Source organism: Vibrio sp. 10N.286.52.C3, from assembly GCF_041468865.1.
Lineage (GTDB): Bacteria > Pseudomonadota > Gammaproteobacteria > Enterobacterales > Vibrionaceae > Vibrio > Vibrio crassostreae_C.
Genome location: NZ_JBFRJM010000025.1, coordinates 1 through 57,671, shown reverse-complemented (window position 1 = coordinate 57,671; position 57,671 = coordinate 1). Strand labels below are relative to the sequence as shown.

Sequence of the window (57,671 nt, the reverse complement as noted above, 5' to 3'; positions counted from 1 at the left end):
GTTGAAAGACTCATCGATGAAGCCCTTTGTTTCCGAAGCAGACGGAGTAGCAGTTAACGCTAGGCTATTCCAAACCGCCATACGCGATTCATATTCGCTTTCACTGACACAATTAAGTACGCGTAAATCATACTCTCGTTTGTTACGCTCTTTACCCATTTTCTCAGGGCAAATATTTCTTAAAACGTTCACGACAAATTTTCCAAAAGGTTCATTTAGATATAAAAAAGCACTCAAAGAGCGCTCATAAACTGGGTGCGAATTAATATTCAAAAAGTGATCTATTTGAAACCGGAATAAGCGACTGCAAGGCAGAGCGTTTATCTGAGAGATTTGAAGTTGGGTCAGTGGTGTTAAAGAGCGATTTGGGTCCGTCTAAATTTGTTTGAAAAGACAAACCCGTTGGGATCGCAGTGTAGTTAGGTCACTTTTGGACATCAACTAGGGTGTTTTATCCACACGACAAAGATATTTATCGGCAAGATAAGCAGAAATGAGGTAGCGGTGGTGAGTCCAGCGCCGATATTGAATCTCTGAATTGACGATGTGTGAAGAATAGGGGAGGTTAGTTTTCCTGCCATTGATTGTATTGCAGTGAGTGTCCCTTAAGTTGCTCAATAAGGCTGGTGAGAACTGGGCCATTGATGTGGCTGCGAGAAACTAAACAACCCACTGGAGTAATCCAACCACCATGCTCGTGTGAGACAGGCAACGCCACAAGATCGCCTTTTTGAATGCCTTCCATCACCATCATCTCGGGCACATTAGCCCAACCCACGTTCTGTTCAACGAGATCAACAATGGTCTTGTGGTTGTTGGCGTACCAAAGCATCGAGCTAATACCGTAGGTGAACCACAGTTCGCGTTGTTTTGAGCTGCGATGCACACATTGGCGATAGCGCTTTAGGTCTGAGTCTTGTACAACGGCCATGCGACTCAGTTCGTGAGTGGCAGAGCTAACAGTTAGGAAACGCGCTTGGCCCAGCAAAAAGAAATCCATATCGACCTTCAGTTCGCCATCCGCGTAGATGATGCCAATCTGTGCTTTTCCGCGTCTTACTAGGTCTTCAACATCAAAGGTTGAGGTGGTAATGATATCGAAGTGTGTGATTGGAAATTGATCGGCGAGTGAGCTGATTATCTTAATAAAGTTCTTATCTATGATGCTTTCATCAACCGCAATGATCAGTTCGTGCTCATCTTCTTGGGTCAGCGATTCTACTTTTTGATCGAAGTACTTTTGCTGGTCAAGAATGGACTTAGCCACAGGCAATAACGCTTTACCTTTGCTGGTTAAAACGGGGATGTTTTTCTCTCGGTTAAACAGCTCTTGGTCAATGGCAATTTCGAGGTTGGCTATCGATTGGCTTACCCCAGACTGAGCTCGTTTCAGTTTGCGAGCGGCGGCAGAGAAAGAGCCACTTTCACACACCGTGACGAAGACTTTTAGTTGCTCAAAACTGTACATGTTATCTCTCGCTCAATACAAAATGGGGTACTTATACTTAAGCTATCACTAAACGTGATGGCTGTTAACTTTCTCTTATTGTTTTCGGTGACATAATTTCGGTAAGTCCACCATGTTATAAATTGCTATAGGAATGTATGAGTACGTTAGAGAGAGTTTTCCACTCGGTGTTGTTTGAAGTATTGGCCGTCACACTGTCAATTATAGGTTTAGCGATATTTACTGATCACGATGTGAATGCCTTATCAGGAACCATGATAGTTGTTGCGACTATCGCGATGATTTGGAACTACTGTTTTAACCGTATTTTTGATCGTTATTTCACGGGTGAAAAATCAAAGCGTTCGCTCAAATTACGTGTTTTTCATGTCGTGCTATTTGAGGCTGGCTTGTTGATCGCGACAATCCCTGTGATGGCATACTTACTTAACGTGGGGTTATGGCAAGCATTTTTGATGGACATCGGCGTGACCATTTTTATTACCATTTACGCGTTTGTGTTTAATCTGATTTATGACCATGTTCGAGCATTCTGGGTATGCAGAGGGGAGCTAGCCGTTCAGTAATCTACCAAGTCAGTAAACACGAGCTTGGCCACTAACCGTTTGTTTATTCGTTATTTTGACGGAGATATTCGGTTAGTAGGCCTAGGTAACCCATCGTTTGTTCTGCTATCTTAAATAAGGTGATAATTTGAGTGCTTGAAAGAACAGATTAAGAGGAAAGGATGCCAGATACCTCTCAGATAATGACAGTGGTAGATAAGAAGGAAGTCGAGCTGTTCGCGGAACTGTTCAAACATATTGATGGTGAAATCTACACCTTACTACGCAGTGCCCAAATCCCTAATGATATTCTCACCAGTAATGACCATTACGATTATCTCCCTGAGACAACGGTTAAGAACGTGGTCAAGATTATGGGGGAATCTGCGTCGAGAGAAGAGTTTTCGCTGTTTATGTGGAGTTTTTGCAAGCAAACCTATGTACCAAGGTTTGTGGCTAAGCTAAGTCAGCAGGATTCATTGAAAAGCGCGCTAGACCAATTTGGTGAGCAGCTGAAGCTCGTATCCAATGGTGCGAATGTCTATACCAAGCAATCAGGAGGCAAGTGGTGGTTGGTTCGCGAGAAGCCGTTTACTAACGCGCCTTGGTTTAAGTTCGCTGAGCTGTTCTCTGTCATTTTCATCAACGAGCTACTTTTAGTATTAACGCAAGGGCGTTGGAAGCCGTCTGAGGTTGGCATTCAGAATGGCGATCTCGAATGCTTTCAATCTCTACCACAAATGGGCAGTGCTCAGTTTTATACGCATAGGCCGGTCACTGCCTTTGAGATCCCTGAAGATATCATGCTTGCACCGATTGTTTTACCCAAAATTGCTCAAGTACCAGATCTCACTAAGCCTTTACCTAGCTCATTCTTGAGCGCTTTTAAGCTTGTTATTAAACCTTATCTCACGATGGGTAAACTGCCAATTAGCTTAGCTTCTGAGATTCTGAATATTCATGTCAGAACGATCCAGCGTCGATTGGAAAGTGAAGGGGTGGTCTACAAAACCTTGATTGAAGAGATGGTTCTTGAGCAGGTTTTAGAATTGCTTAAGCAGTCAGATCTATCGATCACGCAAGTAGGTGCGAAAATGGGCTATTCCGATTCTTCCCACTTTACCCGAGCGTTCAAACGACAGATGAACATGACGCCAAGACAGTACCGAAAAGAGCACAGCTAAAACCAGTAAGTAAAAACAGGAGCCTGCACGCAGAATTATTTATTGTCACCAAATGGCCATTTATCAACCTTGAATACTGGCAATATCACTACTAAGTTATTGAATGTGGATGAGTTGTTTTTTTTAGCGAGTTTCGCGACCAATAAAAACACCTTTGAAACCTCATGACACTCATTAGTAGTTACGGAATCGTTATGGGAAGTGGACTCCACTCATAAACGGAATCAAGGTGTATAAATGAAAAATGCAGGCTTAAAACTCTCTGTTGTTGCTCTTTCGTGTTCATTTGCTCTTTCTGCAAATGCCGCATCAACGCTATTTACTAACGTCGATGTATTCAATGGTACTGAAAACAAATTGTACGAAGACCATCATGTATTAGTCGAAGATAATCTTATCAAACAAATCTCTGCGAGCCCGCTAGAGGCAGGTGATGCTGTAGTGATTGACGGCGAAGGCAAAACGTTAATGCCAGGTTTAATCGAAGGCCACGGACACTTATTGCTTAACGGCGGTAACCTAAGCGACCACGAAAACAACCGAACGATCGAAGAGTTAGCCGCGCGAGCGACAGTGAACGCGAACGCCGCGTTTCAATCAGGTTTCACCACGTGGCGTGATGCTGGTGGCTTGAATACTGGCTTACGTAAAACAATCGATTCTGGCATGTTGCCGGGCCCACGACTTTACACATCAGGCGCATTTATTGGCCCGACGGGTTCGCATGCCGATTTCAGTAACCTAACCACGGCTAACCAACACTTCTTTGGCTCATCAACCAGTATGGCTCGAAATAGCGTGAGCTTTAATGCCGATGGTATTACAGAAATCAAAGCCGCTGCTCGCCAAAACTTCAAGCAAGGCAATACGCAAATTAAGATCATGTCATCAGGTGGTGTGGCATCATCATTTGACCCTTGGCAGCTGAATGCGATGTCTGCGGAAGAAATTGAAGCCGCCGTTGAAATTGCTGATGCGTATGGCTCTTACGTGATGTCTCACGCTTACAGCAAAAAAGCGATCATGCGTAACTTGGATGCGGGTGTTAAAACGATCGAGCACGGTTTCATGTTCGATGGCGATATCGCCGACAAGATGGAAGATAAAGACGCCTACATCACAACTAACATGACCGCGTTTTCACCTTACCTGACACAGATCGAAGCGATTAACTCGAACCCAGCCTCTAAGCGTAAAGCGGAGTCGGCAACCAAAGCATTCAAAGACTACATCTCGAATGTAAACAAGTACCAACCGAAATGGGGTTTCCACACAGACTGTGTCGGTGACGTGGTTTCTTGTATCAAACAAACCGACCACACGATCTTCCTTGCAGGTAAAGAGTTAGGCAACTTCTTCACTTTGAAAGGGATGACATCGGTAAACGGTGAGATCGTTAAGTTATCTGGCGTGATGGACCCATACCCAGAGGGTAAGTTAGGCGTGATTGAAGCGGGCGCATACGCCGATATCATTATTGTTGAAGGCAACCCACTTGAAGACTTGTCAGTGATTGGGGCAAACGAAAAATGGTTTGATGCAGAGCCGCGCAGCCCTGAAATCGATACCATCAAAGTCATCATGAAAGACGGCAAAGTCTACAAAAACACGCTGTAACTCAGTTCGACAACTCAGTCAAAAATTAAGCTTTAATGGGTGACCTATTTGGGTAGGTCACCTCTCTTCAAGGTGTTCCTTATGCAAAAAATGCTTTCTCTTATCCTGTCGGTGGTATCACTGACGACCGTTGCTTTTCCTACTTTTTCTGAAACAGCGATGAATCTTGAGTGGCAAGACCTGAACTCAGAGTCTCACGAAACGAAAGTAGAAATGCCGGATCTCACCGATCAACAAATGCGTCTATTACAAGGTGTGATAGCAATGAGTGCATCAGAGGAAGAGCAAGCTCAACAACAGGTTTTATTATTTAAACAAACGCTAAAAGAGCAGGGTGTAGACGCAGACGAAATGATCGCGCTGCGTGACGAATATATGCAAACCATGAAAGCAAACGCCGAAGCTATCACGACAGAGTTTGATGGCAAGAAAGTACGAGTTCCCGGTTTCATCGTTCCACTAGAGTTCTCAGAGGGAATGACTGCAACAGAGTTTCTTTTAGTGCCAGTGGCGGGTGCGTGTATCCACATGCCGCCACCACCTGCAAACCAGATTGTGCGCGTGTCTTTCCCTGAAGGCTTTCAGGTACAGAACGTTCAGTACCCAGTGTGGGTAGAAGGTGACTTTAGCTCGAACAAAGTGACTGAAGAGGTCTTCCTCGTAGATGGCAAAAGTAACCTCACCATGGGTTATGAAATGAAAGCTTCGATGATTGAAGACTATTACGAGAAAGAAAATTAATGGTTGTCATCAAATGACAATTTTCAATGTGAGCAATGAATAAAATAGAACTCACTCAAAAAGCATTGGTGACAAGATGAATTCAAGATTATCTAAAGTAAGTATGGCTGTGATGGTGCTAGCAACGTCAATGAGCACAGCGGTTTATAGCGCAAATTTCGAAGGTCCAGACTCTGTTGAAAATACAATTTCAAAACAAAAATATCAGCAACTGGATTGGCGTGAAAAGCTTGCTGCGGATGGTTTTACATTTGGCGCGGATTACTTTGCGTTAGGCCTTACTTCTGGAGATGGCGTTGGTGGCGATAGCGTTAATGCATCATCCGGCGTCGCACGACTATACGGGTCATGGCACCTACTAGGAAATGGCACACAGAACTCAGGTAGCTTGGTATGGAAGGTGGAACATAGGCATGCCTATGGTGATACTGCGCCAAAAGACTATTCATTCGGCCCACTTGGCTATGTTGGTGCAATTGGCCCGGCATACAGTGACCAAGGGTTCCGTGTTACAGACTTAAATTGGAAGCAAAAAATCAACGATGGCAAAGGCACTATTATTGTCGGTTGGCAGGATGTAACGAACTATGCAGATGTTTACGCTCTAGCAAGCCCATGGTCTGGCTTTACTAATTTGGCATTCTCGACAGGCTCTGGTGCGATGGGCTTACCTGATGATGGTGTACTTGCGCTTTCTGCTGGTCATATGTTGGGTGAGAATTTTTATGTGGTCGGTGGTATCGCGGACGCAAAGGGTAAATCAGATGACATTTTTGATGGCTTTGATACCGCTTTTGGCAGCGATGCCTCTTACTTCACCACACTGGAGTTAGGCTGGACGGCTTCGCAAGAGCAGATCTACACCGATAACTTCCATGTGACTTTCTGGGACTTTGGTGACGATACTCGTCATAGTAATAGCCTTGCTGCGGAAGGTGGCTCGGGCGTTAACTTCTCATGGAGCCAGTTCATGACTGATCAAGTGATGCCGTTTGTGCGAGGTGGTTTCTCTAAAGGGGATGTTGCCCTTTACGATAAGTCGATTTCTGTTGGTATGGGGTACTTTGGATTAGGAAAACCGACCAACAACCTTGGTGTAGCGCTAAACTGGGCGGAAGTGAATGGTGATTCTTTTGCAGCTGATGCGAAAGCTATAAGCGGTAGTACAGAGCAGTGGACAGCAGAGATCTACTACAACATGCAGTTTGGTGACCATTTCCAAGTAACGCCTGACATCCAGTACATAAAGGATCCTGCATTCTCCAATGAAAGCAGCGCTTGGGTATTCGGTGTTAGAGCGAGAGTCTTTATCTAACAGCTCTGCTTGTTAATCGCTGAAACGTAAAGAATAGATGTAAAAAGTGAGCCTTGATAGGCTCACTTTTTTGTCTTAGATGTGAAAGAAAAGCGGCTATGCTTTTTCGGCTTTGGGCGTATCATCGAGTGCGAAGTAGATCTTTGAAACAACAATCTCTGCGACCAAAATCGTGAATACCACAGCGAAGAACGCTACCACACCATTCCATGGGCCTGTGAAATCTACCTTGTCTCCAAATAAGATATTGATGGCTTCCAACATCACAAACTTAGAGCCCACCAAAATCACGTAACTGGATAAACCGCGATAAATCTTAGGTGCAGTCCCCGGTTTAGATTTGAAGTAATCCGCCAGCTTATGTTCTAAGCCTATAGACAATTTGAGTAATAGCTGCAGCAAAATCGCAGCTGAAAATGAGATGGTGAATGACTCGATATTGACGAAGTCCCAGTATTAAAAAAAATTAAGAACGGTTAAATCGACGAGTACCGCAAGGGTGTATCCGACAAAGAGTCGTTGGGGCGTATTAAATCCATATACTTTTTCTATATTGCTCATCTACTTCTTCCTGAGTAAAGGGTTATAAAAAACTTAGGAGTTAATCTTATAATTTTCAAACGCTTATTGTTTTATATGCGAAACAGGTCTTAAAGTCGGCTTGGCGTATTATGGTAAGTAAGGGTTTTAAGAATGATCCAAGATAAGACTCCAATTTAGACAGAGGCACATATGATTATTCATTTTAGAATCCAAGACGTAGAAGAGCTTTGGGGAGCCATCGATTTGGCAACGCTCTTGCAGTTGGAACTGAGAGCAGTATCAACCACACCGTTAACTCTCTGATTGAAATAGTTAAGTTACCAATTACACTTGAAGCATAAGTTTGAATGGAGTCAACTTAATGCTTTCACCCCAATCGCTGTATTCCTCTTCTATTGCTCTGATCTTAACTGGCCTTTTTTCATCCTCGGCCTATGCCTCAAATGAAGCGATTCAAAATCGTTTAGAGAAGATATTCGCGGCTTCTATAGCGTTGACTGACAGTGATGCGGTTTCTATTGGCTTTGTTGATTTTGACCCAAATTCATTTATCAATTTGAACGACAATGGTTTTGGCTCCGATAAAACCATCGATACTCGAAGCCAAGTGAGTGTGGGCTCCATTCCTTATTCTTCGGTGATTAACACCGATGATCCTGATCTTGACCTTATTTGGTCTGTGCGAGGGTCTTATGCGCTTTCTGAACAGGATATTGAAATCTCACCGGAAGTGACCTCTGACCGTCGTGTGAATCCGAATAAAGACTCAGTATTGGGCCTGTATGGCTTTTTCGGGGTTCAAAACCATTTAACCCAACGTTGGTCTATCGCGTATGGCTTAGGCACTCACTTGCTCTATTACCGCAATAAATATAAATACAACAATAGCTACTCCCAGGCTTTTCAATCTCAGCTCGATGGATACGCTTTGAATACTTCTGCATGGGCATTGATTGGCGAGCCGTCGGTCAAACTCAAATACCTACAGAAACAAGAGTGGGGAAGTTGGAATGTTTCATCAAGAGCGCGTTATTTCTATGGAACGGGATGGGGTGAAGCCAATGATGGCGATATCGGCAACCCTGAAGGTTTACGCTTTATCAATGAAATTGAATTCAGACAAAATGTGGTATTAGATGCTTGGTCTTTAAAGAACCCTCAAATTCATTACAACTTTCGAAGAATCGATGTAGCAGGGGATCTCACAGATCCGCTTGATACGCACTATTACTATGAATTTGGCGCAGGGTTAGTCTTTGATGTGCCTTACGACTCTTACTTCTTTGATAACTTTGGTGTTGGGATCAACTTTAACTACGGCAGTTCATTGAGTGGAGGTAGCTTGCTATTTTTGCTCAATAACTAGCATAAGTCGTTGAGTGCGCGGCTCAGCATCTAATTTGAATTTGTATGTGTCGTAAAATGGTAAATCTTGTTGGTAAAACTTAGTCATCATAGCGCTCTGTCCATCACCCGAGCACATTATGAACAAGTTAAGTTTTGATCGCAGAGCACCGTTTTACGTTGTCTCTGTGCTTGTCTTAAATACGTTAGTTAGCTTGTGGTTGCTGAGCATCGCTTCCACTGCAGCCATGGTTTTTTCCGTGTGCGCGCTATTTCTCTTATGCACATTGAGCACAGCCCGCTTGTATCGACACGAAGTTAATCAAAGCCAGAACAGTTTGTCTGAGGCGATCATTGATGGCGTGGCTGGCTTTATTGTCCTCGATAGTCAATTGAGAATAATTCAGGTTAATCAGCAGTTTTCTCGAGTCTCTGGTTATGCGTTTGACCAGGTCGAAGCTCGCCCCATTTCTGACCTCTGTTTTATGAATAACAGCGGTCTGGTATCGACTATCGCTACTTCCCTTAAACAAAACCAAAGGTGGAAAGGGGAGTTGAGCGGTGTTAGCCGCCTTGGCGAGCATTTCACGGTTAACGTGGTGGTTGAAAAGCTCTCGGAACTATTACCACATAACGAAAAGTACGTGGTCACGTTTACCGATATCAGCAAACGAAAGGTTTTAGAGCGTCGCTTAAGAGTGCTGGTGGAAACCGATTCACTAACTGGTTGTTGGAATCGACGCCGCTTTGATAACGACTTAAAACATTATTCTAACCTGGCAGAGCGTTATGGTTACACACATTCCTGTTTGGCGTTGATCGATTTAGATCACTTCAAGGCTATCAATGATAATCACGGTCATGACCAAGGTGATTCAGCGCTGAAAGAGGTCGCTGAACTGTTGAGAAACAACAGCCGAGACACTGATATCGTCGCGCGAGTAGGCGGAGAAGAGTTCGCTATCTTGATGCCTGAAACCAATTTGGCAGAAGCGTTTGAGGCGATGTATCGACTGAAAGAAGTGATTACCAAAGGGACAACATTGAACCTGACCGTGAGCAGTGGTGTGTCTGAAATACAGGCGCAAGCCGAAGCGACCTATCGCAGTGCAGATAAGGCACTTTACCGCGCTAAAGGTAACGGGCGAAATAGAGTGTGTAGCTCTAGCCCAGGCTGTGCTACTCCAATTGCCCTTGGTTAGATGTAGGCCGTGCTTGGTTAATCAATCGAGCGAAGCCTAAGCCGAGATTGAGCGTTGGTAAATCTTCGGCGTAAGGCCAGACACACGCTTAAATGCACGAGAAAAATGAGAGATGTTGGTGTAACCGAGTTGGCTAGAAATGTAGGTCAGCGTGTGGCCTTCTTCCATCAGCTCGCAAGCTACAGAAAACATCAGGTTCTCTTTGATCTTTCGATAAGTGGTGTTTTCATTCTTGAGTTTGCGTTGGAACGTTCGCACTGAAAAGTTGAGCAGCTCTGCCGCCTCTTCAAGAGAGAGGTCTTGTTCTTTCATGTACGGTTTTAGAAGCTCATAAATACTATCGGTAAAGCTGGTATGCCACTCAATAAGTGTCGGTTTTGTACTGAGGTCTTTAGACGTAAGACGGATTGGGAGTTGTAAGATCTCATCAGGAATCTGCACAGCAGTCGACGAATGATCAACAAACAGTTGGCAGTTACTTGATACCAGTGTTTTGACGACATCGATGTCATGCCCTTGCAAGCGAACTTTAGTCGGTAACCATGGTGATTGCGATAAAATGGTTATTAACTCGATGATATAAATAACAGCGAAAGCTTCGCCCCATTGAAACATAGGGGAGTTGTCTTCCGGGGCTGTCCGGCAAAACCAGTTCTGACCGTGTTCTTGGATAAACTCGACTTTGCTGCCTGGTGAATCATAGGCAAAGATTGAATTGATCTGTTTTAGTGCATCGCCAATGGTTTCGAATTCGGTAAATTGATGCAAGACATTTGGGATGATTCGACGTCGAAATGCGAGTCCAAGAATATCGGTGAACCGAGATACGCCAAGTTGGGCGGATGTCAGATAAATCAAACGTTTAATCGATTCTGATGGCACAAAGTCGCTTTCTGATTCAATGAGATCGGGCGGTAAACCAGAATCTTTGAGCAAAAGGTGGAGGTCGAGACCATAGTCAGAAAAAACCTGAACCAGAATTTTGGCGTAGTTCGTTTGAATTACCGGGACTTGGTAGTGACTAGAGCTCATTGGAATACAATCCTGTATATATTGTCGCACTATTAGACGTGCATATCATTTGCAACGTTTTGTTTACTAAATCTAACCCTATTTACTTGAGTTTTCCATCACCGGGCTTATTTTTAAAGTATTAATTTTGTTGATGTTAGTTATCTAGAAGGGAGTCCCATGTCAGAAGTCAAAGGGAATAAGCAAGAAGCCAATGAAGAAGTTGGCCAACAAGAAAATGGAAAAGACAGAGTAAGAAAGGTCACAAACTACCTATTGTTGTTTGTTGCATTCATGTTGATCTTCAGTGTCATTTCAGACCGAATCATCCCTATTACTGATAATGCTCGTGTAAAAGGTTATATCGTTCCAATCAAACCAGAGGTGTCGGGTAAAGTACTCGATATACTGGTTCAACCTAACCAACTGGTTAATCAAGGCGACAAGTTAGCCATTTTAGATGAGTCTGATTACCAAATAGCAGTACAACAAGCCGAGCAAAATTTAGAGATTGCAGGCCAAAATGTCGGTGCTCAAACCGCGAGCATTGCTTCAGCTCAAGCGAAACTCACTTCAGCGATTGTTGAAAGACAAAACACCAAACTGCAAGCCAAGCGTGTTTTAGAGATGGCAGACAAAGGTGTGGTTTCTAAATCAGATGCAGATAAAGCGCGAGCATCATTAGCGACCTCTCGAGCAGCGGTTGTGAATGCAGAGGCTGATCTTGAAGGTGCGAAGCAACAAATGGGCAAAGAAGGCCAAGAAAATAGCCAAGTGAAAGCGGCGTTGCTGGCACTTGAACAAGCTCAATTGAACCTAGAGCGCACCGTGATTACCGCGCCGACACAAGGTGGTGTTTCTAACTTTAGCCTGTCTGAAGGGTTTTATGCATCGGCAGGGCAAGCAATCATGACCTTTGTTTCAACCGAAGATATTTGGATTGAAGCTTATTATCGAGAGAACAGCCTAGGTAATGTAACGGTCGGTGATGAAGTTGAAGTGGCGTTAGATTTCGCACCGGGCAAAGTGGTTAAAGGGCGCGTAAGTAGTATCGATTGGGGTGTTGATTGGGGGCAAAATGACCAAGCAGGTAAGCTTGCGCAAGCTAGCCAACAAACGGGTTGGTTGCGCCAAACACAGATGCTTCCTATCACCATTGAATTTGATAATGAAGAAGTGACAGGCATGCTCCGAGTGGGTGGCCAAGCGGATGTGATTGTTTATAGCGGTGACAACTTTGTGTTCAACGCGATAGGCAAAGTATGGATTCGTCTGATTAGCGTATTGTCTTATGTCCGATAAGCCGATTCCTGACCAACAAACACAGCAACGGATCCTGCGATTTACGGTCGGGGTCACGTTGGCTGTTTTCTTGGCGGCGTGGATAAACTGGCCACTTGCGTTTGTGGCGCCAGTGTTCACAGCTAAGTTCTTAATTGATAAACCAAATCTCCATAAGGAAACGGTCTACGAATTGCTCTTGGCCGTTGTGGTAACAATGGGGTTAGGTTTATTGCTGTCGCGAGGAATTACCCATTATCCAATTCCATTGCTGATTTTGGTGGGGTTAATGATGCTGTGGGGTTACTACTTGTTTGTCGACCCTAAATGGAACCTGTTCGCCACCATACTGTTGATTGCGGTTTTGATGCTGCCATTCATGGCGATTGATAACCCTGGCGTTTCGGTAATGCTGGCATCTGGCTTAGCAACTTCTGGGGTGGTTTCAGTGATGATCTTTGCGTTAGGGCATGTATTTTTCCCTGAGCCTAAATCGGAGTTCTCAGGCTTCGCTGCTGCGCCACTCGAAAAGAAACAGCGTTGGTATGCAGCCTTTAGGGCGATGATTATCTCCTATCCAGTGGTATGTTTTTTCTTTATCTTTCAAATATCTGAAGCTTTATTGACAATGATGTTCATTGCGTTGTTATCGTTGATGATTACGTCAGAGAAGTCGATAAAGTTGAGTGCTTTTCTAGTGATAAGTAATGGTATCGGGGGATTGCTCGCGATAGCGGCTTTTTCAATCCTTTCGATTGTTCCTAATATTATCTTCTACTCTTTATTCATAGGCTTGGTCGCTATTGTGATCGCCAAGAAGATCTATACGGTTCCCGAAAAAGCGCCGATTTTCGCCACTGCATTTAGTACGTTGTTAGTACTTGTCGGTAGCACTTTGATGAGCTCAGGCGACATCGATAGCAACACTCTTATACGCATATTCCAATTAGTGTTAATTGGTATATATATGATTTTGGCTTCTTTATTCCTAGAAACTCGGAATTGGAAGTTCCTACAAAATCAGCCTTAATTATGTCTTACAAGGACGTCTCATGAAGTTAACCGATGATTTTTCAAAACAGGCGATAGACGCTGCCATCAAGATCGCAGCGATTGCCATGCTCGTGTATTGGTGTTTTTCGATTTTGCGCCCATTCATTCTTCTGGTGATATGGGGTGCGATCATTGCGACTGCGTTGTATCCAGTGGCGGTCGCAATTTCAAATAAAACCGGGATGTCGAAAGGTAAAGCCAGTGCATTGCTGAGCTTTATTGGTGTGATTCTTCTATTTATTCCTTTGGCGGCGCTTTCTTCTGGTATCTACACCAGCGCGACTGACCTGATGACAGGGCTTCAAGATGGCACATTGTCATTGCCTAAACCGAAAGAGTCCTTACAAGATATTCCATTCATAGGTGAGAAGGTTTATTCAACCTTGGTTGCCGCCTCCAACAATATTGAAGGCACTTTCATAAAGTATGCGGATGAACTTAAACAGTTTGCGACGAAAGCGGCTTCTGTTCTTGGCTCGTTAGGTGGCGGCTTTATTCAGTTCATCATCTCTACCATCATTGCGGGTGCATTCATGAGTAATGCCGATAAATGCAAAACCGGCGTGACTCACTTAGTGGCGCGTTTAACGGGCGGTAAAGGTGAAGAGTTGGTAGAGCTCTCTAAATCGACCGTGCGAAGCGTTGTGCAAGGTGTGATTGGTGTGGCTGTGATTCAATCCATGATGTCGGCAATCGGTTTGGTGATTGCAGGCGTTCCAGCAGCTGCGTTTTGGGCGCTAGCTGTGCTGCTCATTGCGATAATCCAACTTCCACCGATTCTCGCTCTATTACCGGCGATCATCTACATGTTCAGCGTTGAATCGACACTGGCGGCGAGCTTGTTCTTAGTGTGGTGTATTTTGGTGAGCGGCAGTGACGCTATCTTAAAGCCAGTATTGCTGAGCCGTGGCTCTCACATTCCAATGTTGGTAATTCTATTGGGTGCACTGGGCGGAATGGCGATGTCAGGCATCGTCGGTCTGTTTGTCGGTGCTGTGATACTGAGTTTAAGCTATGAGCTGATGATGGCGTGGCTTGGACTTGAAGAGAAAAACCAACAAGAAACTGAGAAAAAACCTGCAGAGGTCGAGGGAAAATAGATGAAGCCAGTCTCTAAAGACGACAACTTCTACTTCTTATTCTATGCACTGTTGGTGTTGTTTCTTGGTTGCGCGGTGATGCAGCAGTTTTATCCGCAAGGCCAGAAAACAATCCTATTTCTTATCATTATTACGTTGGCGAGTTCAATTGCCGGTATTCATAAAGAGCGAGCCTTGTATCGCTCTTGGTATGGGCTGTTATTGATTACGGCGCTCGTGTCTGGCGTGTTTTCATTTTTGGAAGGCTATAACCTGTCGATAGTGACGCTATCGGCGTTGGCTGTGTTCTTGTTTTCACACATTTACTCGGCGTTGAAGCAGGTGATGAAAGCCAAAACGGTGACACCCAATCACATCATCGGCTCCATCTGTATTTACTTGTTGCTAGGGTTTGCTTGGTCGACCATCTACTTGTTAATTTTAGAGATCTTTCCTAATGCCTTTAACGGGTTAGAAGAGCAAGTCTGGCTGACGAACTTGTTTAATGCGATGTACTTTAGCTTTATCACCTTGACTACGGTTGGTTACGGCGACATATCACCAGCTCTGCCTATTGCTCAATTCTTTGTGTTTATGGAATCCATTATCGGCAGCTTTTACTTAGCTATCATGGTGGCGAGTTTGGTGAGCATTCGACTTGCACAGTCTCAGTCCCAATAGAGCATTTACAAATAATAGAGCACATACAAACAAGCCCGGCAATCGCCGGGCTTGTTCTATTTTATGAGCTCAAAAGTCTCTTTAAGTTTGAACTCTGTGTGGGCGATGAACCTTAAGCTTCAGTGCCTTGAATCTTCTCTAATTCAGCGATAGTTGTTTGCGATACAAGCTGACCATCCATGTAATAGGTAACGTTTTGACCGTCTTTGATGCCCGTTAGAGTCGCTGTTTCACCAGATGTATAGACGATGTCCATTTGAATCGTGTTTTCGTCGATCTTAATCATCTCACCCGTTTCAATGGTGCGATTGTTAGAAATTGGGCCGACAGGGGCTTCTTTCAGGCTTGGGTCCAGCTCATCGTTCACTTTGAAGTGCGTGTCTGTTTTTGTATCAAATACGTGTGGTGAACCGCTGATAGGGTTTTTACCTGTCCAGAATTCAAGTGAGTTGAATACCACATAGTCTGCTGCGGTAGTAATACCGTATACAGGCGCTAATAAGAAGTTTACACCTGCACGGGCATAGCGGTTATCGACAACTTCAACGTTAAATTTCATCACTTTCCCTGTTACGGCGTTGCTGCCGATACAACCAGTTAGCGCAGAAGCCAAAACCGTTAGTCCTACAATTTTAAGTGCAATCTTTTTCATTTTAGTACCTGTATAAGTTAGAAGTCTGTTTCGTTGGAACAGGTGTAGTATGGTTTTTATTCGATGGTCAGTTTTACCATTTAGCGCCACTGACGATATAAAATGCACTCGGATTTTTGGCATAAAGCTAGGTATAAAACTGGGCACAAAAAAAAGCTCGACCTAATAGGGCGCGCTTTGGGGTATTTAGATAAGTCGTAATGAAAACAACCACTCCAATATAGAATTACTTCATCACGTAGGTATAAGCCGATACGACAAGCCAGCGGAAAAATCGAAATAAAAGGGTGGTGGCTTTAAAGGCAAACTTGGCAATGGATACCATTGCTTCTGCACCAATGCTTACACACTTATGCAAATCGGATTCTTTGTATTCTGAATAGGTCATCTGTTTTCTCATTTCTCGCGCTTGTCTTTCATATGTAAGTAACGACTCCTGTCTGGCGATATCCCCTGAGCGCGTAATGTACGAACTTTCGCCGATAGAGATTTACCATTTTATGCCAAGTGGGTTAATAACTAGCCAAAAGAGAAAGGGCTGAGAGAATTTAACGGCATAGCGAGGTGTAACTGATCAAGTTACCGAAAAAACGAGGGTAATAGTGGTATGATCGCGGGCTCAGCACCATAAGTGATAAAGAATAGGAAACAGAATGACTCACCTTACCGAACAGCAAGAAGCTGCAATGGCGACGTTTAAAGAAAACTTACACCTTCCAAATGGTGGTTTTCATAAACTGATTATCGAGCTAAGTAAGGAGTATCAGCTGCCTTTCCAAAAGGTGCGTGCGGTTTTAAAGAAAGCTCAAAAAGATGTTGAACGACAAATACGAGAAGATTTTACCAGCGTTGATGACACAGTACTGAGCCAAGCGAATTGGGTAAACATCATTAAGTCGAAGCTTGTTGACTTAGCGGAAGAAAACCAAACGGTCATGGATAAGCTGCAACAAAACCTGAAGTATCAAAAAGTGTTGTCGGCAACCGAGGGTTCAATCGCAAGCGAAGACGAACGTGACGAGTTGATTGAAGAGTTGATTCAAGCTTATGAGAAAGAGGTGTTCAAACCGTTACTGGCGATGTTGCATACAACGAAGCTGTATTGGAAGTTAATGCTGGTGGATGAGACATGTAAGATGAATGAGGAGAATCGTGAGAAGTTCAGTGATTACCCTCAACACATGCAAGCTGCAGAACACTTATATACTCTTGATCAGAAGTTAAGGTCGATACCGTTAACTTATTAGTCCATGAATGCACTGATAATGACTCAATGGTGATTTAGAGTTTGATATAAGTTGGTTTCAATAGAAGTACGATAACCTAGCTAGCGTTAGCCGCGTGTGAAATGCAAAAAGGGCTAGGTTTCAGATCTGTTTTACTTCTACTCTATTTTGTTCTGCTAGAGCGAATTGAGGGTGACATCTTTTACATCTTTGGGACTAGATGGTGTTTCTTTTGTAGCCTTTGGGAAATGCTATAGGAGTGTGAAATGTCCTAGGGTGTTTCCGTTGCCTGAAACGATAGTTCCGATGCTTTCTCGTTCATTAAATTCAAAGTCGATGAGATAGCTGTGATGTTGTAGCTTGGGCAATATGTGGCGGTGGAGTATATCGCTATTGAGCTGTCGAATCTCGGTGACCCATGAAATCTCTTCTTTGTGTAAATCTATTTTAATCTTGAGCATTTATTACCTTTTAGTTTATTGACTGTTTTTTCGCGTGATAGTTGGTACCAATGGGTTTGTCGTGTTGTTCTGCGTGACATAACTGTGCCTTGTGTTTATTACATTTGTATTTAAGTGCTCGATCTATTCTGACTTCGCTGACAAAAGAGCAAATGACGATAGATCGGTAGTAGGATCGAATTTAAAAGCTATTGAATGACTATCTGGGTGAAAGCTGACGCAGAGATGGTGTAACGAGGGAATCGAGAACTGTCTATGTGGAACTTGGACTTACTTTAGCATTAACAGCTCTATAGATTAGAGCCAGGTGGCGAACTATACGCCTAGTTTTCAAAATTACAACCCTATTTTCAATTAAATTCAAAAATATCTTTGGGTGATTTACCATCGGTTACTGAAGGTTAAATGAGCGAAGGTCAGGGATTTGACCATGATATCTCACTGAGTCTTGGCTTTTCAGCTGTTCGTATTCGTTGTCATTAGTGGGTTTAATTGATCAGCTAATTTGGTGATGATTAAGTCTCTGTTGTATATGATCTTTACATTGTAAATTACAATCCATGATTTTGGGGTTCAGCGTTGTAATTACAGGGTTTTTGGGTGCTTTCCCCATCTGTTTTTTTCTTCAGGTTGATGAGTATTTTCCTCTTCGCGTCTTTTTGATATTTCTGATTCCTAATACCTCTCCTGACTACGCAAAATATGAATACTCACTTTTACGTTTCTGAATAATAAAGTTGTTGTATCGCCAATTTAGTGCAAATATAATTGATAATAGTTCTCACTTGCGTTACAAGTTTGTTGTCAATCCAATGACAGACTTTAAATTATCGTTATTTAGCAGTTGTGTACGCCCCATGCTCGTCTATGAGTAATGTGACTTTCATTGTCATGAGTGGTGGTTTGTATCAATGGCAAAGGAAGAAACATGAAGAAAACAATCAATTCAGTTCGCCAGTTATTGAGCGGGCTTGCCATCGTTCTAGCATCATCATTCATGATGACCGCGCATGCGGAAACCGTCACCATTGAGCATGTGAAAGGCACAGCGCAGTTTACTGAAGTACCACAGCGAGTGGTGGTTCTAGGCCACGGTAGCTTAGACGTGCTCGATAAAATTGGTGTACAGCCAGTTGGCGCGCCTCATAGCTTGCTGCCTGATTACCTAGCTTCGTACAAAGATACGACGGCAAATACAGGCTCTTTAAGCGAACCTGATTTTGAAGCTATCTACATGTTGAAGCCTGACATCATCATCGCGGAAAACCGCATGCTTAAGGTTTACGACAAACTGGCACAAATTGCTCCTACTGTCATGTTTTCTATTGAAGGCGACAAGTACTGGGCTGATGCTCAGCAAAACTGGCGTGTGCTAGGCGACATCTTTGGTAAGCAAGCTGAAGTCGAAGCGATCATTAAAGAGACTCAAGCTTCTATCACAGCGGTAAACGACAAAGTAGCGTCTGACGAAACTTCAGCAATGATGCTAATGAACAACGGCAACAACATTGCGATGTTCAACAAAGGCAGCCGTTTCTCTATCATCTTTGATGACTTTGGTTTCGTGGAATCAAAGAGTGCAACCGTGGCTCCGATTAAAGGAACACACGGCAACCTAATCTCTTTTGAATACATAGCTGATGCAAAACCTGAAGTGCTTTACGTGCTTGACCGCGAAAAAGCGATTGGTAAATCAGAAGGACGCGCACAACAACTGTTTGATAACCCACTGGTTGCGGTAACACCTGCAGCGCAGCACGGCAATATCGTTTACCTTGATTCAAGTGCTTGGTATTTGGCTGGTGGCGGTGTGACAGCGATTCATAGAATGCTTAGTGACATTGAACGTACGATTCAATAGATACTAACCATCAGATTTTCGGGCTTATAAGAGTGTTCTTATAAGCCCTTTTTCACTTTTTTATACGGGCTACCCGAGACCTATCTTTAGTATTATTCCTATGTTGAAACCCATTGCAGCTGCTGTATTTCTTGTTGTGTTATGCGTTGCGTCATTGATGATTGGAGTCGCTGAAATCAGTTTTAGTGACTTCTTCAATGGCAACCAACACGCCAATTCTATTTATATTGTTAGTCGGATTCCTCGACTACTCGCGATCGTGCTTGCCGGAGCGGGATTGAGTGTTTCTGGCTTGATCATGCAGCAAATCGTACAGAACAAGTTTGCCGCGCCTTCGACGATGGGCACCATTGACTGTGCGATGTTGGGTTACATTGTCGGCATTCTAGTGCTAGGCAATGCTGCGCAATGGAGCTACTTAGGCTTTATCTTCGCGTTTGCAGTGTTTGGCACCATGCTACTGGTTCGCTTCCTACAACACCTCAAGTTTAAGAACGCGGTATTGGTGCCTTTGATTGGCATTATGTATGGCAACGTTGTTTCGTCTCTAACAACCTTTATTGCTTATAAGTACGACTTAGTACAAACCATGTCGGCATGGACTATGGCGAACTTTGCGAGCGTGTTGCAGGGCAGCTATGAAATCCTTTATCTCGCGGTGCCTGCTTGTGTATTGGCTTACTATTTCGCGAGCCAGTTCAGTGCGGCGAGCATCGGTGAGAGCTTCGCGAAAAACATCGGTTTGAATTATCAGAAGATCGTCTTCATTGGTGTTGCGTTAGTGGCTATCAGTGCCTCCTCTGTGGTGATGATCGTTGGTGTTATCCCATTCCTTGGCCTTATCGTGCCGAATATCGTGTCGCTGATGATGGGCGATAACATGAAGAAGATTCTGCCTTGGACTGCCTACTGGGGGGTGATCTTGGTGTTGGCTTGTGACCTGCTAGCTCGAATCGTCATCTTCCCTTATGAGATTCCAATCTCGATGGTAATCAGCATCTTTGGTGGCATGATTTTTATTTACCTAATCATGAGAGACAAGTCGAATGCGTGATTCAGTAAAAATTGCGATTCTGGCTATCGCGTCTTTGGGTATGACAGCGCTATTCATCGGGCAGGGGCTGACGTGGGATAACTACGAGTTCTTCTTGTCTCTGCGACTACCTAAACTACTGTCAATTGTGTTGGCGGCGGTGGCGATTTCTGCATCGTCATTGGTGTTCCAAACCATTACTAATAATCGAATTTTAACCCCATCCATCTTGGGCTTTGATAGCTTGTATATGCTGGTTCAAACGGTACTTCTGTTTGTGTTTGGCAGTGCTAGCTTCTGGGTGATTGACTCGATCGCAAACTTTTCGATGTCTGTGACTGTGATGATCTTGTTCTCGTTTGCTCTGTTCCATTTCTACTTTAAGAGCAAGCGAAACAACGTATTCACACTGCTGTTGATAGGCATCGTATGTGGCAGCGTATTCTCGAGTTTGTCTAACTTCTTGGCGATGTTGATTGACCCGAACGAGTTCGCGGTGCTGCAGAATGTGATGTTCGCAAGTTTCAATAACGTGAAAGGCGAGTTGGTTTACCTCAGCCTTATTCCTTTGGGTTTGAGCTTGCTTGGCCTTTGGTTGTTAGCGCCTAAGCTTGATGTACTTTGGCTTGGTGTTGATAACGCAACAAGCTTGGGTGTGAACACCAAACGACTGACTCAGATTACCTTGGTGATTGTGTCAGTGATGGTCGCGGTATCGACTGCTTTGGTTGGCCCAGTGCTGTTCTTTGGTTTAATCACCGTGAGCTTAGCTCGTCAGATATTCAAATCTTATCAACATCGTGTGCTTATCATCGCAAGCAGTTTGTTAGCGGTCGTTCTATTGGTTTCAGGCCAATGGTTTATCGAAAAAGTAATGGCGTTTGAAACCACAGTGAGTGTGATCATTAACTTGGTCGGTGGTTTGTATTTTATGTTCTTGTTGTTACGCACCAGAATTCAGTAAAGGTAGTAAGTAGTGATTAAATTAACAGGTTTAACTAAGAAGTATGGCAAGTCACTCGTGGTTGATGATGCCAGTGCTATGTTCCCGAAAGGCGAAGTGACTTCTATCATTGGCCCAAATGGTGCGGGTAAAAGTACACTGCTTTCAATGGCGAGCCGCTTAACAGACAGCGACGCGGGTGAAGTGGTCATTGGCGATAAGTTACTGGCTGAGTGGGATACCAAAGAGCTAGCGAAGCACCTTGCCGTGTTAAGACAATCAAATAACATCAACATGCGATTTACGATTCGTGAATTGGTCTGTTTTGGTCGTTTCCCACACTCTCAAGGTCGCTTGAAAGACGAAGATCATAAGATCGTCGATACAGCACTAGAACACCTTGGCATTACTGACATCCAAAACAAATACCTTGATGAGTTGAGTGGCGGTCAGCGTCAAATGGCGTTTATCGCGATGGTTGTGGCGCAAGATACGGATTATGTGTTCTTAGATGAGCCTCTGAACAATCTTGATATTAAACACTCGGTCGAAATTATGCAGACGTTGCGTCGTTTAGCGCATGAGTTCAATAAAGCGGTGGTGATCGTGATTCACGACATCAACTTTGCTTCTTGTTACTCAGATAACATTGTGGCGATGAAGAAAGGTAAAGTGGTTAAGTCGGGTAAGGTTTCGGAAGTGGTTGAAAAATCAGTAATGGAGTCTATCTACGAGATCCCATTTGAGATTCGTGAGTTCGATGGTGTTCGAATCTGTATGTATTATTCTGGTCGTTAGATTACTGGGTCTCTAGCCTGCTTAAACCCCTAGTTACCGAAATGAAAAGAGCTCCTACATTATGAGGAGCTCTTTTTGTCTCTATTTATAGCCGATTTTTAAGACTTGTTCAGTTTTAGCAAACTTGATGAGTTCATCAATGTACGTAGAGCCAACCGAATCAGATATACACATTTCTGGATAGCGATTATCAATGACCAACGCTGCTGTTAATCAGTGATCAATTCATATTCAAGCTTGGTAAGGATTGCAGGGGCGAGTGATTCTAAATCGACCGTCGTATACCCATAGAAGTTTGGCCTGATTTCACTACGTAGTTTAGTTATAGAATCTTTTGTATTCTCTTCCATCATCAATTTGTCATTAAAATCAGCGAGTAACTTGAGTTGTTGCCCAGAGAGAGCGGATAGATATTCGCTGTAACCACCGACAGAGCTGTATAACAGTTCATAGCGACCACCTTCTGCTTCTTCAATGTAATAATTACCTGAACGCGCAATATTGGATATGGCAGCATGTTCTGTTGTCGAGTTAACGAAGTTGGTTTCCAAATAAGTGGCGCTGCCTGCGTGGTAGTTCACATCAGCGACAAACCCCGGTTTAGGGAAAATGAGAAAAGCATCTATTGTGTCGTTGGATGTTATTGCAGAAAGAATAAACTTACTGTCTTTGTAGTACTTTATCTGTACCTCACCATTCGACATCTTGGTATAAACCGGAGAGCCAAATGTCTCTTCTAAAATGCCACTGGAAGCACGAATATAGACTTTAGAAAGACGCTCGTTAGATGGAGCATCTGAAAAGTTAGAAATTAAGAGGTCCCAACCTTTGCTTCCCATATCAATAGCATCGTTGAACTGACCACCTGCGATGATCAGCGCAATGATGGCAAGGATAGAGTTTGGTGTCTTCTCTCTCATTATTTCAAGAAAATCTTTTTGATCTTCATTGGGAGCTTGTTGAGTTAAAGACATGTCTTCTTCTGGTGCTGTTTTATCAACAGATGAAGGTAGAGCTTGTTCTGACATGATAAAACCTTATTCAGCAACAACTTGAGGTGCTCGTGCAACCACCCGGGTACATAAATATTCTTCGACATCTTTTTCTACAGAAACGCTTTCTGTTACCCAGGTAAACTTCATTAGCTGGTTGGTCAGTTGTTTTGTGGTCGATTTAGCGGTTACGGTTGTAGTCACAACATTGTCCTTACGATCTGCTGTTACAATCTTCTTTTTCTCCGAGGTTCGATTTGTATCGAGCTCTTTTTGCACCATGGCTTCGAGAGATGCGGCTAGCGATGCTCTCGCCTCCATTGAAGCGATGTCCATATCAAGCGTCATGTCTCCCATACTTTCAACACAAGCAACGCCTGCGATTAAGCCTTCAGGCAAATCAGATTGTGGGTTCATGCGCCAACTAGGAAATTCGGAGTTAGCAGCTGCTTGAAATGACAATGTAGTAATTGCAGCGATAATTAGAGTCTTTTTCATGTTTTATCCTTAAATCATATTCTTTTCGTAATTAACTTCTGTTTTACTTACTTTTTTCAAGTAGTTACGAGTTTCCGCAGCAGAGTGCTTTTGTTGGATAGTTTGGAATACTTGTTGTGGCTCAAGCTGGTTAATATTCTTGATTGCAACTGAGCGTTTGCCTCCGAAAATACGATAGATTGGGCCCATGCCTCCATTATAAGCCGCTGTTATGCAGTACTTTAAGCTCTCTTCATTGGTAACGCCTTTGAAGTAGCGAGAGCGCAGTAAGTGCAAATAAGCGGTACCGACCTCAATGTTTTTTTCGGGGTCGAATAAGTATTCTTTATTCAGTAGCTGTTGTTCACCAAATAGGAAGTTTGTCGCATCTAATCCTGCGGAACTTGGGACAATTTGCATCAGGCCAAAGGCAGGAACATGTGAGGTTGCTGTAGGATCGAAAGCGCTTTCTGTTTTGATGATAGACAGTATAAATTCAGGCTCAAGTTTGTATTTTTCTGCGTAAACTTCAACGGTATCAAAAAAGCGTTGTTCTTTACGATTAAGCCAACTTGGCGGAAAAGAAATAACGGCTTTGAGAACGGTATTGCCTTTACTGTCTTTGGCTTTGGTCACGGCCACATTTTCAAGAGCTTTGTCTAACTCTTGAGCCTGAACCTTTGGTGTTTCGGAAACGGGTAAGAATGTCTTATCACTGAGTTTCTCAACATTTGTTGCTTCAATCAGTTCAGAGGTATAAGCATCGGCTTGTTGGGCTTCGCCAATGGTCAGCTGAGATGTACGCACGATCTCTTCTTTGAGTTCTTCTATTGAGGTTGTTTCACCTGTAATAGTGGTGACTTGAATCGTATTTTTCTCGAAGTTAACTTCACGCTTTATTTGTAGAGAGGGGCTGTAGCTGACCCACTTAAATTGGTCGCTAAAGGTAGGATTATCCCAAGATTCTGAAACTTTGGTTTTAAACTTATCAAACTCTTGTTGAGCTTGTGCCACATATTGATCGAATTCGCAGTTCTTTTGTACTTTGTAAAGATCAAATTGGGCTTCACTGCAGAGTTTGTATTTTTCAAACTCATCTTTCGCTTCAAAAGGTTGATTGACAAAATGTTCGACGCTAGGGCAACTTTGTTCGGTAATTGAAAGTTCACACGCTTGCTGCAGCGTATCTGCAGACGCCCATCCACTAGAGATAAGTATCGCTAAAGGGGATAGCTGGCAAATTATTTTCTTCATATCTGTTCCTTGACCGAGGGGTTAACCTTTCTCTATCGAGAGTCGTTCCATGACAAAATCACAGTGCTCGAAATAGTTCAGGATCAACCCAAACCCTGGAGTGTCTGTTGATAAACGCGATTCATCCAATCGCTCAAATCGAGAGGTGTCTATTTTTGTAGGGCAGAGCAATGCGATATTGGTATCGTATGTCTCTTGTCCGTTGTTGAGCAGCGCTTCGATTCCGTCATACTGATTTCTATCTGGAAACTCGATAGAGTCGCCATCTGTGACTTGATGGTTTTCAACTAACACGCCTGTACTACCATCTTCATAAACTTGAAACAAAGAGAGATAACCCGCTTGGTTTGAGTTGAGTTGAATAAAGTAATGGTCGCCAGCATTGAGTCGTCGCTTGGATGAGTGAATATTTATATTTTCATCTGAATAGTTGAAAAATAGGTGGTTATACTTTGCTTCCGGTAGTATTAACTGGCCACTACTGTTGGAAAGCATCCAGCCCCCAGCAAACCGCTCGATATCTATATCCGGCAGACATTGGTGTTGTTCCACCCAGTTTTTTAGCATGGTCGTTGTTGACCAGTATGGGTGTAATTCACGGTGACATTGTGATTTCTTTAACCAAGCAGAGAGCTTTTGTGCAAATGACTCGGGGTCATATTGAACTTGAACATAAAACTGGTTTTGCGATTTTTCACTGTTGATAATGGTGACGTTGTTTCGGAAAACCACATTGGATATGGACTCTTTATGAGAAGCCGCAGATTTTTTCAACTCGCCATTTTCGAAGGTTTTAGTGCTGGTGGTATTACTGACTATTCGGTTTTCAACACTTTTAGCCAGATCATGATAAGCCGCGTCTTTGGCTTGTTGATAAGTGTTGCCTTTACCGAACCCATAGCTCAAAGTTGAGTCCAATGGCACTTCCCCGTACCAAGACGGGGAGGCGAAAGCACAAGCACTCGACAGGGAGATGATTAGCGCTATTATTTTCATTAGTCTTCTTTTTTACCTGGGTTTGGCGCTTGCATTATTGTCCAACTACCATCTAGTCCGTACTTATCATAGATATTAATTGCAATACTTCTTCCTGTTTGAACTGCTGACATAACGTAGCTTCCACGATATACACCGTAATTCAGGTTTCCTTCTGAAGTTTTAATAATCTTTTCGTAGGTATTCGATTGAGTAATAGCTAGTTGATTTTTTTCTAACGGTCCACTTAGTACTTGACCTGAACGCTGATCAGAGTTTTTACAACCAATATTATTGGCTGGTTTAAAAAAGCTCCAACTGGATCTTCCATTGGATGTAACTGATGGCCCTTCAACGAACCAACTACAATTGTTAGTGTCTAGATAGTGTCCGGCAATTAGTTGGTTGGCACTTGTAAAGGCAACTGATTTTATGGAACTCATATTCTTAAATACTAGGTTGCCATTTTTGTCCGCTGCGAACTCTGCACTCATGTCAAAGAATTGAGTTTGTCCAGTGTCCTTGTTGGTTACTGGTACGCGTAACATGGTTACTTGGTTACCAGCACCTTGGAAGTGAGCACCTTGGAATGCGATATCTAGATTAGAGTTCTCTACATCCGCAGCGAAGGCTGTTGATGAGATAAGAAGAGCGGATGTTGCTAAAAGTGTTTTCTTAAACATGGATATAAGCCTTAATCAATGTTTCAAATAGGTTGTAAATTGAAATAGTTTTAAAAGTGGCATGCTCTTAAAGAGACATAGTCTGGTTACCGGTAATTGTTGGATGTTGACGTTTTAAATCCCCCATCTCAAAAGAGGCAGATTTCACTTTGTCGTAAACATCTTGATAAAGCGTATTCACATCCTTGTTTCCCTCGATCATTGACTTCATGAGGTAGTAACTAAACAGGCGATGACCTTTTTCTTGGTACATATTGGAATACTCTTTATCGCGTCCCGCAGTGATCACGACCATACGCTCAGGATCAATACTGACTTTTTTCGGTGCCAGTCTGGAGGCGGCAACCCCTTTGATGACCGATACACCATCAGTCGCTCCACTGAAACAACTGTCTACCATAACGACTATCTTGCCTGCTTTACTGCTAGACAGTGTTTTGTAGAGGTTATCGAGTTTGAAGAACTCATCATCAGTTATGTAGTCAGGGATCTTATCTTGCGGGAGAATGTAAGGATCATTATCGGGAATCGCAGGGATACCGTGTCCACTGTAGTAAAAGTAAACCGTATCGCCTTCATCGACGTTGTCTAACATTAAACGTAACTTATCTTTAATCGCACCACTGGTTGCGTCACGGTCAATGAGTTCGTAGACGTGCCTTTCTGGAACACCCAGAACTTTTGTCGCGACGTCAGACATCACTTCACCACTGCTGCGCGCAAAGGCTACTTGATCTGAATTTGCGTAATCTTCGATAGATAGGTTGAAGAACCAGTTGGATGAATTACTTTCCACAGGCACAAAGCCATTAAGTAGTTGCTTCAATTCATCAGAGGCGGTGTTGTCCGTTGCCGAGAGGCGTGAATCGACTTCAAACGCATCGATTAAGTTAGGGTTTTGCATCTCTAGCCCTGGAGTCTCGGCACTGCTTGGGCCACTGTTAATAACCACACTCAGAGCTTCGGGCTGATAATTACTTTTAGCCACATCCCCTGAGAACATTACGTCATTGTAGTTGCCTTTTATATTTACGAGCTCTAGTTGATTCTCGTCATAAGAGTAGGTGAGTGCGAGGTCAAGGTTATCGATATTGCTGAAGACATCACGCGCCTGCTCAAGAGGTACATTTAGAATAATGTCTCGCTGATAGTTTTGATTTGACGCTTTAAACAACAGGTGCATTTGCTGGTTTTCAGCATCATAACTCTTTGTTGTGACGACCGGCTTACCCATTACATCTCTAAAAGCCTTAGCAACGAGTCGAGTTTTTTGCACGCCCAAGTTGCCCTTTCGAGAGTCTGCCCCTTCTTGTAGGACTCGAATTTTGGCATTTCGAGCTTCTACTTGTTGACGGTATTTAAGTTGTATAGCGGCTATTTGTTGTTGTCGTTCTATTCGCAATTTTTCGACGCGTTGATCAAATTGAGTTTTGGTTTCAAATTGATCTTTGACGATTTCTGGCGCTTTGGGCAGATCAGGCTCTCGAACTGGTGGTGGAATGTCTGAGCTGCTCAATGTGGTGTGTTGTACTTCGTATAAAGAGGCGACAGCACCAACCAATGACATTGGGTCGTCAGATTGTATACATCCGATAGAACTCGTCATGTAATGTTGTTCGGTAGAGGACTCTTGTCCTGCAAATAGGTCAACATTATTGCTTGCTTTTTTTTGTCCGCCGCGAGTGATGACCTTGCCATTCAGCGAAATAGGAGCATCAACTTGCAGCTCACCGCCAAGCTGCCAAATATCAGGATTAGATGAACATACAGTTCCCTGTTTAGAGTGCGAAAATTCAAATTGATTGTCAGCGTTAGCAAAACTAAGAGTTGGTGCTAACGCAAATAGCATACCTGTGACAATTCTATTCCGTGTCATTAGATAAGTTTTCCATATGGCCGTAGTGTCAGATGAGCTCAAGACCATATAGTCTAGTTGAATATCACTCAATGGCGCATTAATCGTAATGGGATATAAGTCAATGTTTGTTTTGTTAAGTGTGAGTAAGTTTTAGTTAATTTGGAATGGGTGTTTATTAAATTTCTTCTGTTTGAGAGGCTTAGGAGTTAGGTGTTCTTACGTTTAGAACTCAATTGATTCGCTTTATTTATAGTTAGTGGTGTTCTCATGTTAAAAGTTGCTAGTCTTATCTTAATCGCTCTCGGTGTTTTTATTGGAATACAATATGGAGATGAGATAGTTAGTCCATTGGGTGGTGGTACTGAAACTGTTCTTAATACAATAGAAAACTTGAAAGGTTAAGGTGAGGTATGTCTATTTTCTCATTTAACGATTTTCTTGAGCGTCTCAGGGACTGCGAACGAATCATCATTCAAGCTCATGACTTTCCTGATCATGATGCGGTTGGCTCCGCTTTTGCTCTCGCTTATTTACTTAGAAAGAAGGGCTTTAAACCACTCATTACTTATCAAGGCTTTATTGATCGTGTTTCTTTACATAATTTGATTGGTTGGCTTGATATTCCCATAGTTAAGTCACATCGATTAGATTTAAAGCCCAATGACAAAATCATTGTGGTAGATGGCTGTATTGGTGAAAAAAATGTTACCGACTTACCGGGTATAGAAGTTGGGGTGATCGATCATCATCAGGTTGTAGCACCCAGTTTCGTTTGGTTTTCAGATATTCGACCTAACTATGGCGCAACAGCTTCCATTATGGTGGAGTACTTTAATCATTATGATATTCCAATTCCCGACCGCGTAGCGACGGCTCTACTTGTTGGATTGACGTTCGATACGGCAAATTTTACCCGCGCAATGAACAAAGCTGATATCAAAGCCCTACTTCAACTTCAAAACTGTGCTGATATGAATATGGTCAATCGTATTTGTCGAAATCAAATCGAATATCAAGAGTTGAAGTTATTTGATTTCATGTTTGAATCTATTAGGAAAGACGGAAATTGTGCATTTGGGAGCTTACCAGAAGGGTGTCCCAAAAATATGCTAGGAGTGCTTGGTGACTTTCTACTTACAGTTGATGAACTAGATATTGTGGTGTTGAGTGCCCGTAGTCATGAGAGAACATTTGTTTCATTGCGTTCTGAATGCCCCCAGAATGACATGGCTAAGGTGATAAAGAGATCGCTGAATGATACGGGTGTTGGTTTTGGTGGAGGACACTCGCATATGGCTGGTGGTGTTGTTAATCAAGTGTTTGACCATTCCAATGAACGGGTCTTTATTTATGATCTGATCCGCCCTCAATTGAATATATTGTGAACCAAAGTTTTTGCCTCTATCTGATTTGTACCTGGGATCGTCCGCCGAGTTTCTGACATCAGGCTAGACTCAAACCGTTAGTTTGACGTCACTCGAAGATCTACTCTTCATTTTTGAAAATCAATTGCTTTTTTTCTGCTTAACCTCTGGAAACCGTTCTACACTAGGGTTATAACTGTTTGATTTGTATACGAGGTATCAATGAGTCGGAAACCTATAGTGTTAGTCGTGGATGACACCCCAAGTAACTTGGATGTGTTAACGGCAATACTCAAAGATACTTATCAAGTGAAAGTAGCGATTAACGGCACAATTGGTATCAAGATCGCGAAGATGGTGCCGCAGCCAGACCTTATCCTCCTTGATATCATGATGCCTGACATCGATGGTTACGAGGTGTGCCGCCAACTTAAAGCTCAGCCGAATACGGCTCACATTCCTATCATTTTCGTGACCGCCACAATTGGTCCAGAAGCCGAAGTAAAAGGGCTCTCCTTGGGGGCTGTCGATTACCTAACCAAGCCGATAACCCCTGCAATTGCACTCCAGCGTGTGAAAACGCATATCGCACTTTATGACCAACAACGCGCGTTGTTTAGTCAGGTAAAAGAGAAAACTCAAGAGATCAATCTCGGTAAGCTAGAAACACTGAACATACTGGGTAGAGCTGCTGAATTTAAAGACAATGAAACAGGCATGCACGTTAAGCGTATGAGTCACTACTGTGAAGTGCTAGCTAAAGCCTTGGGAATGACTGACGAAGATGCCGAGACGTTGCGTGATGCAGCACCAATGCATGATATTGGCAAGATCGGTATTCCTGATAGCGTATTACTCAAGCCGGGTAAATTGGACGCCGACGAGTGGACAATTATGCAAAAGCATGTCGAATATGGTGTTGATATACTTGGTAGGCAGAGTGATTCCAAACTGATGCGTATGGCTATTCAGGTGGCGCAATATCATCACGAAAAATGGGATGGCAGTGGTTATCCAAACCAGATAGCTGGTGAAGGTATCCCATTGGTTGGAAGAATTGCGGCTGTTGCTGATGTGTTTGATGCCCTGACCGCAGAGCGCCCTTATAAAAAAGCTTGGAGTATTGATGAGGCGCTGAACTTGTTTGAAGAACAGAAAGGCAAACATTTTGATCCAACTATCGTTGATGTGTTTTTTCTGAAGTTACCTGAGATTCTAGCAATTAAAGAGAAATTTAGAGATGAGTGATGGCTTGATGTTGTCGCTAAATCGTTTGGTTGTTTTTCTGGTCATTACACTTGTGGTGTGGCCGCTGCTAATGCGACCTACGAATGCTGCTGAGGTAACAGATACTGAGTTAAATCAGTGGTTGGGAAACCAACCAACGGTAACTTTTGTTGTCTTGGCCAACCATTATCCTTACTCATTCATCGATGATGATGGGCAGGTTTCTGGGATCATCAAAGATTGGACATTAGATCTTGAACAGCGTTTTGGTGTTCATGTTCGGTTTGTCACAGTTAACTCGCGTGTCGAGGCTAAAGCCGCGTTAGTCGACGGGCGAGGCGATGTATTTCCATTCCAACAGTTCGACTCAAGTGAAGGTGGCCGTTTTCTTGCGAGTGCTCCCTATATTCCTTATCAGGTCGCAGTGATTGTTCCCATCGACAACAAACTCGATGGAAACCTAGATCAAAATAATAAACGCCGTATTGCGATGGTTAATGAAAATATCGATTTGGAGCGAGCCGGTGTCAAATTGAGTTCTATTGAGCGAGTGGATTTTGATAACGTTATTGATGCAGTACGTGCGTTAGGGGCCGGGGATGTTGAAGGCATGGTCGGTGAACCTATCACCACTATGGATCTTGCGAAAAAGATTGGCGTTCATGATTTAGCGGTAAATTATGTTCTGGAGCATTGGAAAAGGTTTGAAGCATCAATGGTGATTCGAACCGATGAACCAGAACTGCTGACGCTAATCAACAAACAGATTGAAACCTTCGACGTTGATAACAAGAACCAGATTTTATCGAAGTGGCTAGACAGTTCCCCCTATCGAGTGCCGCTAAAAGGCGTGTTTGGCTTTGGTAACCCTCCGTATATTTACCCAGACAGCACCGCAGTCGGGCTACAGTACGACATTCTTCAGCGTGCACTGAATGACATGGGATACAAACTAGGTGACGTTGTCACACTTCCACCTAGCGCCGCTAAAAAAGCCATCGATAACAATAATTCTATAGCCTTTTTTTCTGGTGTTCAGTTTGATGATCCTAATGCGCACTTTTTAAGTGATAACGTTTTTAATGTTGAGTTTGTTCCTGTTTCACTAACTCGCCGCAAACTCCAACTTCAATCCCCAAAAGACCTATCATTAGGGGCGTTATTGTTCGACGAAACATCCACAATTAAAAACTCTGTTGAAGTTCTGAAGAGTAAGTTAGACATTGATCGTATTGAAGATTACGAAGATCTTGAATCAGCATTCTCGCAGTTGAGGGCTCAAAATGTTGACCTGCTAATGGTTGAACGAAGAGTGCTAGAGTGGTTTATCACCAACACTCGTTTTATTGAAATGGCAGAGCTAAAGCTACATGACGAGTATAAAGTTGAGTATCCGATCTATGTGGACTTTAAGAGTGAAGAAATCAGAGATAGCTTCAATGCCGCAATTAAAAGGCTTAAACAGGAGGATGACGGCTTAAACCAAATTATCGAGATGCAGGTTCAGAGTGATTTAAGCCTAGTCCTTAAAAAAGCGAATATTATCGCGCAAATATCTGCGTATTTTATCGTCAACGACCGCTTTGAAGAGTTGACGGAAGTGTTTGAAATTTTCGACACGGACAGTTCTTTTCAGGTGATCACCGCACAAGCGGATAACAATAGTCGCCCGATCAAATCTTGGTACATAGGCAACCTAGTTGATCAATATGGAGAGAAGAAAAATACCTCTCACTTTTCATCAGTCACCAAGGTGGCGAATTATAGGACCAAGGGAGGGAGTATCAACTCTGGTTCGATGACTTTCTACTTTGATGTTAATTCGTTAGAGCGGAACTATGTTTATTTTCCATCTGTCGAACAATTTAGTTCATTCGGAGATGCGGCGAAACGCTATATTGCGGATGTTTATCAAGCGAGTAACTTGACTGGAGAGATCCTAAATCTAAGCCAAAAAGAGAGGGCGTGGATTAAAGATAATCCGGATGTACGTATAGGTATCGATCCGAATTCGTTACCTTATGAAGCGGTATCCAATACCGGTGAATACATCGGGATGATTGATGATTATCTAACGCTGATTGAACAAAAAACAGGGCTAAGTATTCAGCATGTTGACGTGGCGAATTGGTCTGAGACCCGAAGCTTGGTTGATCATCATGAAGTGGAACTGGTCTCAGCAGCTCAAGAGAATCGTTCGTTAGGAGATAACGTCAAAGCAGCTAAAAGCTTGTTTTCAAGTCGTTTGGCCATTGCATCGAGAAGAGACGTTAGTAGCTTGGTACTTGAAGAAGCTGATGGTTGGAAAATCGGTATATTGAAGAATGCGGCAAATACTAACGCGATTTTATATAAGTACCCGAACGTTGAGTGGGTAGAGGTAGAATCCACGGCCGATGGGCTCAACCGATTGGATGATAAAACCTTAGACGGCATGGTCGACACTGTTGATGTCCTCAATTACCTCATTGATTCATTTGGTCATCGAGGGGTTGGTATCATCGGCCGGTTAGACTTCTTCCTGTCGCCAACTCTGCATGTCATCAAATCTGAACCTTTGCTGTTGTCTATTGTGAACAAAGCGATAGGCAGTATCTCGGCTGAAGAACACCAGAAGATCTCAGCAAAGTGGGCGGCGCCCAAAGCGATAGAAAGAGTTGATTATCAATTGGTTTACACTATTTCGGTTTTTTCTCTGGTGATCCTTCTTCTTATTATTTTCTGGAATCGTAAATTAGCGAAGCAGATCAGTATTGCTAAGGAAGCGACCGAAGCTCTGGAAAAGGCGCAGAACCAACTCTACAACATGCTAAATAGCTCTCCAATTGCAGCTAGTGTGGTATTTGAAGAAGAGGTTCGTTACGCGAACGATACGGCAAAACGTTTGTTTGGCGTGGAAGATCAGGCGTTGTCTTCTATCGACGTTGCCGCTATCCATGACTCGCTGAGCGTTCGTGATGGCGTGCATGAAGAGCTCGACCTTAACGGTAAAGTTGAAAATAGGGAGTTAGTACTCAGAAAGTCTGATGGAACCCGATTTGTTGCTTTGGTCAGTTACTATCTTTTTGAGATTGATGGTGAAGTCGCCACACTATTTTGGGCATTCGATATTTCAGAAATGAAGCGCCTTAACGAACAATTGGAAGAAGAGAAACAGAGAGCCGATTTGGCGAGCCAAGCTAAATCGGAATTCTTAGCCAATATGAGCCATGAGATAAGAACCCCAATGAACGCCATTATTGGCTTGTCTTATCTGGCGATTGGCGAAATATCTAATCCTGTCGCTCGAAATTACATTGAGAAAGTGCACCGTTCTGGCCATTCGTTACTCGGTATCATCAATGACATCCTTGATTTCTCAAAGATAGAAGCTGGACAACTTGTTATTGATAACGTCCCGTTTGATCCCGTAACGACCTTTAAAGATGTGATTGAACTAATGGAGTCGAAAGCCGCTGAGAAACAACTCAATTTGTCGATGGTCATCGACCCAGAGTTAGACACGCCACTGCAAGGCGATCCCTTGAGGTTGTTCCAAGTCATACTCAACCTTGTGGGCAACGCGATTAAGTTTACGGAACAAGGCAGCGTAGCATTAACGGTGGAGCATGTTGACTCGAACGACAGCAGCCTAACCATGAGAGTGAGTGTGATGGATACCGGGATAGGCATTTTGGATGAGAACCGTCACAAGCTGTTTGAAGCCTTTAGCCAAGCGGATACCACAACGACACGTCGGTTTGGCGGTACAGGGCTTGGGCTCAACATTAGCCAGAAATTAGTTCATGCGATGGGCAGTCAAATTACGGTAGAGAGTGTTTACGGGCAAGGCAGTGAGTTCTCCTTTGTACTGACATTGCCACGCTCAAGCTCGGATGCGTTAGCCGACTTCAAAGCTCAAGAGTTGCAACTGGATTATCAGATAGAGTTCAAAGGGCAAAGAGTGCTATTGGTTGAAGACAATGAGCTGAACCAAGATCTCGCCTTAGCATTTTTCAGTCGCTCTAAATTAAATGCCGATCTTGCTGAAAACGGAAAGGAAGCGCTGGAGTTAGCTAAAAACAACGACTACGAAATAATCTTCATGGATCTTCAAATGCCGATTATGGACGGCTTTGAAGCTACCCGTTTGATTCGTGAATTCGATATAGATGTACCGATTATTGCAATGTCAGCCAATGTTTTTGCTGATGCGAAACAACGAGCGAGGGCGTCGGGCATCACGGACTTCTTGGATAAGCCTATTGTTATTGATAAAGCGATGTCTTTGATTACTCGATACATTGTTCCTGAGGTCTTAGTTGAAGGTCGAGCGCCATCAGACACCTCTTCAGATGCGATCCAGACAGGTGATTCTGGTGAGAGTGCGGAATTGCACTCCGATCCCCAAATTGAGCCGCCTGTTTTCTCTCAGTCGAGGTTTGAGCAACTGACTTATCATGATGTGAAGCTGCAAGCCAAAATGCTTGATAGGTTCTGCCAAGGATCGCCAGACATTATGTCGGATGCTTTTGATAACTTAGTACAAGGCGACTGGGAGACGTTAGAGCGTAATCTACATACCTTAAAAAGCATGGCAGCTTCGATTGGTGGATTGCGATTGGCAGAGTTACTCAGTGATTTAGAAAGCAAAGCGCATAACAAGGCGTGTGATGAAGCAGATCTTAAGCAAGGCGAACTTGGGTTAATCGAACTGATTAAAGCAGTTGAGATCAGCTTTGATGTGTCTGGTGTTGGGGGATTCAATACGACAAGTACTGAAGAAGCCGATGCGAGTCTTGCTGATACCTCTGATTCACCGAGCATCACGTCAGAACAGCATGCTCAGTTGCTATCACTGCTGGATGCTTATGATAACGATGCAACTCAATATGTGACTGAGTTATTGGCACAGTATCCACATTCTGTTGTTCTCAAAGATGTTCGAAGTGCGTTAGATAATTATGACTTTGAACGAGCAAAAGAGGGGTTTGGCGCTTCTGAGTAGTTGTCTTTTATAAATATCACTTCAACATTAAAGCCTTTAGCTCTTATAGCGAAATTACTAGCTAGCTAAAGGCTTTAAATCTATCTATACCGAACTAACGACTCACGTTCTGTTTGATTAGCTCAACAACCGTATCGTATCGGTGCGGCAGTTTTCGGTTTCGTTTTTGAACCAGATACAGCGTTTCCTCTACTTCTACCTTTGGCGGCACAACGTGTAGCTTGTCTCTATCTGGGAAGTGTTCAACCGCGCCAGCCGGTAACACGGTAAAACCTAATCCTTTTGATACGGGTAGCAAGATCTGGTGAAGCTGATTAATGTAGCCAGATCTTGGTATCTCATTAACGTTGATGTTCGCTAAGTCTTTATCTCCGCAAAGGTCGAAATACAAAGACAGATAGTGTGCAGAATCTGGGTGGGCAATCAGGCCAATGTCATTCAATACTTGCGGCGTTATCTCTAAATCAGCAAGGCTGTGGTGAACAATAAGACACAGTGCTTCTTTGCCGATGACTTGGCTTTGGTAGTAGCTGTCGTTCGGGGAATGCCTAACAATGCCGATATCGGTAGTGCCTTCGCTTAGGTCATTCAATATCTTTTTGTTTGGAGCGGCTTCTAAGTTAATGCTGAGCTCTTGGTGTTGCTGTTGAAGTTCAAGAAGCTTGGGATACAGACGCAAAGAGAGTGAGCCAGAGCAAGACAAGTGACATTGCCCAGCATAAGGGTTATCAAAACTCAGAGACTCAAAAAGATCTTCTTGGTCTTTCTCTAGTTTGATCGCATAGCGATACATAATCCGACCCTGTTCGGTCAGTTCGAAGCTCTTGTTTTCTCGAGATAGCAGGTCACAATTACAAGCTTGTTCAAGCTTCTTGATGTGTTGGCTGACTCCAGGTTGTGTCATATACAACTTTTCTGCCGTTTGGGTGAAATGGCCAACTTCAACCAGAGTCTTAAACGTATTGAGCCAAAGTGGATTAATCATACTCACCTTCAAATACTAAAGCCTATAAATAACAAAGCCAATAAATAACAGAAAATTATTATTATCTTAAGTAATGATAATTTCAACTCTAGCGTCTTAAGTAACGCTAATCAAAGTCATGTGGTGGTAGCACTTTATATTGGTCTATTGGTCTATTGGTCGCTTTGTAGAGTTGCTATGAGTAACAAAGTGTTGCGACTTTGTTGAATTTTTGGTCTATTGACCAACTGTGCTCATATTTAGGAACGAAGATGAATAGAAATGTTTGGCTGCTTTCACTGTGTCAGGCCTTGTTGATGACGGGTAACATATTACTGATCTCTGTGATTGGTTTGATCGGTAAGCAGATTGCACCCAGTGTCAGCATGATCACCTTGCCGGTTGCACTGCAGTTTTTGGGTCTAATGGCAGCCACTATTCCAGCATCTTTAATTTCAGGCAAGTTAGGGAGAAAGCGAGGATTTAGCATTGGTAATGTGGTTGGCATTACAGGAGCTAGTCTTGCCACCTACGCACTGTCTCAACAACATTTCTATTTGTTTTGTTTCGCTACGTTCTTACTTGGGATAGGCATAGGTTTTGGCACGCTTTATCGTTTTGCTGCAATCGAGGTGTGTGATGAAAATGCCCGTCACCGAGCGATCTCTATCTCGATGGCTGGTGGCGTTTTAGCCGCGGTATTAGGACCAAATTTGGCGATTATGTCGCAACAGTGGTCGCAAGATGGCTTGTACATTGGTGCTTTTGCTTCTTTGATTGGATTGAACATTCTTGCGTTACTCATCTTACAAACAATTCAGTTTCCAAAAGTCTCTTTTAATAGTCAGGCACCTAAATCCGATCCTCTCAGTGTGATAGTAAAAGCGCCTAACTTTATTGGCGCAGTGTTTGCTGCCATGGTCGCTTATGCGGTGATGAATATCCTGATGACAGCAACGCCATTGGCAATGATTGGTTGTGGCTTTGACTTTACCAAAGCAGCGGGCGTCATTGAGTGGCACGTATTGGGGATGTTTGTTCCTGCATTCTTTACTGGTTCACTTATCGAGAAGTTTGGCTCAAGAATGATGATCTTGGCAGGCGGGGTTCTGTTCGTCGTCTGTATCGCGATTAACATTCATGGCGAATCTATCTGGCACTTCAGAGCGGCTCTAGTTGTGCTTGGTGTCGGTTGGAACTTTATGTTTATCGCGGCAACAGGTTTGTTTAGTCAGTCCTACCAATCGCAGAATAAAGCTAAGGCACAAGCGTTTAATGAATTTATTGTCTTTGGCTGTGTGACGATTACAGCGATGCTCTCTGGCTGGCTAGAATCGACAGCAGGGTGGCAGAACCTCAATATCTATGTATTGCCATTCGTGTTGGCTGTTATCTTGTTGTTCGCATTTAGTGCTCGTAAATCGCGTATTCAAAAGCAGCCTGTGTAATGGATCATCTAATGGTGGTTCAGTAACTTCGTTACTGTGATTAAAACCCTAGTATCTCGAACTGCGACCAATAAAAAGCCCTACCAAATCGGTAGGGCCTTTGCTTACTGCTTAAATAATAACGTTTTCTTAAAACTGCTGTCGTGGCTTATATCCTGTGACAACAGTACTTAAGCTTGTGTTGTAAATACGCATGACAGAGCCAGCGGTGATTTACAGGTCGACCAAAATTGTCTTAGTGGTAATCCCACCTTGGTCATCGATTATCTTCAGTGTCACCTCGTGCTTTCCGTACGAAGGGAAGATTGACGTGAATGTGCGACCACGTTTGACCTTTCCATTTGGAAGTGTCCACTCGGTATCAACAATACGACCATCGCTGTCTGAACTTGTAGACCACATGGTTACCCAGCGGCCCAAGTGAATGTACTTCGCGCTCGCTTCTGGAAGGGCGTTTGGAGATTCAACACTCACTACAGATCTAAATGAATCGGTAGCGCCTTTGTCGTCGACAACAGTCAAGTTCAACGTGTATTCACCGGCCTGTTCATAAGACCAAGTTGGTGCCACTTCGGTACTTGTTGTGCCGTTCCCAAAGTCCCACAGGTAATGGGTGATCTCACCGTCTTGGTCTGAGCTGAAGTTGTTTACAGAAACATTCAGGCCAGTCACATTCAGCTCGAAGTTCGCAGTAGGAGCGACGTTGTGTTGGCTTACTTTAGATAAGCGAACCACGCCGTATTCGTTGTTGTCACTCTGATTCACAATATCGACCGCTAAACCAAACTCCGTCAGGATGCGTCCTGAATCTGGTGCTTGAGGCGATGTGTAATCTTGGTCATCCAAGAAGCTAGCATTGCCAACCAAACTGGTATCTTCGAGTACATCATTATCGCTGTTTACAAGGCGCATTGGAGTATGATCTTTGAGTGAAAACGCAGCGTCTCGAACTTGGTAGCGTGTTTGAGCCACTTCACCAGAGTTTGCCCACACCATGGCATTTTGGTCTGCATCGACCACGCCTAACCAACCTTCACCAGGGTGTTTACCTACCCAGTTGTCGGTGAGTGATTCGTCGACGTACCAAATGATCAATCCTGGGTCGAATGACATCAGTTGTCCCATGCGTTTGATGTTCGCTAGGCCTTCATCAACATCCATGTGGCTGCGCCACTGCAATAGATAGTAGTGCTGCGCTTGATGGAATCCATTACTCAGCTTGTAACCATTAAGGGAGAAGGTGGAGTTGCTCTCAGCATCATCTATTGAGGTCACTTCACCATCGACAACCACAGCAAGGTTATCTAAATAGAAGCCTTCCATTGCTAAGCCGCCATCGGTGATGTACTCAAATGAAAGTTCAACTTCTTGTCCTGCCCATTGTGAAACGTCGAACTCAGCGTTAACCCATCCGCCAGATTCGCCGCCAATAGCAGGAACGAGGCCCGTGTTGTATGGGTCGTCCATTGAGGTAATGTTGCCTGCAATGGCTTGTCCGTTGATTAGCACGCGAGCAAAGTCGTAGTCTTTTTCAATCTCATACCAAGTTTTGAAAGACAGCAGTGCAGAATCACCCGCTGGGATCACCAACTTACGAGTCATACTGTTTTTCAGATCATCACCTTTTTGAGAGTGGAATGAATACTCGCCCTCAAAGGGTTTCAGACTTTCAATCTGCTTTTCAGGAAGATCCACTTTGATCATGTTAGGACGACTGTTATCCGTTGTTTGGAACAGCGTATACACTTGTGGATTGTCTTCTAGGTCATCAATCGAGAGCTGATCATCGTTAACCCAACGTCCGCCAATCGATTTCTGTAGGAAGTGTTTTGCCCAAGAGCTGAATGCCGTTGGTTGTGTACCACCAATTTGACCAGCCCAACTGCCCGAAGACATGATTGACCAGTAAGAAACCGGTTCGCCTCTGCCTGTGTATTGCGTGTCATACTCGTCTGGTAAGCCTAAATCATGACCATATTCGTGGGCACAAACACCTGCAGCCGCATCAATCGGTTGAATGGTGTAATCGAACGCCGCGTATTGGCCACCAAATCGATCTGGAAGCGAGCTAGAAGTACCTTCCAGTACATGAGTGCGACCAAGGTTGAATCGGTGAGACCAAATCGCATCAGGGCCTAACACGCCACCACCGGCTTCTTCGCCTACCGATGCATGAAACACCATCAGGTGGTCAATCACACCATCGGGTTCGCGGAAATTTCCGTCACCGTCGTAATCGTAACGATCTTCGATGTCGTAATCGGCAAGGTTGATACTCGGATCTTGAGCCAGTTGATTCAGCGCTTCACGAACCAGTTCTTGGGCGTTTAGGTCGTTGTCGGTGGTAGGGGAGTTGCCACCATAGAATGACGCAGGCTTAGAGGCGCGATACCAACCTGCCGCTTGACCTGCAACGCTGTAACTGTCGCCTGATTCGCTTTGGTAATATTGGCGCATCGAGATTAGGTTTTCGCCATTTGGCCCTGTGTAGCCAGAATTTGAAAACAACAACTCTTGATAATGTTCAGGGCTGTAGCTCTCATAGAGCATCTGCGTGTGCTCTTCGGTCAACTTGTTGTCATCCCAGTTCAAATCAGGGAAATCGACCAACAGAGCGAGCACTTTGTCGGTACGTTTAGTGCCGACTTCTAAAGCAAAGACGCTGGCCTTTTTAACGCCAGATCCTTTCTCAATGGCTTTGAGTATTTTCGCTCGTTGTTCAAGTGCTTTTTTACCGAATTGAGCATCGCCTTTGAAACCGGAATTGATCTTATTTTTTAAGTAACGGTCAAGCGCATCGCGCTTTGCCGCATCGGTTGCATCTTGGTCGACTAAGCCTTGTCTAACTAGCATTTCAATAAGTTTGTCTTCATTAACAACGCCTAAATCAATAGGTGTTTTTGCATAACTACTGACGCTAAATAGAGTAAGCATTGCTGAAGCCAACAATGTTTTTCTCATCATTTTCATTATATTTCCTTTTTATATTTCCATGTCGATATCAGTATCAACTGCCTTATTCGAATCAGTTGTCCGAGTCTGGCCTAATACACTCTTGTGGTGTCTTATTTAACTGACGTGTGTTTGCTGTATGTTTCGTACTTTCCATCTTTTTTATACTTTCTATTTCTTTTGTATTGGTTATCTCTTTTCTATTTTTTGAATCAAACTGAGTGCTCTTTACTTTTTTAGCGTTTAGATATATACGCAAAGCTTCTTGATTGCCCTCATAGGTTAAGCCTGGACAGATAACGCCTCGTTCAATCAATGACTTCAGCAATAGTTCGTCGTTCTCAATAGTGGAAGCCTGTGACAGTGAGGAAAAAACGAGAACCATTAAAGTCATTGTTTTGTGTGACATTTTTATATCAAGCCATCAGTTTTGATTATGTAACAAAATATATTTATAAAATTAACCAATCAAACGAATAATCATTACAAATCATTATTCGTTCAGGTTTCAACATTAAGAGTTAATATCAAATAAGGGGTGTTATTTATTTTATTGTCAGTTATTTAGTAGGGTTGGGTGCATTAATAGCTGATAGTTTTAATATTTGATATCATTATTGGGTAAATGGTTATTATGCTTCAGAGCACTTTATGTAAGGTGTGGGGTTATAATTAATCAAACAAATGTTTTATTGTCGGTGTTAAAAAAATGCATGTAATAATTGAGTGTTTAGTAAATAACCATGCTGAAATTATTTTCATTCGAAATATCAATAACTAGGCTATTAAGCGCGATTTAAAGTGCTTCAAGAGAACAGATTTCACAATAGCTCGATCAAATGGAGTTATCAGATAAGAAAAAGAGCCCGCGTTTAGGCTTTTTAGTTCGTGTACGCGTTAGCGATTTACTTATGGTTGAGTAGAGGATTGCCATGGTTAAGACATCCAAGCTTACTAAAGGCTTTGTTGAATGAGTGCTGTGCAAAGATTTAAACATTCGTACATTCCATACCTCTGTTTCAATGAGAACCATGAGATTTAAACTGTAGGTAACTTAGATGATTTATAAATGTTGATTTGAGAAGAAGCGTGAAGCGTTGAGCTTTGTGAGGTGTCGAGCGTATTTTTGTATAAATAGCAGGCATTTACACAAAATGTGACGTTCACATTTTGTCATAACTTTAATAATTGTATATATTCCTCGCCTAAAACAATAATTAACAAAAGTTAATATAATGACTGTCAGCTCATCTACTCAATCTCGTGAAACGCTTCTCAGCGAAAACGAACAACTTGTCTCTACCACTGATTTAAAAGGCGTGATTACGTACAGTAATGATGCTTTTTGTCGCATAGCGGAATACAGCCAACAAGAATTGCTAGGGCAACACCACAATATCGTAAGGCATAACGATATGCCGAAAGCCGCTTTTGCTGATATGTGGGTTAACCTAAAGCAAGGTAAAGCTTGGCGTGGCATCGTAAAAAACAAAACCAAATCTGGTGGGTTTTACTGGGTCGATGCTTATGTAACTCCAATTTACGACAATGGTAAGGTGAGTGGCTACCAATCTGTTCGTGTTAAGCCAAAGAATGAATGGATACAAGTTGCAGATAAGGCTTACCAAGGCCTCTTGAAGGCTGAAAAGTCGGGTCGCCAATGGTCATTAAAGATCAGTGACAGTGTTCGTTACGCCGTGTTGCTAGGCTCTTTGGCTGCGCCGTTAATTTCAAATCTCATTGAAGTAGGGCAAGTATCACAATGGTTGTTGAGCCTACTTCCTGTTTCAGCATTAGCACTGCTTTTCCGACAAGAGCTGATTGATACTCCACTGCAGTTGAAAAAGCTGCAATCTAAATTCGATAGTGTTAGTCGTCTTGTTTATTCAGGTAATAGTCAGTTCTCTATTGCCGACTTTCACTTAAAACTATTGTCTGCAAGAATCCACACCGTATTAGGTCGCATGACAGACTCAGCCAAGCCGTTACAAGATTTGGCTGACAACCTAAATGCGACGTCATTTGAAGTATCAGAAGCCTTAGATCAACAAACAAAAGACATTCTTCAAGTACGAGAGGCGACTGAAGAGGTTGAAGTCACCGCCAATGAGGTCTCTTCTCGCACAGAAGAAGCGCACCAGATTGTTGATGTGACTTTGCAAACCTGTGCTGGCGCTAAAGAAAGCATTAATCAAACTCATCAAAACTTAGAGAGCCTAGCTTCTCAGGCTGAAAAGGCGACTCAAACGACTTACCAACTGAGCGATCAAGCGCAGAGCGTAAGCAAGATAATGGAAGAGATTGGTGGAATCGCCGAACAAACCAACTTGTTGGCCCTGAACGCTGCGATTGAAGCGGCGAGAGCGGGCGAGCAAGGACGAGGCTTTGCCGTTGTTGCCGACGAAGTCCGTGCATTGTCGGGTCGAACCTCAAAGGCTACGGTTCAGATCAAAGAGAGCATCGATACCATGCTAACGACGATTGAAGGGTGGCAGAAAGATATTCTGGCGAACCGAGAGCAAACGGACGCGTGTGGTGATGTTGCTAAGGTAAGTGCAGAGCGCTTGTCGGAAGTCGAAAACCTAATGCAATCCATGAATGAACTCATGCAGTCTGTTGAAAGTTCTGCTCATAAGCAACGTGAGCTGTCGAGTGAGGTCAATCTGCATATGCAGTCTATCGCCTCGACCGCAGAACAAAACTTAGTGGCAACGCATTCTGTGAAAGACCACTCCACAGAGCTAAAAGAACAAGTCAATGAGTTCTACCAACTGGCAAAGCGTTTCGAAGAAAAATAGCCGTTAGATTTAATCCGAATGAGAGAAAAGACAAAAAAAGCCCCGTATTTTCATGCGGGGCTTTCTGTATGCATCAACCCATTGAAGGGCGAGACAATGTATTCAAGATTAAGCTAGAAGCTCTTTCGCTGTGTTTACTACGTTTTCAGTAGTGAAACCGAACATCTTGAATAGCTCACCTGCAGGTGCAGACTCGCCGAACGTTGTCATACCGATGATCTTGCCACCGAAACCAACGTACTTGTACCAGAAGTCAGCGATGCCAGCTTCTACAGCGATACGTGCCGTTACGTCAGATGGAAGTACAGACTCACGGTACTGCGCGTCTTGTTTGTCGAACGCATCAGTAGCAGGCATAGAAACTACGCGTACTTTCTTACCTTCAGCCGTTAGCTCAGCAGCAGCGTTAACCGCTAGCTCAACTTCAGAACCCGTTGCGATAAGGATAAGCTCTGGCTTGCCTTCACAATCTTTCAGGATGTAACCACCCTTAGCGATGTTTGCTACTTGCTCAGCGTCACGATCTTGTTGTGCAAGGTTTTGACGAGAGAAGATAAGTGCAGAAGGACCATCTTTACGCTCGATTGCTAGTTTCCAAGCAACAGCAGACTCAACTTGGTCACATGGGCGCCATGTGCTCATGTTTGGAGTTAGACGTAGAGAAGCGATTTGCTCAACTGGTTGGTGAGTTGGACCATCTTCGCCAAGACCGATAGAGTCATGCGTGTAAACTTGGATGTTCTGAGTTTTCATCAGAGCAGCCATACGCATAGCGTTACGCGCGTATTCCATGAACATTAGGAACGTTGCGCCGTATGGTACGAAACCACCGTGTAGAGCGATACCGTTCATGATAGCCGTCATACCGAATTCACGTACACCGTAATGGATGTAGTTACCAGAGAAGTCGTTCGCTTCAAGAGACTTAGAACCAGACCACATAGTTAGGTTAGAAGGCGCAAGGTCAGCAGAGCCGCCCATGAATTCTGGTAGCATAGCACCGAACGCTTCTAGAGCATTTTGAGATGCTTTACGTGATGCGATGTTTGCTGGGTTAGCTTGAAGATCAGCGATGATTGCCGATGCTTTCTCTTCCCACTCAGCTGGTAGGTCACCGTTTACGCGGCGTTTGAATTCAGCTGCCAGCTCAGGGTATGCTGCTTCATAAGCTGCAAGTTTCTCGTTCCACGCTGCTTCCTTAGCTGCGCCTGCTTCTTTCGCATCCCACTCTGAGTAAACTTCCGACGGAATTTCAAAAGGACCGTGCTCCCAACCTAATTCTTTACGTGTTGCTGCAATTTCTTCAGCGCCTAGTGGAGCACCGTGACAGTCGTGCGTACCTGCTTTGTTTGGAGAACCAAAGCCAATCACTGTTTTAGTACAGATTAGAGTAGGGCGAGGGTCTGCTTTAGCCGCTTCGATAGCCGCGTTGATAGCGTCAGCATCGTGACCATCAACTGCTGGGATTACGTGCCAGCCGTAAGCTTCAAAACGCTTAGGAGTATCGTCAGAGAACCAACCTTCCACTTCGCCATCGATAGAGATGCCGTTGTCATCCCAGAAAGCAACCAGCTTACCAAGACCTAGCGTACCCGCTAGAGAACATGCTTCGTGAGAAATACCTTCCATCAGACAGCCATCACCCATGAATGCATAAGTGTAGTGGTCTACGATGTCGTGGCCTTCTTTGTTGAACTGTGCCGCAAGAGCTTTTTCAGCCATCGCCATACCAACAGCGTTGGTGATGCCTTGACCTAGAGGGCCAGTCGTTGTTTCGATGCCTGGTGCGTAGCCGTACTCTGGGTGACCTGGAGTCTTAGAATGCAGTTGACGGAAGTTTTTAAGATCTTCAATTGAAAGCTCGTAACCTGCTAGGTGAAGCAGAGAGTAAATCAGCATTGAGCCGTGGCCGTTAGACAGGATAAAACGGTCGCGGTCAGCCCACTCTGGGTTTGCTGGGTTATGGTTTAGGTGAGAGCGCCAAAGTACTTCAGCGATGTCTGCCATACCCATAGGTGCGCCTGGGTGACCAGAGTTTGCTTGTTGTACGCCGTCCATGCTTAGAGCACGAATAGCGTTAGCTAGATGTTTGCGATTCATAAGAACTTCCGAATAAAAATTAAGAAAAACAAAATTGATAAAAGTAGGGGAACTGAACGTTCCCCTATTTGAATTTGGTAAGAGTGATTACAGCTTAGCTGCGATCATGTCTTCTAGTTTGCCTTGGTCAACGGCGAAGTTGCGGATGCCTTCAGCCAGTTTCTCAACAGCCATTGCATCTTGGTTGTGGTCCCATAGGAACTCAGCGTGAGTCATCGCTGCTGGACGCTCTTTAGTACCGTTAGAGTCGATAAGCTTCTCTAATACTTCGCCTTCTGCTGCTTCTAGGTCTGCTAGAAGTTGCGGAGCGATAGTTAGACGGTCACAACCAGCAAGTTCAAGGATCTCGCCGATGTTACGGAAGCTTGCGCCCATAACAACAGTTTTGTAGCCGTGGTCTTTGTAGTAGTTGTAGATATCTGAAACAGAGATTACACCTGGATCTTCTGAAGCTTCGAAATCACGACCTTCTTTCGCTTTGTACCAGTCCATGATGCGACCAACGAAAGGAGAGATTAGGAATACGCCAGCTTCAGCACAAGCACGAGCTTGAGCGAAAGAGAATAGAAGCGTTAGGTTACAGTTGATGCCTTCTTTCTCTAGGATTTCAGCAGCACGGATGCCTTCCCAAGTAGAAGCCAGTTTGATAAGGATGCGGTCGTTAGTGATACCAGCGTCGTTGTACATTTTGATAAGTTGACGAGCTTTAGCAACGCTGCCTTCCATGTCGTAAGAAAGACGAGCATCTACTTCAGTAGAGATACGGCCAGGTACAACTTTTAGGATTTCTTTACCGATGTTCACGTTAAGCATGTCGCAAGTATCTTGAACTTGCTGTGCTTTATCACCGCTTTGCGCTTTTGCGTATTCGATAGAAGCATCGATTAGAGGAGCGTACTCAGCAATTTGAGCAGCTTTAAGAATTAGAGATGGGTTAGTTGTTGCATCTTCAGGAGTGTACTTGCTGATAGCTTCGATATCGCCAGTGTCAGCTACAACAGTTGTTAGTTTACGAAGTTGCTCTAATTTATTGCTCATTTTGATCATCCTATGTATCGCATAACACCTCATTAATGGGAGAGGTGTGGGCATTTGCAAGCTAACTAATGAAGTTCTCAATGGTTGTACCAGTGAGCCAAACTTACATTAATTTAAATTTTTCTCCGAACGAACATTTGCACAGAACATTTGATCGCTCGATGAGTAAATGATGTAGCCATATTTATCCGATCTAGCCCCAAAGTCAACGGTAAATAGTACTGTATGGTGACTTCAGTCAAATATATTTCGCTCTAGTAATCATGGGCTATGCAAGCAAACGTTTAACGAGCAAAGTGAGGTGAATTAATCAACAACAAAACCATGGTTATGACTATGAGCAAATGTACCTTGCTGTTACATATGTTCGGGGTGTAAACTTGTGTATCACTTGCTTAAGCATCGAACATTTGTTCTTCAAGCAGGTAAAATAATTGTTAAATATTGGTTGAGTGGTATATGAGTAAGAATATCCAAGATGTTTCCGAAGAAAACACTGATCTCCTCACTGAAGTAGCGGTTGCTTATTATCAAGATGGTGCCACGCAAGAAGAGATATCTAAAAAGTACTCTATCTCCCGTGCAAAGGTTGGTCGAATGCTCAAGCAAGCCCGAGATGAGGGCATTGTTGAGATCACCGTGAAATATCACCCCGTCTTTAGTGCGAAGATCGAGCAACGTTTGATCGAACGATTTGGTGTAAAGCGTGCTCTTGTAGCACTAGACCAACCAAATGAAGAGAAGCAGCGATTACAGGTTGCTGGTTTAGTGTCTAACTATCTTACCAGTACACTGAAAAACGGTATGGTGGTGACAGTAGGACAAGGGCGAAACGTATCGTCTGTTGCTCACCACACTGGCGTAATTACGCCACGAGACTGCAAATTCGTGTGTGGTATCGGCGGTATTCACCCAAGAGGCGGTATGTTTAATGCCGACCATATATGCAGGCAGCTAGCCAAAAAGTACGGTGGATCTTCTGAAACCTTATACGCGCCGGCTTATGCCGAGAATAAAGCGCAAAAAACCGCATTTATGGAAAACAGCACCGTTAAGCAGACACTCGATCTCGCTCGAAAAGCCGATGTTGCATTAGTCGGTATCGGTGATATGAGTGAAAACAGCTATATGGTCGACTTAGGTTGGTTTACCGCAGGTGAGGTCGTTCAATCTCGTTTATTGCAAGGAGTCGTCGGTGACTTTGCGGGTTATGACTTTTTCGATGTTCACGGTAAAACAGCAAACACAGTAATGAGTGACCGTGTGATTGGTTTGGCCTTGGAAGAATTCCGCCCAATTGCAGAAGTCATTGCCATTGCAGCCGAGAACAGTAAACCACTCGCTTTGTTAGGTGCACTAAGAACCGGTGTGGTCGATGTGATAGCGACCAGCGTAAGTAATGCTTTGACGGTACTTAACTTGGACGAACAACTTAGCGTGAATAAACCAAACGGCAGTGAATAGTAAGATATTTATGCTTCGTTGAATTCACTATTTGAATAATCATGGAAATTCCCCCTAATGAAACCAGTGCAATAAGGGGGATAACTATTAGACATGACTCGAATAGTAAATTTGTTCAGCGGTTGAAAGAATTATCACTCTTTAATGTTAAGCCACACTAAAGGAGATAATTATGAAACTGTCATTTATCACACACGCTATTTCTAGCAACAGTGACCAATCAAGTTCTATCTTTAAATCTATTTCTATCTTTGGGCTTAGCTCAATAGCCACGGTTTGTATGCTCACACCTACAGTACATGCCGATGATAAAGTCGTCGCAGGGTATTTTGCGGATTGGCAATATCTGAATAAAGACAACCCTTATACCGTTGACGACATACCTGCAGACAAGCTCTCACATATTATTTACGCCTTCTTGAGCATGTGTGGTCCTCATAGCGGTGCTGGTGAGCCCGTCCAAAAACAAATTAAGCAGCAATGTGCAGACAAACAACCATATACCGCGATTATTGTGGATAAAGAAGCTGCGTTAGAAGTCGATTTCGGAGACGTGGATGTTGATGTCGCCTACAGAGGTCACTTTGCCCAGTTAGCTCAACTGAAGGCCGACAATCAAAATATCAAAATCTTGCCATCATTTGGCGGGTGGACAATGTCTGAACCTTTCCATGCGATGGCGAAAGATCCTAAAGCCATTGCGCACTTTTCAAGAACTGCTGTTGAGTTGATCCAAAAATACGACTTCTTTGATGGTATTGATCTTGATTGGGAATACCCAGGAGGCGGCGGCTTAACCACTTCGCCTTGGAACCCAGAGACTAAACTAACGGATGAGCAGAAAGCGCAAGAGCGTGAAGCTTTCACACTTTTAGTAAAAACAATCAGAAGTGATTTGGACGCTCTATCAAAGACGACTCAAAGAGATTACGAGCTTTCAACGGCTGTCGGTGTTGGTGCTAAGGCAGCTCAAATTGACTGGAACGCAGCTAGCCCATATCTGACGAACATGTTTGCGATGACGTATGACTTCCTCGGAGGCTGGGGAACTCAAACAGGTCACACAACAAACTTACATGCCACCGAGCGTAGTTGGTGGGGAATGGGAGCTGATGTCTTCATTAATCAGATGATAGAGCAAGGTATTCCTAGCGAGAAGCTCGTGATCGGGGCGGCTTTTTATGGTCGAGGTTGGCAAGGGACAAAAGACTTTGCTGGAGAGCTGCCTAAAGGTGACCTAGTTTCTGAACAAGGGGCGCAGTTTGGTACCGGTGAAAACGGTTACTTCATGTTTTGGGATCTTATGAATAACTACAGCAGTAAACAAGGTTATGAGTATAAGTATGATGAGCAAGCTCAAGCACCTTATTTGTGGAACCCAGATAAAAAAGTATTCATATCTTTTGAAGATCAGCGTTCTATTAAAGCAAAGGCAGAATGGGCGAAGAAATCAGACCTAGGCGGCATTTTTACTTGGGAATTATCAGGAGATCCTTCCGGACAGTTGATCGATGTTATGCATAGTGAAATGAATAAAAAGTGAAATGAATAAATAACCGAACAGAAAATATCTAGAAAATAAGGTAGGTGTTTATCTGCCTACCTTATTTAGCTCGTCTATTTAACTCACGTTCTTAAACAGAACATTCCGTGTGCTCGGTCACTTTCTTGTTTAGGTGAGTAGCCAGCTCATCATAAGGAATAGGGCGAGAGAAGTAATAGCCTTGCATTAAGTCACATCCACATGCCTTTAGAATTGCGAAGTGTTCGTTTGATTCTACGCCTTCTGCTAATACCACCATGCCGAAGTTCTTACCGATTGCGATGATGTTTTGCACCATGGTGAGTGACTGCTGATCTACAGCAATGTTCTCAATAAAGCTCTTATCGATTTTAAGTTCATCGATAGGCAGTGCTTTCAACATACTTAGTGATGAATAACCTGTCCCGAAATCATCTAAAGAGATCTTTATATTCTTCTCTTTGAGGGCTTCAAAAGTCGGTTTCACCAAAGTCACATCTTCAATGAACAAGCTCTCGGTAATTTCTAGCGTTACACAGCTAGGAGAGAGTTGATACTTTTCTAGTGTCGCGAACAAGTGCTCAGAGAAGGATTGATGAGAAAACTGACGCACTGATATGTTGATCGACAGCCCGATCTTTTGTTCTGTTGTTCGGTGCAAGTGGGCGATCTGCATAATGCTGGACTCAATAATAAAAGTCCCCAGTTTTTGCATTAAACCCGTGTTCTCTGCTATCGGTATAAAGACATCTGGCGGAACAAAACCCAATTCCTCATCAATCCAGCGCACGAGTGCTTCTACACCATGAATACTTTCATTTGCACGAACCAGCGGTTGGAAAACCATGAACAGCGTTTGTTTCTCGATAGCGATGCGTAGCCTTTGTTCTACTTTCATTTTGTAGAGATGAGCATCTTGCATTTCCGTTGTGAAAATACTGTACGAGTTTTGCTGCTGTTTCGCTTTGTACATTGAAATATCGGCAGAACGTAACAGGCTATCCAGATCTTTTCCGTGTTCTGGGAAACGCGCTACGCCGATGCTGCAACCTAACAAAAACTGAGCGCTTTCAACTTCATAAGGTTGAGAAAGCACTTCAATAATGCGCTTGGCGAGTCGTTTAATTTCAGCTTCATTCGACAAGGGCGTCAAGAACAAAAACTCATCACTGGATTCACGTACCAATAGGCTGAGGCGAGATCGGAACCTCATCAAACGCAAAGCGATCTGTTTGAGAACCTTATCTCCAAAGTCATGCCCGTGGGTGTCATTGACGCATTTAAAGTTATCGATATCGATAAACAACAGCGAAAACGGCTCTGACTCATCGTCAATCCATTTACCAATGTTTCTACGCATGTACAAACGGTTTGGCAGAGAGGTTAAAGGGTCATGGTTCGCCTGATAAATGAGTTGGCTACGAGTCCGTTGTTCATTCTTGGCAATCGACTTAACCAAAAAGTAGAAACCAAACTGAAGAAAAATAAAGGCAACGAAAAGAATGCTGAACTCTTGTATGAATATACTATCGACGTGAGTTAGATCCGTACGTCCTACCACCCATAATTTGTAGTTTGGGATGTATTTCGCGCTCATCAAAGAGTGGTACTCTTCATCGTCGACGACAAAAGAATAGGTTTCTTGCCCATTCATCGCTTCTTGTACGCTAATTCCGAAGTGGTCGGTAAAGATACTTGCAATACGTTGTATGACATCTTTGCCGACTGGAGAGGAATAGGCACTCTCAGATTCAATATCACTTGAATAAAACTGGCGATAGCTGTCTTTTCTGATCAGGCTTAGTGTATTGAAACTTCCGGCGTGAGCATTATTTTCAAATACGATCGTTGCGTCTAATCGTAGCCCTGCGGTCATTACTGCATCGGTTTTCTTGCCATCGATTGAAATGGATTTTCTCAGCGGGATGACTAAGCTATTCAACGAATCTTGAAAATAGGTACGGCCAAGCACCATGCTACTGCTTGATAGGGCGTTTAGGAAGGAGCCTCTGGTTGGCGCGTATTGCAGCAAGTTCCTTTGATTCGCAAGTTCGAGATTTGAGCTAATCGAGAGGTAATCACCGTCGGTGTTCAACAAGCCAAACGCTGCTATCGCAGGGTGGGTCTCAAGTAGCTTGTCTAATATTGGCCTAATCTGGATAGATGCAGTACGTGTGAAATCAGACTGTTGAGCCAGTTGATGGCCAACCACTTCTAACAAGGCTTCTTGACTGGTCAGCAGCGAGTTGACGGAGCTAGAAAAAAGCTCAACCTGAATGTGTTGCTGCTCTATGAAGTCGTCTCTGTTTGCTTTCCAGTTTGTTATTCCCAACGCGGCGAAAAGTATCAGGGTCAGTAGTACGACAAACGCGTACAGCGACCAGATATTTTGCTTAAATAGAGCCATGAGATGCCTTTGTTGGTTACTACTTTTAACAGACTGCAAGTGACAAACTATTGGGTTGTCAGCGCGATTCATGCAACGAAAAATACAAACATCAATGATGAAAGTATTAATGATTAAATAGTGTAACGACTACGAGCAGAGATTCTTGAGTGAAAAATTAGTATTCATAACGTCGATAACGATTAGTTTATGATTAATCACGAATTATGGTTAGCAAGTTGATGTGGGTTACAAATCAAACGGCGTGAATCGAGTCTTGGTCTCAAATGAACATAGCGTTGACTGCGACATAGAGGCTTACTTCATGAGACGTGGAGCCATCATTATCAGTAAGCTCTTTATGCATGCGCAGTATATTCTAATAGTTGCATTAAGCGAAGTTGAATTACTTTTTAGTCACGGCGATAGGGAGTTTGTCGTTAGCACCCCATTCCGTCCATGAACCATCGTAAACACCCATTTCACCGTTATAGCCAGCGAGTTTAGCGGCTAATAATATGATGCAAGCTGTTACGCCAGAGCCACAGCTAAAGAACATAGGTTGAGAAGGCGTTAATTCTAGCGTTGAAAAGATATCAATAAGCTCTTCTTGGGACTTTAACTTGCCGTTTTTGAGTACTTGGGCAAATGGTAGGCAAATAGAATTCGGTATATGGCCACTACGCAAGCCTTCACGTGGTTCAGGAACTTCTGAATCGAAACGAGCTTGAGAACGAGCATCTACAATGTTTGCGCTCTTGTCAGTTGAGTAACCTTCAATCTGCTGAGCACTGACAAAGTAGTTGTCTTGAATATGGCCTTCAAAATTGCCCGCTTTTACTTCGGTGCGATAGTCAGTCTCGGTCGCGTAACCGGCTTCGATCCAAGCTGGCAAACCGCCATCTAAGATGAATACGTCGTTGTGTCCCATTGCCATAAACATCCACCACGCACGAGGAGAAGCGAAGGTTCCGGAGTTATCGTAAACCACAATCGTACTGTCTTGATTGATGCCAATTTCTTTTGCGCGAGTGTTGAAGTGTTTTTCGCTCGGAAACATGTGAGGAAGCAGAGTGTGCTTGTTACAAAAGTCTTTGTCGTAGTCAAAACGAATAGCACCAGGAATCATTTGTCCTTTGATCTTTTCTGACTCGCTTGGAATTTGAAACTCGATGCTGGCGTCGAGGATGATGATATTGTCTTCTGCTAGCAAACGTTGTTGAAGTTGTTGTGGTGAGATGAGTGGCTGATTCATTATTGTTATATCCATTCTTGTTGTTTTAGCGATTCTTGTTGTTTTAGCGATTCTTACTGTTTTAGCGAATACAGTGGTAGAGCGATTACTGTTGCTTTTGCGAATACAGTTGCTTTACGAATACCGTTGTTGCATCGATGGCTACTGTGCAGCTCGACAGTGGATGAACTGATAACTGCTTTGTCCGGTTATTTGATTGTTTAATGTATCAAGCGCGACCACAGAATCAATAGGGCAGTCTGTGGTAGGAGCAATAGAGAGCCGAAATACGTCATTATCTTTTGTCTGAACCGTCAGATAACGCCTGTGCCCATCTAAGGATTGAGTAAGCGTGTTCGAAATTACTTTGGCTTGAATACGTTGCCCCGTCTCTGATGTTAGCGGGAAATAGGCAAGGGCAACTAACACGCCTACGCCACACATTAAGATAAATAGACCTATTTTTAACTGTTTCATGAGAGTAAGTCTTTGAAGGTTATGTTGAAAATATAAGTGAGGTTGGTGGTAAAGTGAATGCTACTCGCTAAGAAAGCTGAATTAACTGCTCTTCGACGAAAATAAAAAAGTGAGCATTTCTGCTCACTTCCTACTTACAAACAATCCATTTTGACTCTGTTTCGTCAGAGATCTCGCTAACGACAAGTTACCTGCTGTTCAACAATTTACTGCCAGACAATCTGAGAGTCGCCGCTAGAAACCACTTGTTGTAATGGAGGTTGACCATCGTAAAACCAAATCTCTATCAAGAGTGCGTCATGGTTTACTGGTGCTGCAAAGTTGGAGGCGAACACACCGTTATCTAGTGGGCCCGCAATGACCTTGCTGGAGTAATCCGGCTTCAAGGTTGAGTCATCTCTTGTACTAAAGCGGCTATAAACGGTCACAAAAGAACGGTCTGTCGAAATGCTGCTGATGTCAATGTTGAGATCAAACTGTTCAACAGAGTTGTAGTCAAATCCATCAGGTACCACCAAATCACTCATCGTATAGCTCTGCGCTGCTACCGCACTTGTCGCGGGAGACGGCGAAGGCGTTGCTGTTACCGGAGTCGTTGCTGTTACCGGATTCGTTGCTGTTACCGGATTCGACGGAGTTGCAGGTGTCGAGGGTGTAGATGGTGATGCCGTAGATGTACTTCCGCCCCCACCGCCGCCTCCACAGCCGGCTAATACTAATGGCGCTGCAGCTAAAATAACGGCTAGTGACTTCTTGATGTTCCAAGTGCTTTGTACAGACATACGTTTTTCCTCAAAGAGATTGCGACTTGAATCAACGCAATGATTGTCTCGATATTGTTTAGTGTGAATAGTCATAACGTCTCTCCTTATGGTTCGTAACGTTGGTTGTCTGCAGGTGATTGGTACCATGTTTGGTTCGTTTCACCGCCGGATTCTGCGTATTCTTTAAACTCTGGGTAAGCGGTAACAATATCGACGTACTCTAAAGGCCACTCCCATTCGTCATCCGAAGTCACTATTAGTGCCCAAGGGTGGTTTTCTACTGTTTTGAAGTATTTACCTGTTGATGGATTACTGTCATCGACGCCTAAACCAGCTTCAAAGAGGTTAGTGGTATCAAATGCTTCGGTTGGAGCTTGGTCTGGCAAGTGAACCTCCCAGCTGCGTCCTGGATGTAGAGGTAGGTTTTCACCGTGATAATAACCAGGCGTTGCGAAAATGAACGGGTCGTAAGGCATATCGGTCCAGCTGCCTGTGCTCACACCGTCACCGGCTAAAGTAATACCAATTTGGAATGAGAACTGCTCATCCTCTTTACATCCATTACTGGTGCGGTAGAAGGTACAGCCAGTGCTGATTTTTTCTGTCAGGTCATTGGCGATAACAAAGATTGCTTCACTACGTCCATCTTCTAGGTCAAGGTCAGTGAATACACCGTTGTGTTTCATGTAAGAGCTGCCATTACTCACTAAGCTCGGGTCTAGGTTAGGAAGTCGAACAGCAAAACCATTTCTGTACGTTGCCCCGACAGCAGCTAGGCGGCCGTCGATAGTGGACTTAACGACTTTTCCATCTTTAAGGATCTCAGTAATGCGATACATAAGAACAGCATCGTTCATGTCGTAATCTGCTTTATATGGCCAGTTATCTTCGTACGCGAGCGTTGCGTAACCAGAAGCACTTGGGAAGTAACGAGCAGTGGCACCATCGTTAAGAACATCGACTTGAATATCGACCACCTCACCAGAGGTTGAACCGCCAAAGTAACTTAGGTTGGTTTGTTGACTGAATCTAAAGCGAGCCCACGTCGTACCGGTCAGAGCGTTGATATCGACATTTAGGAACAGATCGTTTTCACCCGTATCTAACAGGTAATCGGTAAATACTTGCTCGTTGGCGCCATCGAAACTGCCATCTTGGTTCCAATCTATCCAAGCCGAAAGGTAACCGGTTGTTGAAGCCTCAATCACCACTTTTGAATCAAGACCAGCTTCAAGTGCGGTTACAAAACCGATACCACCGTTCGCCCACTCATCATCAATACCCACGCTTTCATCCGATTGCGGTGTTACGTAGCCGTCAAGATCGGCGTCGGGCGCGTCTGTACCTAACCAAGTCACGCCATCTAGTTCATGTCGAGGACCGTTACTTGCTAATAACGTTAGATAGGTATCTGGAGCGTCACCGAAGTCGATGTTGGAATCTTCATCTACGACAGGCGCATTCGCACAGCGAGCACCATCATTTTGATTCGAAGAAGGGCCATTCGATACGAACTCTACAGCAGGAACGACACCTGCAGCGATGTTTGCAGCGTTATCTGGGGATAGGTTGATACGGTAGATCTTACCGTCTTGATTTCGAGATACGTAATAGTAGCCGTTTACATCAAAATAACCTGCGCCAAACGTCCCTGTTTCTCCGGTATCACCAATATAGGTTTCTGCACCTGTAGTTGGGTTGAAGCTGTACAAGCCACCCGAGTTATTGTCGATACCATATAAAGAGCCATCACTTGGATGGAAAGCAAAATCAGTCAGTTTTACAGTTGCAGGGCTGCCTGCGATTTTGTTGACCGTGACGGTCGCATTCGGATCAGAGTCTAAAGGAGAGAGGTCAACAGTAAATAGTCCCTTACCTGTACGATACAAGTAGTAAACATGGTCATAGACGTCGCCGACATAGAAAGTGTGATCGGTTGGTAAGCCACTGGTATTGATAACTTCTGCTTGGAAGTCTTGACCAAGACGCACTAAACGTTTGTTGGTGGTGTCATAGCCATAAATATATCTGTCTTGAAAGTCGAAACCGACACCATTGATATTGGCATTCATACCCGTATCGTCTTCTAACAGTGTGGTTGAACCTGTTACTAGGTTTACACCCCAAACTTCAACGGGTTTCGACTGAAAGAGGTATGCTTGACTAGGGCAGGTATCGAATGGCGCTGCGTTGGCGACTAGAGGGGCACTTAATAGCAAACTTAACGTTGTAATTCTCATATCTACATCCTTGTGATGGAAGGTCTAGATATTCAATCAAGTTACGTGCCAGTTTTAAGTATTTGATTTAATGGGTTTTTATTATTTATCGAGTTCAGTTTCCAATTTGAGTGTCAATATGAAAGTGTGCCATCCAAATAGCCAAAGGCCTTTATATTTCTATTTGATTAGAGCTAAGGATACAAGAGCTTAGGCGGTAATTACGAGTGATTGTCTAATAGGCTCTGTATGTATTCACTCGTGAATGGAACAATATCTGAGACCACTTTGGATGCTAAAATGCTTTCAGCGTTAGCTTTTATTCTGACATATCGAAAATGCTTGCCATAAACCTTTACTCCTCCAAACGGTAAACTCTTTCCTTTGTTAATCAATTCACAATCTGAGTTTGATTCATAAAGGGAATACCCCAGGGCAAGATCATGAAAA

At 43.6% G+C, this 57,671-nt stretch carries 46 protein-coding genes and 2 pseudogenes (1 of these 48 running past the window's edge); 24 read left to right on the top strand and 24 right to left on the bottom strand.

Features of this window, described 5'->3' with window-relative positions; all coding sequences use genetic code 11:
* Together AB4138_RS10285 and AB4138_RS10280 are read right to left on the bottom strand one after the other, a co-directional pair.
* Positions 1-159: the start of a thiamine-phosphate diphosphorylase gene (locus AB4138_RS10285; RefSeq protein ID WP_372133634.1), read on the bottom strand. It extends 186 nt beyond the left edge of the window; the window shows 159 of its 345 coding nt (coding positions 1-159); it begins with the start codon at positions 157-159; the stop codon falls past the left edge of the window.
* 406 nt (positions 160-565) lie between these two features.
* Positions 566-1,468 (bottom strand): LysR family transcriptional regulator, encoded by a 903-nt coding sequence (locus AB4138_RS10280; protein ID WP_372305902.1) that lies wholly within the window; start codon positions 1,466-1,468, stop codon positions 566-568.
* A 137-nt stretch (positions 1,469-1,605) separates the two neighbouring features.
* Here AB4138_RS10280 and AB4138_RS10275 point away from each other — a divergent pair, with 137 nt between their 5' ends.
* The 5 genes from AB4138_RS10275 (at position 1,606) to AB4138_RS10255 (ending at position 6,870) form a co-directional block, all read left to right on the top strand.
* Positions 1,606-2,034, top strand: a complete 429-nt coding sequence (locus AB4138_RS10275; protein WP_372133600.1) for a PACE efflux transporter — start codon at positions 1,606-1,608, stop codon at positions 2,032-2,034.
* Positions 2,035-2,216: 182 nt separating this feature from the next.
* On the top strand, positions 2,217-3,197 hold the full coding sequence (locus AB4138_RS10270) for an AraC family transcriptional regulator (protein ID WP_102456572.1): 981 nt from the start codon (positions 2,217-2,219) through the stop codon (positions 3,195-3,197).
* 237 nt (positions 3,198-3,434) lie between these two features.
* On the top strand, positions 3,435-4,814 hold the full coding sequence (locus AB4138_RS10265) for an amidohydrolase family protein (RefSeq protein WP_372305899.1): 1,380 nt from the start codon (positions 3,435-3,437) through the stop codon (positions 4,812-4,814).
* An 81-nt stretch (positions 4,815-4,895) separates the two neighbouring features.
* Entirely contained in the window at positions 4,896-5,555 is a 660-nt protein-coding gene (locus AB4138_RS10260) for a DUF3299 domain-containing protein (protein WP_017077484.1), read from the top strand.
* Positions 5,556-5,631: 76 nt separating this feature from the next.
* Positions 5,632-6,870: a carbohydrate porin gene (locus AB4138_RS10255; protein WP_372305897.1), complete on the top strand. Its 1,239-nt coding sequence runs from the start codon at positions 5,632-5,634 to the stop codon at positions 6,868-6,870.
* 96 nt (positions 6,871-6,966) lie between these two features.
* Here AB4138_RS10255 and AB4138_RS10250 read toward each other — a convergent pair.
* Positions 6,967-7,431, bottom strand: a pseudogene (locus AB4138_RS10250) (hypothetical protein).
* A 343-nt stretch (positions 7,432-7,774) separates the two neighbouring features.
* Here AB4138_RS10250 and AB4138_RS10245 point away from each other — a divergent pair.
* Together AB4138_RS10245 and AB4138_RS10240 are read left to right on the top strand one after the other, a co-directional pair.
* The gene (locus AB4138_RS10245) at positions 7,775-8,779 is read left to right on the top strand and encodes a Solitary outer membrane autotransporter beta-barrel domain (RefSeq protein WP_372084005.1); all 1,005 of its coding nucleotides are present in this window, start codon (positions 7,775-7,777) and stop codon (positions 8,777-8,779) included.
* A gap of 118 nt (positions 8,780-8,897) precedes the next feature.
* On the top strand, positions 8,898-9,959 hold the full coding sequence (locus AB4138_RS10240; RefSeq protein ID WP_372084002.1) for a diguanylate cyclase: 1,062 nt from the start codon (positions 8,898-8,900) through the stop codon (positions 9,957-9,959).
* A gap of 36 nt (positions 9,960-9,995) precedes the next feature.
* Here the strand turns inward: AB4138_RS10240 and AB4138_RS10235 are convergent, their stop codons facing one another.
* A complete protein-coding gene (locus tag AB4138_RS10235; RefSeq protein WP_017072267.1) occupies positions 9,996-10,991 on the bottom strand; it encodes an AraC family transcriptional regulator in 996 nt (331 codons plus the stop codon).
* 159 nt (positions 10,992-11,150) lie between these two features.
* Between AB4138_RS10235 and AB4138_RS10230 the strand changes: the two genes are divergently transcribed.
* The 4 genes from AB4138_RS10230 to AB4138_RS10215 are packed head-to-tail and all read left to right on the top strand — an operon-like array spanning position 11,151 to position 15,064.
* Positions 11,151-12,272, top strand: coding sequence for an HlyD family secretion protein (locus AB4138_RS10230; protein ID WP_372305893.1), 1,122 nt, complete (start codon positions 11,151-11,153; stop codon positions 12,270-12,272).
* Positions 12,262-13,281 (top strand): DUF2955 domain-containing protein, encoded by a 1,020-nt coding sequence (locus tag AB4138_RS10225; protein WP_102571615.1) that lies wholly within the window; start codon positions 12,262-12,264, stop codon positions 13,279-13,281. The genes AB4138_RS10230 and AB4138_RS10225 overlap by 11 nt, the downstream gene beginning before the upstream one ends.
* Before the next feature lie 22 nt (positions 13,282-13,303).
* On the top strand, positions 13,304-14,404 hold the full coding sequence (locus AB4138_RS10220) for an AI-2E family transporter (protein WP_017068458.1): 1,101 nt from the start codon (positions 13,304-13,306) through the stop codon (positions 14,402-14,404).
* The gene (locus AB4138_RS10215; protein WP_017061900.1) at positions 14,405-15,064 is read left to right on the top strand and encodes a potassium channel family protein; all 660 of its coding nucleotides are present in this window, start codon (positions 14,405-14,407) and stop codon (positions 15,062-15,064) included.
* Between the two features lie 112 nt (positions 15,065-15,176).
* Here the strand turns inward: AB4138_RS10215 and AB4138_RS10210 are convergent, their stop codons facing one another.
* Together AB4138_RS10210 and AB4138_RS10205 are read right to left on the bottom strand one after the other, a co-directional pair.
* A complete protein-coding gene (locus AB4138_RS10210; RefSeq protein ID WP_017061899.1) occupies positions 15,177-15,716 on the bottom strand; it encodes a DUF3332 domain-containing protein in 540 nt (179 codons plus the stop codon).
* A 226-nt stretch (positions 15,717-15,942) separates the two neighbouring features.
* On the bottom strand, positions 15,943-16,104 hold the full coding sequence (locus AB4138_RS10205; RefSeq protein WP_019820087.1) for a hypothetical protein: 162 nt from the start codon (positions 16,102-16,104) through the stop codon (positions 15,943-15,945).
* Positions 16,105-16,369: 265 nt separating this feature from the next.
* Here AB4138_RS10205 and AB4138_RS10200 point away from each other — a divergent pair, with 265 nt between their 5' ends.
* Complete coding sequence (locus AB4138_RS10200; RefSeq protein WP_372305890.1) at positions 16,370-16,963, top strand: hypothetical protein; 594 nt, start codon at positions 16,370-16,372, stop codon at positions 16,961-16,963.
* A 230-nt stretch (positions 16,964-17,193) separates the two neighbouring features.
* Here AB4138_RS10200 and AB4138_RS10195 read toward each other — a convergent pair whose 3' ends face one another.
* Positions 17,194-17,403: a hypothetical protein gene (locus AB4138_RS10195; protein ID WP_004731601.1), complete on the bottom strand. Its 210-nt coding sequence runs from the start codon at positions 17,401-17,403 to the stop codon at positions 17,194-17,196.
* Positions 17,404-18,331: 928 nt separating this feature from the next.
* Here AB4138_RS10195 and AB4138_RS10190 point away from each other — a divergent pair.
* From AB4138_RS10190 to AB4138_RS10175, 4 genes are all read left to right on the top strand, one after another.
* Positions 18,332-19,264 carry a siderophore ABC transporter substrate-binding protein gene (locus AB4138_RS10190; RefSeq protein WP_372305888.1) on the top strand — a complete coding sequence of 311 codons (933 nt, stop codon included), beginning with the start codon at positions 18,332-18,334 and terminating at the stop codon, positions 19,262-19,264.
* 100 nt (positions 19,265-19,364) lie between these two features.
* On the top strand, positions 19,365-20,318 hold the full coding sequence (locus AB4138_RS10185; protein WP_017061896.1) for an ABC transporter permease: 954 nt from the start codon (positions 19,365-19,367) through the stop codon (positions 20,316-20,318).
* On the top strand, positions 20,311-21,261 hold the full coding sequence (locus AB4138_RS10180; RefSeq protein ID WP_017068462.1) for an iron chelate uptake ABC transporter family permease subunit: 951 nt from the start codon (positions 20,311-20,313) through the stop codon (positions 21,259-21,261). Before AB4138_RS10185 ends, AB4138_RS10180 begins: the two co-directional genes overlap by 8 nt.
* 12 nt (positions 21,262-21,273) lie before the next feature.
* Positions 21,274-22,038 (top strand): ABC transporter ATP-binding protein, encoded by a 765-nt coding sequence (locus tag AB4138_RS10175; RefSeq protein ID WP_017066723.1) that lies wholly within the window; start codon positions 21,274-21,276, stop codon positions 22,036-22,038.
* 209 nt (positions 22,039-22,247) lie between these two features.
* On the opposite strand, the gene AB4138_RS10170 is transcribed toward AB4138_RS10175, so the two are convergent.
* The 6 genes from AB4138_RS10170 to AB4138_RS10145 form a co-directional block, all read right to left on the bottom strand.
* On the bottom strand, positions 22,248-23,066 hold the full coding sequence (locus tag AB4138_RS10170) for an ETEC_3214 domain-containing protein (protein ID WP_170962357.1): 819 nt from the start codon (positions 23,064-23,066) through the stop codon (positions 22,248-22,250).
* 9 nt (positions 23,067-23,075) lie between these two features.
* Positions 23,076-23,528: a hypothetical protein gene (locus AB4138_RS10165; protein WP_017102532.1), complete on the bottom strand. Its 453-nt coding sequence runs from the start codon at positions 23,526-23,528 to the stop codon at positions 23,076-23,078.
* A gap of 9 nt (positions 23,529-23,537) precedes the next feature.
* On the bottom strand, positions 23,538-24,761 hold the full coding sequence (locus AB4138_RS10160; protein WP_372305886.1) for a murein transglycosylase domain-containing protein: 1,224 nt from the start codon (positions 24,759-24,761) through the stop codon (positions 23,538-23,540).
* A 21-nt stretch (positions 24,762-24,782) separates the two neighbouring features.
* Positions 24,783-25,757: an LPP20 family lipoprotein gene (locus AB4138_RS10155; protein WP_372305885.1), complete on the bottom strand. Its 975-nt coding sequence runs from the start codon at positions 25,755-25,757 to the stop codon at positions 24,783-24,785.
* Entirely contained in the window at positions 25,757-26,419 is a 663-nt protein-coding gene (locus AB4138_RS10150) for a hypothetical protein (protein WP_102393614.1), read from the bottom strand. Before AB4138_RS10150 ends, AB4138_RS10155 begins: the two co-directional genes overlap by 1 nt.
* 67 nt (positions 26,420-26,486) lie before the next feature.
* A complete protein-coding gene (locus AB4138_RS10145) occupies positions 26,487-28,295 on the bottom strand; it encodes a caspase domain-containing protein (protein WP_372129014.1) in 1,809 nt (602 codons plus the stop codon).
* 249 nt (positions 28,296-28,544) lie between these two features.
* Between AB4138_RS10145 and AB4138_RS10140 the strand changes: the two genes are divergently transcribed.
* The 4 genes from AB4138_RS10140 to AB4138_RS10125 all read left to right on the top strand — a co-directional run bounded on the left by AB4138_RS10140 (position 28,545) and on the right by AB4138_RS10125 (position 35,855).
* A complete protein-coding gene (locus AB4138_RS10140; RefSeq protein WP_261978795.1) occupies positions 28,545-28,679 on the top strand; it encodes a hypothetical protein in 135 nt (44 codons plus the stop codon).
* A gap of 8 nt (positions 28,680-28,687) precedes the next feature.
* Positions 28,688-29,662 (top strand): bifunctional oligoribonuclease/PAP phosphatase NrnA, encoded by a 975-nt coding sequence (locus AB4138_RS10135; RefSeq protein WP_102393616.1) that lies wholly within the window; start codon positions 28,688-28,690, stop codon positions 29,660-29,662.
* A 201-nt stretch (positions 29,663-29,863) separates the two neighbouring features.
* Entirely contained in the window at positions 29,864-30,889 is a 1,026-nt protein-coding gene (locus AB4138_RS10130) for an HD-GYP domain-containing protein (protein WP_029235511.1), read from the top strand.
* A 70-nt stretch (positions 30,890-30,959) separates the two neighbouring features.
* Complete coding sequence (locus AB4138_RS10125; RefSeq protein ID WP_372305952.1) at positions 30,960-35,855, top strand: ATP-binding protein; 4,896 nt, start codon at positions 30,960-30,962, stop codon at positions 35,853-35,855.
* A gap of 94 nt (positions 35,856-35,949) precedes the next feature.
* Here the strand turns inward: AB4138_RS10125 and AB4138_RS10120 are convergent, their stop codons facing one another.
* Positions 35,950-36,840, bottom strand: a complete 891-nt coding sequence (locus AB4138_RS10120; RefSeq protein WP_017061891.1) for a LysR family transcriptional regulator — start codon at positions 36,838-36,840, stop codon at positions 35,950-35,952.
* Positions 36,841-37,091: 251 nt separating this feature from the next.
* On the opposite strand from AB4138_RS10120, the gene AB4138_RS10115 reads away from it, so the two are divergent.
* A complete protein-coding gene (locus AB4138_RS10115; RefSeq protein WP_017061890.1) occupies positions 37,092-38,267 on the top strand; it encodes an MFS transporter in 1,176 nt (391 codons plus the stop codon).
* Between the two features lie 213 nt (positions 38,268-38,480).
* On the opposite strand, the gene AB4138_RS10110 is transcribed toward AB4138_RS10115, so the two are convergent.
* Positions 38,481-41,237 (bottom strand): immune inhibitor A domain-containing protein, encoded by a 2,757-nt coding sequence (locus AB4138_RS10110; protein ID WP_372305884.1) that lies wholly within the window; start codon positions 41,235-41,237, stop codon positions 38,481-38,483.
* Between the two features lie 55 nt (positions 41,238-41,292).
* Complete coding sequence (locus AB4138_RS10105) at positions 41,293-41,628, bottom strand: hypothetical protein (RefSeq protein WP_372305880.1); 336 nt, start codon at positions 41,626-41,628, stop codon at positions 41,293-41,295.
* Between the two features lie 826 nt (positions 41,629-42,454).
* Here AB4138_RS10105 and AB4138_RS10100 point away from each other — a divergent pair.
* On the top strand, positions 42,455-44,017 hold the full coding sequence (locus AB4138_RS10100) for a PAS domain-containing methyl-accepting chemotaxis protein (protein ID WP_017064425.1): 1,563 nt from the start codon (positions 42,455-42,457) through the stop codon (positions 44,015-44,017).
* A gap of 108 nt (positions 44,018-44,125) precedes the next feature.
* Here AB4138_RS10100 and tkt read toward each other — a convergent pair whose 3' ends face one another.
* The gene (tkt, locus tag AB4138_RS10095) at positions 44,126-46,117 is read right to left on the bottom strand and encodes a transketolase (protein WP_372305877.1); all 1,992 of its coding nucleotides are present in this window, start codon (positions 46,115-46,117) and stop codon (positions 44,126-44,128) included.
* 87 nt (positions 46,118-46,204) lie between these two features.
* Complete coding sequence (tal, locus tag AB4138_RS10090) at positions 46,205-47,155, bottom strand: transaldolase (protein WP_017071458.1); 951 nt, start codon at positions 47,153-47,155, stop codon at positions 46,205-46,207.
* A 459-nt stretch (positions 47,156-47,614) separates the two neighbouring features.
* On the opposite strand from tal, the gene AB4138_RS10085 reads away from it, so the two are divergent.
* Together AB4138_RS10085 and AB4138_RS10080 are read left to right on the top strand one after the other, a co-directional pair.
* Entirely contained in the window at positions 47,615-48,619 is a 1,005-nt protein-coding gene (locus AB4138_RS10085) for a sugar-binding transcriptional regulator (protein ID WP_017065721.1), read from the top strand.
* 172 nt (positions 48,620-48,791) lie between these two features.
* A complete protein-coding gene (locus AB4138_RS10080) occupies positions 48,792-50,162 on the top strand; it encodes a glycoside hydrolase family 18 protein (RefSeq protein WP_372305873.1) in 1,371 nt (456 codons plus the stop codon).
* Positions 50,163-50,253: 91 nt separating this feature from the next.
* Here AB4138_RS10080 and AB4138_RS10075 read toward each other — a convergent pair whose 3' ends face one another.
* From AB4138_RS10075 to AB4138_RS10050, 6 genes and pseudogenes are all read right to left on the bottom strand, one after another.
* Positions 50,254-52,548, bottom strand: coding sequence for a putative bifunctional diguanylate cyclase/phosphodiesterase (locus AB4138_RS10075; RefSeq protein WP_372305871.1), 2,295 nt, complete (start codon positions 52,546-52,548; stop codon positions 50,254-50,256).
* 385 nt (positions 52,549-52,933) lie between these two features.
* Positions 52,934-53,782 (bottom strand): sulfurtransferase, encoded by an 849-nt coding sequence (locus AB4138_RS10070; protein ID WP_017065718.1) that lies wholly within the window; start codon positions 53,780-53,782, stop codon positions 52,934-52,936.
* Between the two features lie 141 nt (positions 53,783-53,923).
* On the bottom strand, positions 53,924-54,238 hold the full coding sequence (locus AB4138_RS10065) for a hypothetical protein (RefSeq protein ID WP_017061706.1): 315 nt from the start codon (positions 54,236-54,238) through the stop codon (positions 53,924-53,926).
* A 206-nt stretch (positions 54,239-54,444) separates the two neighbouring features.
* Complete coding sequence (locus AB4138_RS10060) at positions 54,445-55,095, bottom strand: hypothetical protein (protein ID WP_372305869.1); 651 nt, start codon at positions 55,093-55,095, stop codon at positions 54,445-54,447.
* A gap of 11 nt (positions 55,096-55,106) precedes the next feature.
* Positions 55,107-57,242, bottom strand: coding sequence for an LruC domain-containing protein (locus AB4138_RS10055; protein ID WP_372182778.1), 2,136 nt, complete (start codon positions 57,240-57,242; stop codon positions 55,107-55,109).
* A 200-nt stretch (positions 57,243-57,442) separates the two neighbouring features.
* A pseudogene (locus AB4138_RS10050) lies at positions 57,443-57,671 on the bottom strand (hypothetical protein); the annotation flags it as partial.

Excerpts from the sequence above, each read along its gene's own strand:
- AB4138_RS10120 (WP_017061891.1), bottom strand. The coding sequence starts at position 36,840 with ATGATTAATCCACTTTGGCTCAATACGTTTAAGACTCTGGTTGAAGTT.
- AB4138_RS10100 (WP_017064425.1), top strand. The coding sequence starts at position 42,455 with ATGACTGTCAGCTCATCTACTCAATCTCGTGAAACGCTTCTCAGCGAA.
- AB4138_RS10210 (WP_017061899.1), bottom strand. The coding sequence starts at position 15,716 with ATGAAAAAGATTGCACTTAAAATTGTAGGACTAACGGTTTTGGCTTCT.
- AB4138_RS10190 (WP_372305888.1), top strand. The coding sequence starts at position 18,332 with ATGAAGAAAACAATCAATTCAGTTCGCCAGTTATTGAGCGGGCTTGCC.
- AB4138_RS10160 (WP_372305886.1), bottom strand. The coding sequence starts at position 24,761 with ATGAAGAAAATAATTTGCCAGCTATCCCCTTTAGCGATACTTATCTCT.
- AB4138_RS10240 (WP_372084002.1), top strand. The coding sequence starts at position 8,898 with ATGAACAAGTTAAGTTTTGATCGCAGAGCACCGTTTTACGTTGTCTCT.
- AB4138_RS10130 (WP_029235511.1), top strand. The coding sequence starts at position 29,864 with ATGAGTCGGAAACCTATAGTGTTAGTCGTGGATGACACCCCAAGTAAC.
- AB4138_RS10070 (WP_017065718.1), bottom strand. The coding sequence starts at position 53,782 with ATGAATCAGCCACTCATCTCACCACAACAACTTCAACAACGTTTGCTA.
- AB4138_RS10220 (WP_017068458.1), top strand. The coding sequence starts at position 13,304 with ATGAAGTTAACCGATGATTTTTCAAAACAGGCGATAGACGCTGCCATC.
- AB4138_RS10270 (WP_102456572.1), top strand. The coding sequence starts at position 2,217 with ATGACAGTGGTAGATAAGAAGGAAGTCGAGCTGTTCGCGGAACTGTTC.
- AB4138_RS10230 (WP_372305893.1), top strand. The coding sequence starts at position 11,151 with ATGTCAGAAGTCAAAGGGAATAAGCAAGAAGCCAATGAAGAAGTTGGC.
- AB4138_RS10275 (WP_372133600.1), top strand. The coding sequence starts at position 1,606 with ATGAGTACGTTAGAGAGAGTTTTCCACTCGGTGTTGTTTGAAGTATTG.
- AB4138_RS10255 (WP_372305897.1), top strand. The coding sequence starts at position 5,632 with ATGAATTCAAGATTATCTAAAGTAAGTATGGCTGTGATGGTGCTAGCA.
- AB4138_RS10140 (WP_261978795.1), top strand. The coding sequence starts at position 28,545 with ATGTTAAAAGTTGCTAGTCTTATCTTAATCGCTCTCGGTGTTTTTATT.
- AB4138_RS10265 (WP_372305899.1), top strand. The coding sequence starts at position 3,435 with ATGAAAAATGCAGGCTTAAAACTCTCTGTTGTTGCTCTTTCGTGTTCA.
- tkt (WP_372305877.1), bottom strand. The coding sequence starts at position 46,117 with ATGAATCGCAAACATCTAGCTAACGCTATTCGTGCTCTAAGCATGGAC.
- AB4138_RS10075 (WP_372305871.1), bottom strand. The coding sequence starts at position 52,548 with ATGGCTCTATTTAAGCAAAATATCTGGTCGCTGTACGCGTTTGTCGTA.
- AB4138_RS10115 (WP_017061890.1), top strand. The coding sequence starts at position 37,092 with ATGAATAGAAATGTTTGGCTGCTTTCACTGTGTCAGGCCTTGTTGATG.
- AB4138_RS10180 (WP_017068462.1), top strand. The coding sequence starts at position 20,311 with ATGCGTGATTCAGTAAAAATTGCGATTCTGGCTATCGCGTCTTTGGGT.
- AB4138_RS10135 (WP_102393616.1), top strand. The coding sequence starts at position 28,688 with ATGTCTATTTTCTCATTTAACGATTTTCTTGAGCGTCTCAGGGACTGC.
- AB4138_RS10110 (WP_372305884.1), bottom strand. The coding sequence starts at position 41,237 with ATGAAAATGATGAGAAAAACATTGTTGGCTTCAGCAATGCTTACTCTA.
- AB4138_RS10060 (WP_372305869.1), bottom strand. The coding sequence starts at position 55,095 with ATGACTATTCACACTAAACAATATCGAGACAATCATTGCGTTGATTCA.
- AB4138_RS10200 (WP_372305890.1), top strand. The coding sequence starts at position 16,370 with ATGACTCACCTTACCGAACAGCAAGAAGCTGCAATGGCGACGTTTAAA.
- tal (WP_017071458.1), bottom strand. The coding sequence starts at position 47,155 with ATGAGCAATAAATTAGAGCAACTTCGTAAACTAACAACTGTTGTAGCT.
- AB4138_RS10165 (WP_017102532.1), bottom strand. The coding sequence starts at position 23,528 with ATGAAAAAGACTCTAATTATCGCTGCAATTACTACATTGTCATTTCAA.
- AB4138_RS10205 (WP_019820087.1), bottom strand. The coding sequence starts at position 16,104 with ATGACCTATTCAGAATACAAAGAATCCGATTTGCATAAGTGTGTAAGC.
- AB4138_RS10245 (WP_372084005.1), top strand. The coding sequence starts at position 7,775 with ATGCTTTCACCCCAATCGCTGTATTCCTCTTCTATTGCTCTGATCTTA.
- AB4138_RS10105 (WP_372305880.1), bottom strand. The coding sequence starts at position 41,628 with ATGTCACACAAAACAATGACTTTAATGGTTCTCGTTTTTTCCTCACTG.
- AB4138_RS10185 (WP_017061896.1), top strand. The coding sequence starts at position 19,365 with ATGTTGAAACCCATTGCAGCTGCTGTATTTCTTGTTGTGTTATGCGTT.
- AB4138_RS10065 (WP_017061706.1), bottom strand. The coding sequence starts at position 54,238 with ATGAAACAGTTAAAAATAGGTCTATTTATCTTAATGTGTGGCGTAGGC.
- AB4138_RS10080 (WP_372305873.1), top strand. The coding sequence starts at position 48,792 with ATGAAACTGTCATTTATCACACACGCTATTTCTAGCAACAGTGACCAA.
- AB4138_RS10055 (WP_372182778.1), bottom strand. The coding sequence starts at position 57,242 with ATGAGAATTACAACGTTAAGTTTGCTATTAAGTGCCCCTCTAGTCGCC.
- AB4138_RS10170 (WP_170962357.1), bottom strand. The coding sequence starts at position 23,066 with ATGTCAGAACAAGCTCTACCTTCATCTGTTGATAAAACAGCACCAGAA.
- AB4138_RS10260 (WP_017077484.1), top strand. The coding sequence starts at position 4,896 with ATGCAAAAAATGCTTTCTCTTATCCTGTCGGTGGTATCACTGACGACC.
- AB4138_RS10225 (WP_102571615.1), top strand. The coding sequence starts at position 12,262 with ATGTCCGATAAGCCGATTCCTGACCAACAAACACAGCAACGGATCCTG.
- AB4138_RS10150 (WP_102393614.1), bottom strand. The coding sequence starts at position 26,419 with ATGTTTAAGAAAACACTTTTAGCAACATCCGCTCTTCTTATCTCATCA.
- AB4138_RS10195 (WP_004731601.1), bottom strand. The coding sequence starts at position 17,403 with ATGCTCAAGATTAAAATAGATTTACACAAAGAAGAGATTTCATGGGTC.
- AB4138_RS10125 (WP_372305952.1), top strand. The coding sequence starts at position 30,960 with ATGCGACCTACGAATGCTGCTGAGGTAACAGATACTGAGTTAAATCAG.
- AB4138_RS10215 (WP_017061900.1), top strand. The coding sequence starts at position 14,405 with ATGAAGCCAGTCTCTAAAGACGACAACTTCTACTTCTTATTCTATGCA.
- AB4138_RS10085 (WP_017065721.1), top strand. The coding sequence starts at position 47,615 with ATGAGTAAGAATATCCAAGATGTTTCCGAAGAAAACACTGATCTCCTC.
- AB4138_RS10235 (WP_017072267.1), bottom strand. The coding sequence starts at position 10,991 with ATGAGCTCTAGTCACTACCAAGTCCCGGTAATTCAAACGAACTACGCC.
- AB4138_RS10155 (WP_372305885.1), bottom strand. The coding sequence starts at position 25,757 with ATGAAAATAATAGCGCTAATCATCTCCCTGTCGAGTGCTTGTGCTTTC.
- AB4138_RS10280 (WP_372305902.1), bottom strand. The coding sequence starts at position 1,468 with ATGTACAGTTTTGAGCAACTAAAAGTCTTCGTCACGGTGTGTGAAAGT.
- AB4138_RS10145 (WP_372129014.1), bottom strand. The coding sequence starts at position 28,295 with ATGACACGGAATAGAATTGTCACAGGTATGCTATTTGCGTTAGCACCA.